Genomic DNA, 56,459 nt, shown 5'->3' on the forward strand with positions numbered 1-56,459 from the left:
AGTAGCCGTAATTGCATGTGCCAATAAACTTCTCCATCTCATCTACGCAATTCTGAAGAAGGGGGTTCCTTATCGAGAACAGACCGTATAACGATAACGGATAGGACTGATAACCAAATCCTTCCAACAGAAGTTGGAAGGATGGTTTGTTATACCCTTTTTACAGTATACCACAAATCAAGATGCTATCTAATTAATTTGGCTTGACAAGATATTAGCTGGTTCAGGGATGTGAGACTCACGCCCCCTGAGATCCCGCGTCTTCGTTTCTTCGCTGTGTCGGTCGTCAAAGGAGCTCGCTTGGCTCCATCACGCCATGACGTTATCGGTCTGGGATCTGCCGCATGTACGGCAGATCTTTTTTGTGCTAAGATGGGGGGAAAAATTTTCCGAGGGGGGAGAAACCATTGGAACCCATGACCCGAAGACCGTCAGCTGCCGCTCTGTATACGCTCGGCACCTGTTACCTGCTGGGATCGGCGCTGCTCACGGCTGCAAGCCAGGTCTTTTATGCCAAATATGTGCAAACGATCAGCCCTTTTGCCTTTACCTGCGCCAGTTTCCTGTCAACCGCCGTCCTGTGCAATGGCATGGCATTCCTTCCAAAAGCGAGGGGACCGGCGCCTGCACGCACAACTCGAAAAAACTGAGCGAGGCAGGGTGGAGTTCCGCCCGCATTCTTGCCCACCGCTTTTATGCCATTGTCCTCCTCTCTGCCGCCTGGGCTCATGCGGATGGCGCCCTTGCCGACATCCTGGCAAACTGGGAATGGATCCTGATCGTCAGCCTGACGGGCGTCGTGCTGCCGCTGTATTTGCTCCAAATGGGCATCAAGCACTGCGATACGTTTCTGGTGATCCTTTCCCTGTCCTTTGTTCCGGTTTTTACATATTTCTTTCAAATGTTTGACAGCCGGATCAGATGGTCCGGGTATACGTTGGCAGGGATTATGCTCATCCTGGGTTTTTCCCTCGTGAGCACATGGGCCAGCAATGCCAGAAGACGAATGACAAGCGGGCGCGGGCAGTCCGTTGAATTTGACCAGACCCAATAGTATAATTGTTACGGTTAATTGAAGACGGAGGGGATACCACCACATGTTGACGACGATCGCCCAACTTGGGCAGCACATAGGTGAAGAAGTAAAACTTGGCTGCTGGCTCTACAACAAGCGCAGCAGCGGTAAGATCCAGTTCCTCCAGCTGCGCGACGGCTCCGGTTTTGTACAGGGGGTCGTAGTCAAGGCGGAAGTGAGCGAAGAGACGTGGGAACGGGCGTCGCAGTTAACGCAGGAGAGTTCCTTGTACATAACCGGGGTGGTGCGGGAGGACGAACGTGCCCCCAGCGGCTATGAATTGACGGTTACCGGCATCGAGATCATTCAGATCGTCCAGGACTACCCGATCTCGCTGAAAGAACATGGTGTCGACTTTTTGATGGATCATCGCCACCTCTGGCTGCGCACTCCGCGCCAGCGGGCCGTGATGGCGATCCGTTCGGAAATCATCCGGGCTGTCGGCGAATTTTTCCAACAAAACGGCTTCTACAAAGTGGACCCGCCGATTCTGACCCCCACCTCGGCGGAAGGGACGACCAACTTGTTCCACACCAAATACTTTGACGAAGACGCGTATCTGTCGCAAAGCGGGCAGCTCTACATGGAAGCGGCCGCGATGGCATTGGGCCGCGTCTACTCGTTTGGGCCGACCTTCCGCGCGGAAAAATCGAAAACGCGCCGCCATCTGATCGAGTTTTGGATGATCGAGCCGGAGATGGCGTTTGTTGACCATGAAGAAAACCTGCGGATTCAGGAGCAGTTTGTCTCCCACATCGTGCAGTCCGTGCTGAAAAACTGCCAGCGCGAACTGAAAACATTGGAGCGGGATACCAGCAAGCTGGAAAAGGTGACGGCACCGTTCCCGCGCATCACCTATGACGACGCGATCAAGCTCCTGCAGGAAAAAGGAAGCGAGATCAAATGGGGCGACGATTTCGGCGCGCCGGATGAAACGATGATCGCGGAACACTTCGACAAACCGGTCTTCATCACTCATTATCCGACGGACATCAAGGCTTTCTATATGAAACCGGATCCCAAGCGTCCGGAGGTGGTGCTGTGCGCCGACTTGATCGCACCGGAGGGGTATGGCGAGATCATTGGCGGCAGCCAGCGGATTGATGATCCGGAACTGCTGAAACAGCGCTTCCAGGAGCATCACTTGTCCGAAGAAGCCTACAAATGGTATCTCGATCTGCGCCAGTACGGCACCGTGCCGCACTCCGGCTTCGGCCTTGGTCTGGAGCGTACGGTGGCCTGGATCTGCGGGCTCGAACACGTCCGAGAAACGATTCCGTTCCCCCGCCTCCTGTATCGTCTCTATCCATAAGGCTTTGCAAGCGCACACCCTGCTGCCTGCGGGCGGCAGTTTTTTTCGCCTTTAAGGTGACTTGAATAGGTTCGGGGCCCCACCCGGCGCAGCGAGGGAACCCACTCGGCACAGCGCTAGCTATCGCCGAGTGGGTGGAGCGATAGCTTAGGCCGGGTGGGTTTTTATGCTAGGCTTGCACAGATCCCGTTGGTATAATAAGGAAGGGGTGAAGGACGACATGGATCGACAAATTCTCCAACTCCTGCAGGCAGGGGCGACATCCATTTCCAATCTGCTGCTGAAATCGTACAAACGGTTATCCTTGTCCGACGAAGAAATGATGCTGATCATCCACCTGCTGTCCTTTCAACAGGAGGGAAACCGGTTTCCCACCCTGCACCAATTGGAAGAGCGCTTGTCCATGTCCAACCTCGAGCTGGTCCGCATGCTGCAGCATCTGATGAAGGCAGGCTTCCTTGCCATTGATGAATACATCGACCCGCAGACCGGACTCCGGCATGAAAGCTACAATCTGGAGCCGTTGTATGAACGCCTGGCTGCGGCCTTAGCGCTGGACGGGATGGCGGAAGCAAGCGCAGCGGGGGAAGAGCCGTCCGCCGGGCCTTCCAGCTTGTATGCCCGTTTTGAGCAAGCCTTTGGCCGTCCGCTCTCTCCCTTCGAGATGGAAACCCTGCAGATCTGGAAGGAAGAGGACCGCTACCCGGATGAATTGATCCTGACCGCCCTGCGTGAGGCTATGTCGGTTGGCAAGCTGTATATCAAATACATCGACCGCATTCTCCTGGAATGGCAAAAACAACAGATCACCAACGCGGAGGAGGCCCGCGCCTACAGCCTGCGCTTCCGCCGCCTCCAGAACAGCCGGGACAGCCGGCAGCCGCTGTGAACGTTTCGTTCGCAGCGGTTTTTTTACGTGGGACCCATCCTCCGCTCCGGTCATAGCATATTACGAGAAACATGGGCATCGCCAAATGCCTATGGCAGTTGGAGGAGGAAAGTGTCGATGGAAAAACGCAGAAAAAGTGAGAAGCCGCACTGGGTCACGCCCGGCGTCTTTTCCGGGGCCGTTCAGACGCAGGAGAGGCTTGGGCAGGAACCGGTCAGCCATGCGCTTGCACAGGCGGAGGAACAGAGCGAACTTATCGGAAAAATAACTTCACTGGAACAAGATATGCAGACGCTTCAGCGCCAATTGCAGGAGTGGGAGAAAAAATGGGCGCACTTTGTCAAGGCAAGTCAGCGCGATCGCGAGCATCTGTACCAGGTTGTGCTCTCCTTGAAAAAAGAATGGGAGATGGAACGCGATGAAAATCGCCATCGTTAGCCCAGGGCCTTTCTCGGTTCCACCTGTGAAAGGAAGTTCCGTAGAGCACGACATCCATCAAATCTCGCGTGCCATCGGGCCTGAGCATTCGGTGACGATCTACGCCCGCACGTGTCCGACGTATCCGCGCTCCTCCAAAAAGGAGAATCGAACCTATGTCCGTTTTCCCTACAACCACAAGCCGATCGCGTATATCCGCAGCATCATCAAGGATCTGCGCAGGCGCACGCCCGATGTGATTCTCGTAGAGAACCGCCCCCACTATGTTCCCTACCTGCGCAGGGCTTTCCCCCGCATCCCCATTATTTTGAACATGCATTCGCATGTGTACGCCTCCAAACGAATGATTGCGCCGGGGACCATGCGCCGCGTCATGCGGATGATGGACGGCATGATCACCAACAGCGAATATCTGCGCCGGCACTTCATCCAGGTACATCGGGCCGATCCATCCCGGGTGCATGCCGTCCATCTCGGGGTTAATCCGACAGCCTATCAGCCTTTCCGGGTGGAAGCGAAGGTCAGGCAACTGCGGCAGCGGCTGGGTCTTCAATCGCGACATCGCGTGCTTTTTTTTGCCGGGCGCTTGATGCGGGAGAAAGGGGTGCATCTTCTCCTGAAGACCTTCCGCAAGATCAGTGAAAAGGATCCCCAGGCCCGCCTGCTGATCGTCGGCGGGGCCGGATATGGTAGCAACCGGATGACCCCTTATGTGAAATGGCTGCACAAGCTGGCGGAACCGCTTGGGAGCAAGGTGATCTTTGTCAATTTTGTCCCGACGAAGGAGATGCCCGCATGGTACCAGCTGGCCGACCTGGTTGCCACACCGTCGCTCTGGCAGGAACCGTTCTGTCGGGTCAATCTGGAAGCGATGGCGGCCGGCAAGCCGGTCTTGTCCACGCCAAACGGCGGCATTCCCGAGGTGGTCCCCCACCAACGGGCAGGCTTCCTTGTTCCCGCAACAGAATGGACGGTCGTGGTGCCGCAGATCTGGCAAAGTTACTGGCGCTCATCCGCCATGCGCGCCGAACTGTCGAGCAATGCCCGCGCCAGAGCCGCCATGCTGTCCTGGAAAGCGACAGCGCAGGGCTACCTGGCTGTCTTTCAGCAGGCAATTGCCCGGCGCCGCAAGCGAACAGGCAATGGCTGGAGAGGATGAGTCGCATCGTCTGGCGTGGGTGTCTGCCTTTCTTGCCGGACGGTAGACGGTAGCCCTTACGCCCGTAAACGGATTGCCATACTGTAGTAGTACGAAAGCACAGCTGGGGAGTGATTAGAGAGATGAAAGGGTTAATATTGTGTGCCGGTCGCGGCACCAGGCTGCATCCCTTTTCGTATTCACAGCCCAAAACCCTCCTCCCGGTTGCAAATCATCCTGTCCTCCACTATTGTATCCGCAAATTGATTGAGGTTGGCATCCGTGACATCGGGATCGTGATTAACCCCACGCAAACACAGATCGTCGAGTATGTAGGAGATGGTAGTCGCTATCAGGCTACCATTACGTTTATTGAGCAGACCAAACCGCTGGGAATCGCGCACGCCGTGAAAATAGCGCGTCCCTTCATTCAGGAGGAGCCTTTTCTGCTGCTCCTGGGAGACAATTTGCTGATGGATTCGCTGCACCAGCTGCACCAGACCTTCCTCGCCGCGTCGGCGGAGGGGGCACTCTTGTTGGGCGAGGTGGATCGACCGCAGGATTACGGGATTGCCGAGATATGCGACGGCAGAATTGTTTCGCTGGAAGAAAAACCGGTTGCCCCCAAAAGCAGGCTGGCGGTCATCGGGGCATATGTCTTTACCCCCGCGATTTTTGAGGTGATTCACACGCTGAAACCATCCGGCAGGGGAGAATACGAGATCACCCACGCGATTCAGGGACTGGTCGACAAAGGGTATCCGGTCGCCCACACGGTGACGGACGGGTTGTATTCAGACGTGGGCACGATCGAGCGGTGGTTTGAAGCCAATCGCTGGATGCTGGCAGAAGAAGTGGGCGATCGTGTCAAAGCAGGAACAACCAGCGTATTGCGCAATTGCGAATGCATCGGCCCGGTGCTGATCGGGGAGCACTGCCGGCTGGAAAACTGCCGGATCGGTCCCTATGTGTCCATCCAGGATGGGGTCGAGGTGAAAAACTGCAGGTGGATCCGGGAGAGCATCCTGTTGGAAAACTCATCGTTGATCGATGTGGAATGGATAGTGGAAGACAGCGTCTTTGGCCGTTCCTCCCATCTGATCGGACTGCATACGTCCAAGACGGGCGTCTTTATCGTCAGCGACAAGTCGACCATCTTGTTTCCGACGGAACAGAAGAAGGCGGGAACATGAGGCCGCTGTTTACCGTCGTGATCCCGACTTACAATCGCGCCCGCTTTATCGGCAAGGCCATCCGGAGCGTGCTGGGGCAGACTTATAAAGGCTGGAAGCTGCTGATCATCGATGACGCCTCCACCGACAATACCAAACAAGAAGTAGCACGATATCTGATCCATCCCAACGTGCAGTACGTCCGCATGGAACAGAATGCGGGCATCTCCGCGGTGATGAACAAGGCGCTTTCCCTTGTGGACACCCCTTATCTGGTGCAGCTGGATTCCGATGACTGGCTGCCCTCCCGTGCGCTTGCCATTCTGGCCAGCCATGTGAAATCGGCGAAGCGCCGTTATGCCCTCTACTATGGCAACGTGACAATCTGGCGGGTCAGCGAGACGATGAACTATCGCAAGGCGTTTCACATCAGGCACCGGGAGTTTCGGAACAAGTATCAATTTCTCACATACAACAAATGGATGGTCGCGCCGCGGTGCTACAGCGTCAGCGCTCTGCGCAGGGTAGGCGGCTGGGATACGTCCGACGAATATGAAGGCAGGATCATGGAGGACCGCCGGATCATCCTCCGCCTGATCGAACGGTATCCGGTCAAATGGATCGATCGGCATCTGTACAACCGGACGAAACACCGGCAGCAGCTGACCGATCCGCAATCGAAACAGCGGCGGAACAAGCTGCGCCTCATGACGTTTGACTACTATTTGCGCCGCTGGGGGAACAGATATCGGGCCGTTTATGGTTACAAGAACGGCTACCTGGTTATCCGCAAGCTGATACGCGTGAGGAGGTCGACACGATGACAACAGCGCTGGTAACCGGCTGTGCCGGATTTATCGGGTCACATCTGACACAGCGGCTGCTTCAGGAAGGGTATACGATCATCGGCATCGACGGTTTTACGCCGAATTACGACGCCCGGCTGAAATGGCGCAACCTCTCGCTGATCGGGCAGCATCCCCGCTTCCTCTTTCATGCCGCTCCGCTGCAAACGGGCGATTGGGAACAGTGGCTGCAGGAGACCGACATCGTGTTCCACCAGGCTGCGCTCCCGGGCGTGCGAGCCAGTTGGGGCAACGCCTTTGCCGATTACGCGGCAAACAATCTGGTCGCCACCCAGCAACTGCTGGATGCCTGCCGCCGTTATCCGCGAATCCAGAAGATCGTCATCGCGTCATCCTCTTCCGTCTATGGCACCATGCAGGAAGGATTGACCGACGAACGGGCGCCGCTGTTGCCCCTTTCGCCCTACGGGGTGACCAAGGCAGCCATGGAACAGCTTTGCCGGGCATACGTGAACGCTTACGGCCTGCCGATCGTCCTGCTGCGCTATTTTACGGTATACGGGCCAAGACAGCGGCCGGACATGGCGTTTCACCGTTTCTTCCGGCAGCTGCTGCGCGACGAGGAGCTGCAGGTGTACGGGGACGGTCATCAAACGCGCGATTTCACCTACGTCAGCGATGCGGTGGAAGCCAACCTGCTGGCTGCCCGTCTCGGAGAAGCCGGCGATATCTACAACATCGGGGGGAATCGCGAAGTCAGCGTCCTCGAAGCGATTGAACAGATGGCCGCCTTGGCGGGCAGAAAGCCGCGAATCGCGTTTCTGCCCGAACAGGCCGGCGATGCGCGGCGGACCTGTGCGGATATCAGGCATGCGGGGGAGAAGCTGGGCTACGATCCGCAGGTTTCCCTGGAAGAGGGGCTGCGACTGCAGTTGGACGACATGATCGAGCAGGAACGGGGGTAAGCGCATGCATCGTGTGCTGGTCTACCGCCGGAAGTATTTGGCGAACAGCGAGACGTTTATCTATCAGCAGCTGATCGGCCACCGCCGGGTAAAACCGGTCGTCTTGACGCGCAGCAAACCATTCAATCTGCAGCAGTTCCCGTATCATCCCATCTATATCCGCAAAAGCTTCCGCGGACTGGACCGCTGGCTGAAGCGGCAGAACATCAGCTGCCTGCATGCCCGCTTCGGCACGGCGGGCGTGGAACTTCTGCCGGTGGCCCGCAAGACGCGGCTTCCGCTCATCGTCTCGTTTCATGGCTTTGATGCAACCAAGCAGGTCAACAGAAGCAAACGGTACCGCGCCCAGCTGCGCACGCTGTTCCGCCGCAGCCGGGCGGTTACGGTCGTCAGCCGGCATATGAAGAGAAGGCTGATCCGTCTCGGCTGTCCGGAACGAAAAATCGTCCTCATCCGCTCCGGTATCGACCTACGCCAGTTTCCCTTTCAACCGTCTCCTTCCGTCCGCGATGACGCGTTTCGTATTCTGAGCGTCGGCCGCCTGACGGAGAAAAAAGGCATGGATATCCTGATCAGGGCGTTTTGGCGCCTCCTGCGGACCTATCCGCGGGCAACCCTGACCATCGTGGGGGATGGGGAGCAAAAGGGGAAACTGCTCCGGCTGGTCAGCCGGTTGGGCATCCGGAAACAAGTTACGTTTACCGGGGCGCTGCCGCATCAGGAAGTGCGCAGGGCGATGGAAGGCTGCCATCTCTTTGTCCTGGCCTGCAAAACGGCAAAAGACGGCAATCAGGAGGGGATACCCAACGTCCTGATGGAGGCGATGGCGCTCGGCAGACCGGTGATTTCCACGTACCACGCCGGCATTCCCGAGTTGATCACCCATGGGAAAAACGGATTTCTTGTGCCGGAGAAGGCTCCCGACAAGCTGGCCCGGATGATGGCGTACGTGCTGTCGCAGCCGGAGCGCTGGCCGCAGGTGACCGCGAACGCCCGCCAGCGCGTGGCAGAGCGGCATGATATCCAAAAGCAGCGGCGAAAACTGGAAGATTTGTATCTATCAGTGATCGGGAAAGCGAGGTGAAGCGATGAAGATCACGGTGATCGGTACGGGGTATGTTGGGTTGACCACGGCGGTCTCTTTTGCGATGCGTGGCCACAGCGTCATGGGAGTGGACGTGGATGCGGCCAAAGTGGAACGGCTGCAGCGCGGCCAATCCCCCATCTATGAGCCCGGACTCGAACCCGCATTGCAAAAGGCGATGGAGGAAGGAGGCCTGACCTTCACGGCGAATCCGGCGGAGGCGGTCGCACGGGCGGATGCCCTCTTTCTCTGCGTGGGCACGCCGGAAGGCCAAGACGGCCGCGCGGACCTTGGCTATCTGTTCAAGGCGGTCGCCACGCTTCAGGAACTGCTGCCGAAGGAGGGGGGAGAGAGGCTTGTTGTAATCAAAAGCACCGTTCCGGTCGGCACCTCGGATCAGATCGCGGGCATGTTTGCCGCTTACAGCAACGTGCATGTTGTCACCAATCCCGAATTTTTGCGGGAAGGCAGAGCGCTCCAGGATTCGCTGGAACCGTCGCGCATCGTGATCGGCGCCCGGGATGAGCGGGCGTTCGCGCTGATGGAAGACGTCTATGCGGACATCGATGCTCCCCGGATCCACACCACCCGTGCGAATGCGGAGATGATCAAATACGCGTCCAATGCGTTTCTCGCCACACGCATTTCGTTTATGAACGAGCTGGCAAGGCTTTGTGCGGCTGTAGGAGCGGACATCGAGGTAGTCGCCCGCGGGATGGGGCTTGACAGCCGAATCGGGCCGGAATTCCTGCGCGCCGGTGTCGGTTTCGGAGGCTCGTGCTTTCCGAAGGATATCGAAGCGTTGATCAATTTGGCGCGGGCGACCCAAACCCCGCTGTCCCTGCTGGAGCAGGTCAGAGCGATCAACCGGAGCCAGCCTGCCTGGTTTCTGGACCGGATGCGGAACTGCCTGCAAACCTTCGCGGGCAAGGAGATCGCGCTGCTGGGCCTCTCCTTTAAACCGGAGACGGATGATATCCGGGAGGCCCCTTCCCTTGTGATCGTAAAGAGATTGCTGGCCGAAGGGGCGCATGTGCGCGCCTACGACCCCGTGGCAGTGCCGCATGTGGTGCGGCTCTTCCCGGAGCTGACCTTCGTCAATACGGCCTACGATGCGCTGGAGGGAGCAGACGCTGCCATTTTGGTAACGGAGTGGAAGGAATGCACCCAGCTTGACTGGCTGTGGGTGAAAGTCATCATGGCGGGGACGTTTCTGTTTGACGGCCGCAATGCATGGCCGGCGGAGCATGTGAAAGGACTCGGGTTTACCTATCTGGGGGTTGGCAGGAGCTGAAGCCGGAAACAACCAGAAATCCCCGCCCGTCAAGCGGCGTGCCACGGGCGGGGTGGTTCGGCTGTCGGGCGGCATGACAAATATTTGAAGTTGGTGCGGATTTCCGTTACGATTACAGTGTACGGATGAATGCGTGTGAAAGGAGCAACTCTCATGAATAAAAACAAGACACTGCCGAAGCGAAGCGAAATCCCCGCCGAATTCAAATGGAGGCTGGAAGATATCTATCCTTCCGATGAGGCATGGGAGGAAGATGTCAAAAAGGTGAAGGAGATGATCGAACAGATCAAATCCAAGCAGGGGACGCTTGCGCAATCGGGGAAACATTTGCTGGATGCGCTGGTCTTGCAGGATGAATTGACCAAAACGATGGATCAGGTGTACGTCTATGCACGGATGCGCCGCGACGAAGACAATACGAACAGCACGTACCAGGCGCTGACAGACCGAGCGACAAGCTTGAGCACGCAGGTGTACAGCGCCTTGTCATACATACAGCCGGAGATCCTCGCGATCGACAGCGAGGAATTGAAAAAGCTGCAGGCGAGCGAGCCGGGCCTGGAACATTACCGGAAGCTGTTGGAGGAAATTACCCGCTTCAAGCCGCATACGCTGTCTGCACCGGAAGAGGCGATCCTGGCCCAGGTGGGAGAATTGGCGTCCGCCCCCGGCAAGATTTTCGGCATGCTGAACAATGCCGACATCAAGTTCCCCATGATTACGAACGAGAACGGCGAAGAGGTGGAGCTGACCAAGGGGCGCTACATCCAGTTCCTGGAAAGTAAAGATCGCCGCGTGCGCAGGGAGGCGTTTGAAGCGCTGTATGCCACCTACGGCAAGCACCGCAACACGATTGCCGCCACGCTTGCATCGGTCGTGAAGCGGGATGTCTTCTACGCACGCACGCGCAAGTACGAGTCTGCCCTGAAGGCGGCGCTGTTTGCCGACAACGTCGACCTCTCCGTCTACGACAACCTGATCGCCACCGTTCGCGAGCATCTGCCGCTGATGCACCGCTATGTCGCGCTGCGCAAAAAAATGCTGGGGCTTGATGAACTGCACATGTACGACCTGTACGTGCCGATCGTGAAGGAGGTGGAGATGGAGATCCCGTATGAGCAGGCGGTCGCCACGATCAAAGAAGCGCTGCGCCCGCTCGGCGAGGACTATGGCCGCGTCCTGGAAACGGGATTTACCTCCGGCTGGATCGATGTGTACGAAAATGAAGGCAAGACGAGCGGCGCCTACTCCTGGGGCGCTTATACGACACATCCGTATGTCCTGATGAACTACCAGGACAATGTCAACAACATGTTCACGCTGGCCCATGAGATGGGGCATGCCCTGCACAGCTACTATTCCAACAAGAACCAGCCGTACACCTATGCGGATTACACGATTTTCGTGGCGGAAGTGGCGTCCACGCTGAACGAAGCGCTGTTGATGCACCACCTGCTGAAGACGACGACGGATAAGGCGCAGCGCATGTACCTCATCAACTATTATATGGAGCAGTTCCGCGGCACGCTGTTCAGACAGACCATGTTTGCCGAATTTGAAAAGCTGATCCATGCCAAGGTGGAGCAGGATGAGCCGCTGACCGCCGACCGTCTATCCGAATGGTACCGGGAGCTGAATGTGGCCTATCACGGGAAAGAGATGGTGGTGGACAGCCAGATTGATCTCGAATGGGCGCGAATCCCGCATTTCTACAACAATTTCTATGTCTACAAGTATGCAACCGGCTTCTCGGCAGCCACTTCCCTGGCGAAACAGATTCTGGAGGAGGGGCAGCCGGCCGTGGAACGCTACCTCAACTTCCTGAAGAGCGGCGGCTCCGATTATCCGCTCAATCTGCTCAAGAAGGCGGGAGTGGATATGACCTCGCCGGAGCCGATCCGCGAAGCTTTGAGCGTCTTCCGGGACCTGTTGGAGCAGATGGAAGAACTGGCTGGTATTCAAACACCATCAACCCCATAACCGGCATTATCGGAAAAACCGAACGCCTTCGTTCTCCGCAGAACGAAGGCGTTCTTTTTGGTTACGGCAGCACATTCCGGCAAAACTATCCGTTGACAACATCTTTGGAGGGACAGCATGGAAGAGAAAGAGAGCCGGGAATATGTCGTCTATCTTGCGTTGTATCTGCTGCTTGCCACAAGCCTCGTCACGGTTTTTGTCGCCACACGCGGCAGCGGCCAGCATCTCGCGGAAAAACAGCTCGCCTGGGTCGTGATCGGCATGGGGTGTCTCGCCATGCTCCGCAAGATCGACTACCGGCATTACGCCAACCATGCCATCGGGCTGTACGCAGGAGGGATCCTGCTGTTGCTGGCCGTCTTCGTCGTCGGCAGGAAGATCAACGGGGCTATCAGCTGGATCGATCTGGGAGTGCTCAACATCCAGCCCTCCGAGTTGACCCGCCTCACGACACTGCTGCTGCTTGCCCGCCTGTATGAGTGGAACCGGGGTGCCTTTTACAGAGGCGAGGAGGTAGCCAAAGCGGTCCTTCTTGTGCTGCTGCCCACATCGCTGGTACTGCTGCAGCCCGATTTGGGCATGGCGCTGATCTATCTCTCCCTGCTCGGCTGCTTTCTGATCATGAGCCGTCTCTCCGGATTTGTTCACATAACATATCTTATGACAACAATCGGACTCGTTTTCTCCTTGTACGCACTGCATGCCTTTTTCCCCGATCTGTTTTTCCGGGTGGTTCGGCCCCATCAGTTCGAGCGGCTGCTCTCTTTTTTGGACCCCGAAGTGGATCCCCTTGGCAGCGGCTACCAATATATCCAGGCGCGAAACGTGGTGGGCAGCGGACAATTGGGCGGCACGGGCGGGCTGTGGGTGCGGACGGCTTTCGGGGCGAATCTGCCGGAACAGCATACCGATTTTATCTTTGCGGTGATCGCCCAGCAGTGGGGGTTTCTTGGAGCCAGCTTCCTGCTGCTGCTTTATTTTGTGCTGTTTTATCGGCTGGTCGGGTGGGCGCTGCAGACGCCTGATCTCTTCGCCGCCTTTTTTATCAGCGGGATGGTGACACTCTGGTCGTTCCAGGTGTTTGTCAATATCGGGATGAATATCGGGCTGTCCCCCATCACCGGTTTGACCCTGCCGTTCATCAGCTACGGGGGCAGTTCCATGATCTCCAATCTGATCGCATTCGGCATGCTCGTCAGCATGCGCCGGCCTTCTCCGCTGTGGAGGCTGCATCCCGGCATCATGAAGAAATGATGGGTGATCTATAAAAAATTCTTTTAAAAAACCCTTGAATCTTTTTCCATTTTGCGTCGTAATGTAGGTATGCCTATTTACGGGAAGCATACATCGCCCGATCATCTCCGTCTCGGGATGGAGAGAAGTTCGTTCTCCTGGCGGTTAAGCGTCCGGGAAAAAACTGGCAGACTAAATACAGAAACCATATGGAACAGGTTGGAGGAATCATGGTGAAGAAACAGTTGTCTTTTTTATTGGCGGCAACCCTGCTTGCAGCAGCCGGCTGCGGACAGAATCCAGGCGCACCGGATGCTGCCCAACAGGAAGCTAAAGCCAAGATCGTCGAACTGTACACAGTCGAAAAACAGACCAAACCCATCATGCTGGCGGTAACGGGAATGGTGGAAGCAAAGCAGGAGGCATCCCTCGCGTTCGGCACCAGCGGCAAGATCACGCAGATCACGGTGAAAAAGGGGGATCAGGTGGCGGCAGGCCAGCTGCTGGCGTCGCTGGATGCCGGGTATTACCAGAAGGCGTTGGAAGCGGCGGCCGGCCAGGTTCGGGAAGCCGCCACGCGCAAGCAGGTGACGGTAAACGGAGCCAAGCCGGAAGAGATTCAACAGCAGCGGCTGCAGGTGGAGGCCGCCGACAAGCGGTATGAGAAGGCAAAGCAGGACCGCCTCAAGGGAGAAAAGCTGTATGAGGGCGGAGCGATTTCGAAAGCCGCGTTGGACGATCTGCGTTTGCAGGAGGAACAGGCCGAAATCGCCTCGAAGAACGAGCACATCCGGCTGGATGACATGCTGAAAGGGGCGGACGCCGATGACCTCGCCGCCGTGGATGCTTCGCTGCAGCTGGCGTCCAGCGAGGCGGAGCGGGCGCGAAAAACGCTGGGCGATACCAAGGTCGTGGCCCCATTCGCCGGAACGGTTGTGGATGTGACCCAGCAGGTGGGCGAATTGTCCGGACCGGGTCAGGCGCTGATTCACCTGGTGGATCTCTCGACCGTGAAAGTGACCGTGGACGTTGCCAGCGACCTTATTGACCAATTCCGCGAAGGAGAAGAGGTGACGGTCTCCAGGGACGGCCAGAACAAGACCGCCGGGAGAATCACCTATATTTCTCCCGTGATTGATCAACAGACCGGCAAATACCGCGTGGAAGTGACGGTTCCCAATCACGATCGCGCATGGCGCGGCGGGATGCTGGCCACGGTGGAAGTCCCGCGGCAGATCAAAGGATTGGTCGTGCCCATGGAAAGCGTCGGGATCTCCCAATCCGACCGCTACGTCCTCGTCGTGGAAAACGGGGTGGCGAAAAAACGCGTCGTGACCATCGGGCAGGTGCTCGACGACAAGATCGAAGTGCTGTCCGGGCTGAAAGCAGGCGACAAGGTGGTCCGCACCGGCATCACCTACATCATCGACGGTGAAAAAGTGGCCGCGAAGGGAGAATAACCGATGGAGAAATTGCTGCACTTTTTCCTCAAGCGCAAATTGATCATTTACATGTTTACGGCCCTCATCGTCCTGGCTGGCGTCGGTTCCCTGCTCTCCTTCAAGGTCTCCTTCGTGCCCAAGACCAATCTGCCGTGGACGGAGATCCGCATATCCGGTGGCTCCCTTCCGCCTGAAGAGATGGAAGAGAAGATTACCGACAAGATTGAAAAAGAGATCAAAGACATTCCGGAAATCATTGAATATGGTTCTACATCCAGCACCGGCAGCGTCAGCATCTGGACGAAGGCGAAAGAAGGACAGGGGACGGAAGTCAAGCAGAAGCTGGAAAGCATCGTCAACCGTCTGCGCAATGACTTCCCCAAGGAAATCACCCATGTGACAGTGGAGCAGGCCAGCTATGGCGATACCCAGCTCGCCCAGATCGCCGTCACCGGGGCAGATCCGCAAACCATGCTGAATCTGGCCAAAACCACCATCAAGGATCGCATTGAAGCGGTCGAGGGCGTCAAAAAAGTGGAGGTTCAGGAAGGGGTTTATGAAAACAAGGTTACCGTCACCATGCAGCCGGAAAAGCTGATGGCGTACAACGTGACGCCCCAGGAGGTCATCCGGCAGTTGCAGGCGGCCGACTGGAAGCAGGCGGTCGGCACGCTGGAAAATGACGGCTTCAACACCGTCATCGAGATTGACAACTCCTTCAAAACGATTCAGCAGATCGGGGAGGTCATGATTGAGACCCCGCGCGGCAGCGTTGCGCTGCGCCAGCTGGCGGACATTCAGGATGTGCGCGGGCAGAACAAGGATATGCTGACCCTGGCGAAAGGGAAACCGTTCGTCACCATGCTGATTTCCAAAACGGAAGATGCCGATGTGATCGACACCTGGAAGCGGGTGAAGGCGGAGCTCGACAAGATGGAGGCGGAAGCGGGCGGCAAGTATTCGTTCACGGTCCATTTCGAGACGGCTTCATTCATCCAGACGTCGATCCGGAACTTGAGTCGCGAAGTAGCATTGGGCGGATTCCTCGCCGTCGCCATCCTGATCTTTTTCCTGAAAAACTGGCGGGTTACCCTGGTGATTGCGACGACGCTCCCGCTTTCTGCGCTGATGACGTTTATCGCCATGAAGATCTTCGGCTACGAGATTGACGCGGTATCCCTGATCTCGCTCAGCCTGTCCGCCGGGTTGATCGTGGACGCGGCCATCGTCGTCCTGGAGAGCATCTATCACTTCCGCGAACGGGGGGTGCCGCTGCGCGAAGCGATCATCAAAGGCAGCAGAGAGGTGCTGACGCCGGTCGTCTCGTCCCAAATCACCATGGTCGTCGTCTTTCTCCCCTTGATGCTGGCGGATTTCGGGGAGGAATACAAGCCGATTTTCGTGACGATCGCCTTTACGGTTACCGCCGCGATCACGGCGTCCACGCTGGCCGCCATCTTTTTTGTCCCGATCATTGCCGACAGCTTCCTGAAGCGGGATAAAAAGGTGGGGCATGGCGGCGAACAAAAAGGTGTGGCGGCAGCGATTACCCGAGGATTCCAGCGACTGCTTGCCGTAGCGCTGCGCCACCGCATCAAGACCCTGTTCGTCGCGGTTCTGCTGTTTGCCGCCGCCATTCCCCTGACCCCCTTCATCAAGCAGGGGGAATTTCTGGATGCCAGCGAGGATTTCATCTATGCCAAGCTGACGCTGGCTAAAGGCATGACGCTGGAAACCTCCAGGGAAGTGGGGCTGCAGGCGGAAGCCAGCTTGTATCAGCTTCCGGAGGTAAAAGATATCGCCCTGGTGATGACCAAGCGCGATGTCGAGATGTACATCACGCTCAAAAGCAAGAAGGAACGCTCCCGCGACAAGGATGAGCTGACCAAAGAGATCAACAGCCGGCTGAAGGAAAACAAGCTGGTCGATCGGCTTCAAATGAGCTTCGGCGGTCAGGGCGGCAGCGCGCCCGTTCAGCTGCAGGTGGTCGGGGATGAGCTGCCGGTCGCTGAAGCATTGACCAAAGACGTGGAAAACATGCTATCCTCCATCCCCGGCGTGACCAATGTACGCAATGACTTTTCCGAAGGCTCGGAAAAGCTGACCCTGCTTCCCAAAAAGGATGTGATGGAACGCATGCAGGTGGATCCGCAGATGCTGCTGGCGCAGATCGGCGGACTGATCGGGGAGCAGACGGTGGCGGAAATGACGCTGGACGGTGTCGAGTTTGACGTCACGGCCAAATATCCGGATGATTGGATGAAGCATCCGGATCAGCTGAGCCGGGCGCTGATCACCACCAAAACCGGGGCCCAGGTGCCGCTGATGGACCTGGTGGACTGGAAATACAGCAAAACGCCGAACAGTCTGACCCACGAAAACGGTGAACGCGTGATAACCGTCTCGGCGGAATTGGCAGGAACCGATCTGGGGACCGTGGGCCGCGCCATCCAGGAAAAAATGGGTTCGCTTCCGATTCCGGCAGGATATGAAGTGAAGCTGGCCGGCGATTTGAAGCAGCAGAGCCAAAACCTGTCGAGCGGGCTTCTGGTCTTCCTCGGGGCGATGGCCGTAATCTACATCATCATGGTGGCCCAGTTCGGACGGCTGTCCCATCCGATCATCATCATCCTGTCCCTGCCGATGGCGTTCGTCGGGGTCGTGGTCGGTCTGGTCACCACCCAGCGCACGTTTACGCTGATGGCGATCGTGGGGGTGACCATGCTGATCGGGATCGTGGTCTCCAACGCGATTCTCCTCATCGACCGGATGAACAATCTGCGGGCGCGGGGCTACGAGCTGAACGAAGCGATCCTGGAAGGGGTGAAAGACCGCGTCCGCCCGGTGATCATGACCAAGCTGACCGCGATCCTGGGGATGCTGCCGATGGCGCTCGCGATTTCCGACGGTTCCGATTTCCACGCGCCGCTGGCAACGGTCGTCATCTTCGGGCTGGTGTTCCATACGATCATCACGCTGATTCTGGTGCCGGTCCTGTACTCGCTGTTTGAAAGTTTCTTTGCATGGCGGCAGGCGAAAAAAGCCGCCCGCCGCGCCGCCAAGCTTGCCAAAAGAGGACAGGAGAAGTCGATTCCGGCTGTGGAATGACGGGGAGAACCCAAGGGGGGCACACAAATGCCCTCCCTTTTCTTTGCTTTCTTTCCGTTTTTCGATAGAATGAATGGCAGAAAGACCGCAGCTACCATTTTTCGCCAAGGGAGGAGTTACCGTGGATCTGCAGTTAAAGGGACGCACCGCCATCGTATTGGCATCGACGAAAGGATTGGGGAAGGCGACCGCCTTGTCGCTGGCACGGGAGGGGGCCAACGTAGCCATTTCCGGCCGGGATGAAGCCGCGCTCGCCGCGGTCAGTCGGGAGATCGAGCAGGCTTCCGGACAGGCGCCGCTCGCCGTCGTCACGGACGTAACCAAAGCGGCGGACATCGAGCGCCTCGTCAAGGAAACGGTTGACCGCTTCGGAACCGTTGACATCTTGATCAACAACGCCGGCGGCCCGGCGGCCGGCACATTTGACCAGATGACCGACGAGCTGTGGCAGCAGGCGTTTGAACTGAATCTGCTGAGTTTCGTCCGCGCCATCCGCGCGGTGCTGCCGCACATGCGCAAACAGCGTTTCGGCCGCATCGTCAACTTCGCGTCGTCATCGTTTAAACAACCGATTGAAAATCTGATCTTGTCCAACACCTTCCGTACCGGCATCATCGGTCTGGCCAAGACGCTGTCCGCCGAATTGGGACCGGATGGCATCCTGATCAATACGGTTGGTCCCGGCCGGATCGCCACGGACCGCGTCGCGTTCCTCGATGCGGTCAAGGCGCAGAATACCGGCCTGTCGGTGGACGAGGTGCGCCAACAGGCGGAGAGCCTCATTCCGCTCGGCCGCTATGGGGAGCCGGAAGAGTTCGCCCGCGTGGTCACCTTCCTGGCTTCGCCCGCCAACAGCTACGTAACCGGCCAGTCGATCCTGGTGGACGGCGGGATGGTCAAAGCCATTTGACAATAACAGCATGTGAAGGAGTACTGTGATGAGCAAGGAAAGTTCGTTTGACATCGTGTCCAAAGTGGATCTGTCCGAAGTAACCAATGCGATTCATATCGCCAAGAAAGAGATCGAGAACCGCTTTGACTTTAAGGGGAGCAAAAGCGAGATCACCTTGGAGAAGGAAGAGATCGTGATCCTCTCCGATGATGAGTACAAGCTGGGTCAGGTGAAGGATGTGCTGCTCGGCAAATTGATCAAGCGCGGCGTCTCCATCAAGAATCTGGATTACGGCAAAATCGAGCCGGCCGCCGGCGGTACGGTGCGCCAGCGCGTGAAACTGATCCAGGGCATCGACAAGGAGAATGCCAAGAAGATCACCGCCATCATCAAAGAGACCGGTCTGAAGGTGAAAGCGAACATCCAGGACGATCAAATCCGCGTGACCGGAAAAAGCAAGGATGAGCTGCAGGCCGTCATCGCCGCCATCCGCAAGGCAGATCTGCCGATCGACGTGCAGTTTATCAATTATCGGTAAGCGCACCGCGAAATTTCGCCCTCATGATTCTATCTTCGCCTTTTCCCGCGTATGCATGTACAAAACGGGGACAAACGTTTTGTGGAAAGGGAGAGTAGAATCATGAGGGTATTTATCATCAGCTTCAGGCAGTTGATTGTCGGCATTATCGTCGTGCTCGTGCTCGTGATCGCCGGCATCGTGCTCCTGGTCAGCGATCCGCTTGATGTAACCGATTCGTACCGACCGGAGACGGACAGCATCGCGACCACCGCGCCGGTTCAAACGGATCTGGAGAACGGGGTGAAACCTGAGCTGGCGCTTGATGTAACCGTGGATGGCTCGACGGCGGACGTCAAGATGATCACGCAGCACTTCCAGTTTGTTCCGTACAATGATGATCTCGCCGACCATTTGAAGCACGGCACCGGGCATGCCCACGTTTATCTGGACGGCCAGCTGAAAGGGAAGGTATACGAGCCGGAGTTCCTGCTGAAAAAGCTGCCCAAGGGCGAGCATGAATTGCGGGTCGAACTCGCCTACAGCAACCATCTGCCCTACAAGGTGGAAGCAGTCAAGAAGATCCAGGTGAAGTAAGCAGGCTTTCGTCAAGCGCACCGATTTGGGCGCTTTTCTTCTTTTCGGCAGGAATACGCTTACATGATGGAGAAATAGAAATAGACAGACAAAAGAGAATCATCCGACAAAAGAAGAGGTGACGGAAAGCCATGGCGAAGCTGCGTTCGATTACGATCGGAGATTTGCTGGATGAAACGGCGGCGCTTTACCCCGAGAAGGAAGCGGTCGTCTATGTGGAGCGGAATCTGCGCTACACCTATGCCCAATTTCAGCACCTGTGCAATCAGGCAGCCAAGGGATTTCTTTCCCTGGGCATCCAGAAGGGGGAAAATGTCGCGGTTTGGGGAACGAACGTGCCGGAGTGGGTGACCGCCCAGTTCGCGCTGGCCAAAATGGGAGGCGTGCTGGTCACCGTGAACACCAGCTACCGTGTCCATGAGTTGGAGTATCTGCTGAGACAGTCGGAATCAACCACGCTGATCCTGATCGAATCCTACCGCGATGCCAGCTACCTGGAGATGATCCGGGAAATATGCCCCGAACTGAACGAGTGCAAACCGGGCCAACTGCAGGCCAAGCGGCTTCCGCACCTGAAAAATGTGATTCTGATCGGGGAAGAAAGACAGCCCGGCATGTTCCTGTGGAGCGATCTCCTGGAGCGGGCAGCGGCGGTAAGCGAGGAAGAACGCATCCTTCGCCAGGCATCCCTTGACCCGGATGACGTGATCAACATGCAGTATACTTCCGGCACCACGGGCTTCCCCAAGGGGGTCATGCTTTCCCATATCAATATCGTCAACAACGCCATCAAGGTGGCCGATTGCATCCGGCTGGGGCCGGAAGACAGGCTGTGCATCCCCGTGCCCTTTTTCCACTGCTTCGGCTGCGTGATGGGCACCCTGGCGTGCGTGGCAACAGGGGCCACGATGGTGCCCGTCATTACCTTCGACGCCGGCAAGGTGCTCTCCATCGTGGCGGCGGAGCGCTGCACGGGACTGTACGGCGTGCCCACCATGTTTATTGCCGAGCTGAATCATCCCGATTTTGACAAGTATGATCTGCGCTCCCTGCGCACGGGCATCATGGCCGGTTCCAACTGCCCCATTGAGGTGATGAAGGCCGTGGTGGAGAGGATGGGGATTCGCGAAATCACCATCGCTTACGGCCAAACCGAATCCTCCCCGGTGATTACGCAGACGCGGACGGATGACAGCCTGGAACGCCGCGTTTCCACCGTCGGACGGGCGCATGACGACGTGGAGGTGAAAGTGATCGATCCGGTCACAGGCGACATGGTCCCGCCGGGCGTGCAGGGGGAATTGTGCACCCGGGGGTATCTGGTGATGAAGGGGTACTACAACATGCCGGATGCGACCGCCAAGGCCATCGACAGCGAAGGCTGGCTTCACACCGGCGATCTGGCGACCATGGATGAGGAAGGGTACGTCCGGATCACCGGGCGCCTGAAAGATATGATTATCCGGGGCGGCGAAAACATTTACCCGCGGGAGATCGAAGAGTTCCTCTACAGCCATCCCAAAATTCTGGATGTGCAGGTGGTGGGGGTGCCCGATGTGAAGTACGGGGAGCAGGTGCTGGCGTGCATCAAGGTGAAGCCGGGAGAAACGCTGACGGAGGAGGAAGTGAAAGCGTACTGTGCCGGCAGGATCGCGCACTTCAAGATCCCGCACTACATCCAGTTCGTCAGCGATTACCCGATGACGGCATCGGGGAAAATCCAGAAATACAAACTGCGCGAACAAGCCATCCGGGTGTTTGGCCTGGAGGACGCCGACAATATCGAGACCGCCTAAGCAAAAAGCCGAGGAGAAGATCCTCGGCTTTTCCCTATGTCGGACAGACAGCCCTGAGATGATCCCATACACGGGGAACAGGCGACTGTCATCGGCACGCATTCGTGATAAGATGGTACTGGGGATGTCAGCGGCGCTGCGCTTCGTATGCGGCGATTTTCTCCTCCAACTGCAGGGTGATGCCGATATCGTCCAGGCCGTTCAAGAGGCAGTAGCGGCGATAATCGTCCACCTCGAAGGAGTAGCTGAGGCCGTGCGCGTCGCGAACGGTTTTGGCCTGCAGGTCGATCGTCAGCTCGTAACGATCGTAGGTTTCCGCCCGCGTAAACAGCTCATCAACCTGCTCTTCCGACAGCTTGATCGGCAGAATGCCGTTTTTAAAGCAGTTGTTGTAGAAGATATCCGCGAAGGAGGGAGCGATGATCGCGCGGAACCCGTAATCGTCCAGCGCCCAGGGCGCATGCTCGCGCGACGAGCCGCAGCCGAAGTTGTTGCGAGCAAGCAGAATGGTGGAACCGGCATATTTCGGCTGGTTCAGCACAAACGATTCAATCGGTTGGCCCTCCGGTGTAAAGCGCCATTCATAGAACAAAAACTGGCCGAAACCGGTGCGTTCGATCCGTTTCAGGAACTGTTTCGGGATGATCGCGTCCGTATCCACGTTGACGCGGTTCAGGGGAGCGGCAATGCCGGTATGGGTGACAAACGGTTTCATTGGTAAACTTCCTCCTTCGCTTCCTTGTACCATTCGCGGACATCGACGAAGCGGCCGGCGATGGCGGCGGCGGCGGCCATTTCCGGACTGACGAGATGGGTGCGTCCGCCGCGCCCCTGGCGTCCTTCAAAGTTGCGGTTGGACGTCGATGCGCAGCGTTCCCCGGGCTGCAGTACGTCCGGGTTCATGGCCAGGCACATGGAGCAGCCGGAGTCGCGCCACTCGAAACCGGCCTCCAGGAAGATCTTGTGGAGCCCTTCCTGCTCGGCCCGTTCCTTGACGGCCTGGGAACCGGGGACCACCATGGCGTGGACGTGGGGAGCAACCTTGCGTCCCTTGGCAACCTGCGCGGCCCTGCGCAAATCCTCGATCCGCCCGTTCGTACAGGAACCGATGAAGACGCGGTCGATCTTGATCTCGGTGATCGGCGTGCCTGGTTTCAGATCCATATAGGCGAGCGCATCGCGGGCCGCTTTTTGCTCGCTGGCGGTGGGGAAGGAGTCCGGATCCGGGACGACGCCGGTGACGGCAGTTCCCATGCCGGGGCTGGTCCCCCAGGTGACCTGCGGCGCGATCTCGGATGCGTCAATCTCCACGGTTCGGTCATAGACCGCACCCGGATCGGTGGCCAGTTGTTTCCATTTTTCCACGGCGGCGAGGAAATCTTCGCCCTGCGGCGCATACCGTCTGCCCTTCAGATAGGCGAAGGTGGTTTCGTCCGGTGCGATCAAGCCGGCCCGGGCACCCGCTTCGATCGACATGTTGCAGACGGTCATCCGCTCTTCCATGGTCAAGCTTCGAATCGCTTCGCCCGTATACTCGATCACATAGCCGGTGGCGAAATCGGTTCCGAATTTGGCGATAATGGCCAAAATTAAGTCTTTGGCGCTGACGCCGAAGGGCAGTTTGCCGTTGACGCGCACTTCCAATGTTTTCGGCTTGTGCTGCTGCAGGCACTGCGTAGCCAGGACATGCTCCACCTCGCTGGTGCCGATCCCGAAGGCAAGCGCCCCGAATGCGCCATGGGTAGAGGTATGGCTGTCGCCGCAGACGATGGTTTTGCCGGGCAGGGTGAGGCCCAGCTCCGGTCCGATCACATGCACGATGCCCTGGTCGGGACTGTTCAGATCGGCCAGCGGCACACCAAACTCCTCACAGTTCGCCTTCAGCGTTTCCATTTGCTGGCGGGAGATCGGATCGGTCACGTTGAAACGGTCCGCTGTCGGCACATTGTGGTCCATCGTCGCGAAAGTCAGATCCGGACGGCGCACGCGGCGGCCGGCCAGGCGCAATCCTTCGAAGGCTTGCGGAGAGGTCACTTCATGGACGAGATGCAGGTCGATATACAACAGGCTTGGTTTTCCGGGTTCTTCATGGATCACATGGTCGTCCCAGATTTTTTCAAACAAGGTGCGCGGCTTCATGGTGAGGATTCCTCCTTTGCGTGCGGTTCTCTTTCCTGTGTTGTACCATGACAACAACTATAGGTCAAAGATATAATAGTTATAAGGTTAATAGGTGTTACCTATGGGAGGATGCTATGGAATTACGCCAGATACGTTATGTGCTGGCCGTCGCGGAAGAACACAGCTTCTCGCGTGCGGCGGAACGGCTTCACCTGGCTCAGCCATCGCTCAGCCAGCAGATTGCCAAACTGGAAAAAATGTGCGGGGTTACGCTGTTTCACCGCCTGCCGCAGCATGTGGAACTGACGGATGCCGGGATGCGGTTTGTGCAGGTGGCCCAGCAGATCGTCGATCAAGTGGACGGACTGGAGCGCGAAATGCGCTCCTATGCGCAAGGGGAAAGCGGCCGTTTGCTCGTAGGCAGCCTGCCGATCACCGGCGAGTATGTGCTGCCGCCGGTCATTTCCGATTTTGCCCGTGCGTACCCCGGCGTGGAGCTGCAGCTGGTGGAAGAGCGATCGAGCCAGCTGGAGCAGCTGCTGGCGCGGGGAAAGATCGACGTCAGCCTGCTGACGATGCCGATCGCCGATCCCTCGCTGTACGCGGAACCGGCGTTTCGGGAAGAGATTTATCTGGCCCTGCCGCCAACCCATCCGCTGGCTGGCGAGGACGAGGTGGATCTTGCCCGCCTGGGAGATCAGCCGTTCATCTTATTGAAGGAAGGGCAGGGGTTTCGCCAGATTTCGCTGATGCTGTGTGAACAGGCGGGATTTCGGCCGCGCATCGTCTTCGAAAGCAGCAATATTCACACGGTTCAGTCGCTGGTGGCTGCCGGCATGGGGGTCTCGTTTGCGCCGGCGATGATCACGGCTGCGCCGCGTACGCATGCGACGCCCGCCTACGTGCGGCTCTCCACCCATCCGGAGCGCACGCTGGTCGTGGCGTACCGGCGGGACAGGCATTTGTCCAAGCCGGCCAAGGCGTTTGTGGAGCTCTTGAGGAAAAGACACCCGGAAGTGCAGGCAAGGTGACAGCCCGCGCGACAAGGCGGGGCGCTTGTGATACACTAATACAAAGCAGGCGAAAGGGAGGATACCGATGAGAGAAATCAAGACGGAAGCCGAGTTTCAGGAAGCGATTCAATCGGCGAAGCCGCTGGTTGTCAAATTCTATACCGACTGGTGCCCGGATTGTCACCGGATCGATCCGTTTATGCCGGAAGTGGAAGAAGCTTACAAGTCCAGGCTGGATATGGTGGCGGTCAACCGGGACACCCTGCCCGAGCTCGGGCAGCGGTTGGACGTATTCGGCATTCCCAGCTTCATCGCTTTTCAAAACGGCAAAGAGCTGGTCCGGTTTGTCAGCAAGCTGGGCAAAAGCCGGGAGGAGATCGAACAGTTCCTCGATCGTGTCGTGCAGGTGAGCGAAGCGCTGAAACAGGCGTAAACCATGCTGCGAAACGGAAATCTGACTTCGTGTTGGATTTCCTTTTTCGTGCCGGGAAACGGTTAAAGGGACGCTGCCGCGCCAAAGGAGTGACGCTGGCGGCTCCCAGGGTTTCAAATGTTTGGAAAGGACGCGATACATACGATGATGGAAGTAACGCGCAGGGGAGAGTGGCTGTCCGGAACCATCCGGGAGGCGGACGCCGGGGTGCGGCTGGGCGATCTGCTGCGGCAGCGGTGGGGGCTGCCGCGAAAGACCGTCCACCTGCTCTTCCAGCAAAAAGAGATCCTGCTGGATGGCGAACCCGCCGCGCAGCATGCAACGGTGCAGGCCGGGCAGGCAATCTGCATGCGTCTTTGTCCGCCCGAACCCCTCGGACTGGAGCCGAGCAGCGAGCCGCTTGACGTGCTGTATGAAGACGATCATCTGCTGGTGGTCGCCAAACCGGCCGGGCTCCTGCTGCATCCCACGGAAAAGCACCACACCCGCACCCTGGATCACCTGGTTGCGGGACATTTTGCCCGCACCGGCGTCAAAGCGAAGGTGCGGCACGTCCATCGGCTTGATCAAGAGACGTCCGGCGCGGTTTTGTACGCCAAGCATGCCCTGGCGTCGGCGCTGCTGGATGAACGCCTCCGGATGCGGCAGATCAAGCGCACCTATGTGGCATTCGTCCACGGTCGGATGGCTAAGGAAGCCGGCACCATCGATGCCCCGATCGGGAAGGACCGGCACCACCCGTCGCGCAGGCGGGTGACGCCAAACGGCGATCCGGCGGTAACCCATTACCGCGTCCTGGAGCGGTACCGGCAGGCAACGGAGGTGGAGTGTCATCTCGATACCGGCCGAACCCATCAGATTCGCGTGCATCTGAGCCATCTCGGCCATCCGCTGCTCGGCGATCTGCTGTACGGCGGAAAAACGGGCGACATTTCCCGCCAGGCGCTGCACGCCGCCAGGCTGCACCTGGTTCACCCGTTCGGCGACAAGGAGATTGTCGTGACCGCCCCTTTGCCGGAGGATATGATCCGGCTGAAGCAGCGTTTGCCTAAATGATACGCATGAGCCCCCCTTGCCGAATAGACTGCGGATGAGGACTGTCAAGGAGGGGGCTCACATGAAAAGACCCATCATTGGGATTCTGACCTGGCGGAGGGGGCACACGTTTGCCGAGCCCCGCTACTTCCGCCAACTGATCCGGGCAGGGCGGCGGTTGGGATGCACCGTCTTTCTCTTTTCGCCCCGGGACGTGCATGCGGCCAGGCGTGAGGTAAACGGGTTTGTGCCGAACGGAAGAGGGGGCTGGTCGGAAAGCAGTTTCCCATGGCCGGATGTGGTGATCGATCGCTATCGCTACTCCCCGACGGAGGCATTCAGGCAGTATGCCGCATTTCGTAGGAAGAAGCTGTTCCGCTATGCCAACAACCGCCTCGCCAACAAGTGGAAGGTGCACCGCCTGCTCATGCGGGATGAACGCATGCACCGCTGGCTCCCCGAATCCCGGCGGTATGATGCCGATCAGCTGCGCAGGATGGCTGCCCGCTATCCCGTCCTCTATGTCAAACCCGTCAACGGAACGGGAGGGCGGGGCATCCTCCGCATCGAACGAAACCAGGACGGCTATCTCCTGTTGGGGCGCGACCGCGAGCGGGCGAAACGCGCGGTTCGACTCCGGCGGTTGACGGCGCTCACCCGACACGTCGACCGCTGGGTAAACAAAGGCTTTTTCATGATCCAGCAGGGACTTCGGCTACAGCTGATCCCCCAGCGGGCGGTCGATATGCGCCTCCTGATCCAGAAGGACGAGACCGGGCAGTGGCAGATCACCGGCCACGGCATTCGGATCGGCGGAGAGCGCAGCGCCACTTCCAACCTGCATGGGGGAGGACGGGCCGCAGATTCCGGGCGTTTTTTGCAAGCCCGCTTCGGCGCGGAGAAAACGCAGGCCATTCTGGCGGAATGCGAGGCCCTTGCCTTTCAGACGGCGGAAACGGTGGAACATCACTTCGGCCGCATGCTGGAACTCGGGCTTGATATCGGCATCGATGAGGATGGGCGCGTCTGGTTGATCGAGATAAACCCGAAGCCGGGGCGGGAGATATTGAAAGAATTGGGCAAAACGCAGCAGTACCGCCGGGCGATTCAACGCCCCCTGCAATATGCGATGCATGTCGCCCGTGCGAAATCGGAGGTATGAGAAAGGCGCCGTTCAAGCGGCGCCCTAGCGTGCAGACAAAGTCCTTTTTTGCATGGCTAATGGTTCCTGCTCGCTCTCTTGACGACCCGCGAGGAAGTTGGCCGTGTCCGCTCCGAAACGCGACGCGGGCAGGGGGCTCAACATCTGGGTGTTCCAGGGATGTGAGACTATCGCCCCCTGTGGCCCCGCGTCTTTGTTTCTCCGCTGAGTCGGTCGTCAAAGGAGCTCGCTTGGCCCCATTACTCCATACCTTCAACAGAAGTTTGTCACCAGTCTGAGGCGCCGTTCAAGCGGCGCCCTTTTTCGTCTTATGAAAGCGGGGGAGGAACCCGATGTTTGGCGGCCTTTTCGAAGGGGTACGCGATGCGGATCAGAGGAGGTTCTGAAACGCAAAAAACCGGTTCCCTCTCCGGAAACCGGCTGTTCGGCCATATGCATGTGTGAATCAGCTGCGGGAGGCTGCCAGTTCCATCGCTTCCCGTTCCCGCTGTTCTGCCACGTAGCGGTTGCGCGGATGCTCTTCGCATTCCTTGGAGCAGGAACGCTTATGCTTCGGTTCACATTCCACGCAGACGATATGCTGCAGATTGCATTCCGGATTGGCGCAGTTGACGTAGCGGTCTTCCGGTTTGCCGCAGTGGTAGCACTTCCCGACGATGACGTTTTCCACCTGATTGATCGGGACGGAAATGCGCTCGTCAAACACGTAGCACTTGCCGTCAAACAGCTGCCCTTTCACTTCCGGGTCTTTTCCGTAGGTGACGATCCCGCCGTCCAGCTGGTACACTTCCTTGAAGCCCTCGCGCAGCAGGATGCCGGAGAGAACTTCGCAGCGGATGCCGCCCGTGCAGTAGGTGAGCACTTTTTTATCCTTGTACTGGCTGAAGTTCTTGCGGATCCACTCCGGGAACTCCCGGGAAGCGTCGACGTCCGGACGAATCGCGCCGCGGAAATGGCCGATGTCATACTCGTAGCCGTTGCGGCCGTCGAGAATCACCACGTCGTCGCGCTGCATCATCTCATACCATTCCTTCGGCTTGAGATGTTTGCCGGTTAGCTTGTTCGGATCCACTTTTTCCTGCAGGCGCCACGTGACAAGCTCCGGCTTGTGCCGGACGAACATCTTCTTGAACGCATGGCCATCCGCTTCATCGATTTTGATCGGCATATCGGCAAAACGGGGATCCTGCCGCAGATGGGCGATATAGGCATCCGTCTGCGCAACGGTGCCGGAGACGGTCCCGTTCAAGCCTTCCTCCGCGACGATGATGCGTCCTTTCAACCCCAGCTCCTTGCAGAACTGCAGGTGCGCGGCGGCGAATTCCGCCGGATTTTCTATCGGCACATATTTATAGTAGAGCAGTACGCGATACGCTTTTTGTTCTGCCATGAAGAACCACCTCTTATCGAGAAATGAGATTGCTGTATTATGGTCTCGGTTGGCAACCGTCATTTTGCCAAAAAGTATGCGGGGTTACTCGTTCCTCCTCCAGAACATCTATTCTACACGATTTAATGCCTATTTGTCTATGGTTCTATCTTCCACATAATTGAGACTGAATTCCTGTTTTCATTTTTCGATCTTTATGGTAATTAGCAGATCCGATCAAAAAATCAATATCTAGTAGTGATTTTGTCGAAAAATTTCTCAACACTCTATATATTGATCGATTCTAGCAAACTATGGTAAGTTTATCACAACGCTTTGTGCACCCAAACCGATCAACTTGGCTGCATCCGATTGAGTTCATTGATAGAAGGAGTGTCTCTATGAGTGCCATTACAACCATCAGTATCGTGAAGCGAAACGGGGAACGGGAGGAACTGCGCATCGACAAGCTGAAAAAAGTGATCGGGTACGCCTGCGCCAAATATCCGAAATGCGACCCGCTCGAGCTGGAGTTGGATTCCCAGCTGCAGTTTCGCGATGGGATGACCACCAAGGAAATTCAGCGGACGGTGATCCAGGTGGCGGTCGAGAAGACCAGCGTGGAAAATCCGGATTGGCAGTTTGTGGCCGCCCGCCTGTTGGCCTACGATCTGTACAAGGACGCGGCGATCAACCGTGGATATCGCGGCCATTACGGATACGGCGACTTCGTCTCCCTCGTGCATACCCTGACGGAAAAAGGGTTGTATGGCTCGTATCTCCTGGAAACCTACTCCGATGAAGAAATTGCCGAACTGGGCGCCTATATTAAGCCGGAGCGGGACGAGCTGTTCAACTATGCCGGTTTGCGCCTTCTTGCGGAGCGCTACCTGATTAAAGATCTGGACGGCGGCGTGATGGAACTGCCGCAGGAGCGCTTCATGGTGATCGCGATGCATCTTGCCTTGAAAGAGAAGGATCGCCTGAAGCATGCCAAGGACTTTTACGATGTGCTCTCCAAGCTGGAGATTACGGTTGCGACGCCGACGATGGCCAATGCCGGCACGCCGTTTCATCAGCTGTCCTCCTGCTTCATCGATACGGTGGACGATTCGCTGGTCGGCATCATGGGTACGGCAAACGCCACTTCCATGGTGTCCAAGTTCGGCGGCGGCGTCGGCATCTACCTGGGCAAAGTGCGCAGCCGGGGATCCTCCATTCGCGGCCATAAAGGCGCATCGGGCGGGGTGGTGCCGTGGACCAGGCTGTATAACCAGATCGCCATCAGCGTCGATCAGCTCGGGACACGGGCAGGGGCTTTCGCCATCTATCTGGATGTGTGGCATGCCGACATTCTCGACTTCCTCAATCTGAAAACGAACAACGGGGACGACCGGATGAAGGCGCACGACATCTTCCCGGGCGTCTGCATCCCCGATCTCTTTATGGAACGGGTGAAGGAACGGGGCATGTGGTATCTGTTCGATCCGCATGAAGTGCGCCAGGTGATGGGCTTCTCCCTGGAAGACAGCTACGGCGAGGAATTTAACAGGCGGTATGAGCTGTGCGTGAACGAACCCCGCCTCACGATCAAGACCGAGATTCCGGCCATCGAGATCATGAAGCGGATCATGGCCAGCGCCTTTGAAACGGGCACGCCGTTCATCTTCTTCCGCGATACCGTCAACCGGGCCAACCCGAACAAGCACGCAGGCATGATCTATTCGTCCAATCTCTGCACGGAGATCATGCAGAACATGAGTCCGACCATTTTCCTGAGCGAGGAGCTGGAGGACGGAGAGATCGTGACCCGCCAAAAGCCGGGGGACTTCGTGGTGTGCAACCTCTCGTCGCTCAATCTGGGACGCATCCAGTCGTACGAGGATATCGCCCGGATCGTGCCGATTCAGATGCGCATGCTTGACAATGTCATTGATCTCAACTACTATCCGGTGAAGCAGGCGCAGCAGACCAACAAGAAGTACCGGGCCGTGGGCCTTGGCACGAGCGGTTACCACCAATACCTGGCGCAGAAGGGCATCCGGTGGGAAAGCGAAGAGCATCTGAAAGTGGCGAACGAGCTGTACGAGGAGATCGCCTACCACACCATCAAGGCCTCCATGGAGCTGGCAAAGGAAAAAGGCCATTATCCGGTGTTTGAAGGCAGCGAATGGCAGACGGGCGAATACTTTGAGCGCCGGGGCTATACGGGCGAACGTTGGGAAGAGCTGCGCAAGCTGGTGGCGGAATACGGCATGCGCAATGCCTGGACATTCGCGGTTGCACCGACGGGAACAACCAGCCTGATCGCCGGTTCCACCGCTTCGATCGACCCGGTCTACGCCAAGTTTTTCATCGAGGAGAAGCGCAATGGCAACATTCCGCAGACGGCGCCCAATTTGAACGAGCAGACCTTCTTTTACTACAAGGAAGCGCACCACATCGATCAGCGCTGGTCGATCCGTGCCGCCGGCGCAAGACAGCGTCATATCGACCAGTCCCAATCGTTCAATCTGTATATCACGCCATCCATTACGGCGCCCGACTTCCTGAATCTCTATCTGGAAGCCTGGGAAAACGGGCTGAAAACGATCTACTATGTCCGCAACCAATCCGTGGACGTGGAGGATTGCGTAAGCTGCTCCGCGTAAGATTTTTGATACTGAGGTGTGTTTTGAAATGGAATTGCAAAAGAAACGCCTGTTTAACGAAAACGGCCAGCGCGGGACACAGCGCCTGATCGGCGGCAACACGACCAACCTGCGCGAATGGAACCGCATCAAATATCCGTGGGCGGCCAAGCTGTACCGCACCATGCTGAACAACTTCTGGATTCCGGAAGAGGTGCCGCTCGCCAGCGACGCCAAACAGTTTGACACCTTGTCTCCGGCGGAAAGGCGCGCGTTTGACAAAACGATCTCCTTCCTGAACTTTCTTGATTCCATGCAGTCGGAGAATCTGCCGAACATCTCCGACTACGTGACGGCCCCCGAGGTCTCGTCGCTGCTCAATATCCAGACCTTCCAGGAAGAGATTCACGCTCAGTCGTACAGCTACATTCTCGACTCGGTCTGCTCGCCGGCAACCCGGGACAGCATCTACGACGAGTGGCGCAATGACGAGCGTCAGCTTGCGCGCAACAAGTTCATCGCCGATCTGTATCAGCAGTTTGTCGACAGCCCGGATGACCGCAACTTCCTGCGGACCGTCATGGCCAACTACCTGCTTGAATCCCTGTATTTTTACTCCGGCTTTGCGTTCTTCTACACGCTGGCCCGCCAAGGCAAGATGACGGGAACGGCGACGCTGATCAAATACATCCAGCGCGATGAATTGACGCACGTCGTTCTCTTCCAGAACATGTTCCGCGAACTGCGGGCGGAGAACCCGGATCTGTTCACGTCCGACATGATCGAAGAGCTGCGCGAGATGATGCGCACGGCGGTCAATCATGAGACCCGCTGGGGACAATACGTGACCAACAACGAAATCCTCGGGCTGAACAACGAGATCATTGAACGCTATATCAAATATTTGTCCAATCAGCGCCTGAAAGCGCTCGATATCGAGATTCTCTATCCGGAGCAGGTGGAGCATCCGATGAAGTGGGTGGACAATTTCTCCAATCTGAACAGCACGAAAACCGATTTCTTCGAGCAGAAGGTGACCAACTACACCAAATCGAGCGGCCTGAACTTCGGCGATCTGTAAGCCGTGCCGCCGGTGAGCCGAGAGGAGATGCAACCATGAATCATACCAGCCAACGGACAACGGTTCCCGTCAGCGTGAAGCGGCTGCATCCGGACGCCGTCATCCCGCGCTACGCGAGAGCCCTGGATGCCGGATTCGACCTGGTCGCGATCGAGGATGTGCTGATCGCCCCCGGGGAAACGGCGAAAATCAGAACGGGCCTTGCGTTTGCGCTGCCTGAAGGCTATGAGCTGCAGGTGCGGCCGCGCTCCGGCATCAGCGCCAAAACAAAGCTGAGGGTCAGCAACGCGCCGGGCACCATCGATGCGGGGTACCGCGGCGAAGTCTGCATCCTGCTTGACAACATCCGCACCGAGAGCGGCGTGAAAGGCCAGGAGTGCCTGGACACAAGCGACCAACCGGTTTCCGTCGGGCAGACGGTTGACCGCCACGCCTATCTGATCCGGAAAGGGGAGCGCATCGCCCAAGGCGTGCTGGCTGCCGTTCCCCTTGCCCACTTCCGGGAGGTTGCCGAACTGGATGAAACCGAGCGCGGTGCAGGCGGATTTGGCAGCAGCGGCATTGCGTAAGCAGAGACTCAAATACACCCCGGATATCGGTTCGCCCCGGTAGCCGGGGTGTTGATCTGTTCCGGGGTGCCTTCCCATGGTACAATACAGAAAAAAACGGGAGGGGTTGGGAGAAAATGGGTGGCATCATTCGCTCGCTGAACGTGGCGACCCCACAGCCGGCCATCTTTCACGGTCGGGAAGTGATGACCGGCATCTATAAATCTCCTGTGGAGGGGCCGGTCTTTTTGGCCCGCGACAATTTTGAAGGCGACAGGCAGGCGGATTTGATCAATCACGGCGGCCCGGACAAGGCCGTCTGTGTCTATCCGGATGAGCATTACGCCTACTGGCAGCAGGAATTGCAGATGACGCTTCCACCCGGAACCTTCGGCGAGAACCTGACCGTCAGCGGCATAAGGGAGACGGAGGTTTGCATCGGGGATATTTATCAGTTGGGAGAGGCCGTGGTGCAGGTAAGCCAGCCCCGGCAGCCCTGCTACAAGCTGGCAGGCAAACTGGGCGTGGCAGACATGGTGGCTCGCGTGCAGTCCACGGGTTACACCGGCTACTATTTTCGCGTGCTGCAGGAGGGGCGTGTGAGCAAGGGAGATGCCCTGCGTCTGCTTGCGCGCGATACGCACGGCATTACCGTCATGTTTGCCAACCGGATCAAGTATCATGACCAGCAGAACCGGGATGCCATTCACCGGATTCTGGAGGTGGAGGCGTTGGCGGAGAGCTGGCGTCAAAGCTTCCGAAAGCGCCTGGCTGCGGCCGAATAAAAAAATGCACATTCCGCCGCAGGGGGAATGCGCCGCTTGCCAGATTCCTTTGATAAAGCGATACAAGGGAGGTTGGGGCCCGGGCTGACACCTGCAGGAGACCCCCGCCAGGCAAAGCGTTGACTGTCGACGAGCAGGTGGACGTTCGCCTGAGGCGGCGGGATGATTTTATTCCCCGCGCTGTCTGGAGCGGGTTTCCTCTTTGCCTGCGGTTGTCGAGCTTCGCGTTTGGGACGGGTTTTCCTTGCCACCCTGCTCGTTTTTGACGCCGTTTTGTTTGGACAATCTGCTCACCTCTGCTGTCAGATTGTGTAGGGAACAACCATAGTGTGCCCATTTGCCGAAAAGCTATTGCCCGATGGCCGCCAGCCCCCTATAATCATGTCAAACGTCGACTTGATGAGACAGAAGGAGGAGCGGAACCAAGATGTATCGCAAGGAGTTTTATGTCTTTGACAAAGATCGGCCGGTGAAAGCCACGATCCGCAATTACCGCAGGGAAGATTTCGCCGAATTGATCGATATCCAGCGGGAAAGCTTTCCGCCGCCCTTTCCTTCCGAGCTCTGGTGGAATGAGGAGCAGCTGACCAATCACGTCACCCTTTTTCCGGAAGGCGCGCTCTGCGTGGAGATCGATGGCAAACTGGTGGGCTCGATGACCGGTTTGCTGGTACGCTTCGATCCTGACCATGCCGACCATACGTGGGAAGAGATCACGGACGGCGGCTATATCCGCAATCATGATCCGAACGGCGATACCCTGTACGTCGTGGATATCTGCGTGCGCCCCCGTTATCGGACATACGGCTTGGGAAAATGGCTGATGCAGTCCATGTACGAAGTGGTGGTTCATAAAGGATTGACGCGCCTGCTTGGCGGCGGCAGAATGCCGGGATACGGGAAAGTTGCGCACGAGATGTCGGCCGAGCAGTATCTCGCCGAGGTGATCAAGGGGGAACGGAAGGATCCGGTGATTACCTTCCTGCTGCGCTGTGGCCGTACGCCGCTCAAAGTGGTGGCCAATTATCTGGAGGATGAAGAGTCCAAGCATTACGCTGCCTTGATGGAATGGAAAAATCCGTTTCTGAACGCGTAAGCCCATGTGCATGGCCGGCCGCATGGGCCAGAGACTCCTTCCCGGGAGGAATGGAATGAAACCGGTACCCCTTGCCAAACTGCTTATTCTGGCGGCGATCCTGGCCCAGCTGTTCTGGTTGAGCGGTTGGCTGCCTGATCACGCGTCCCAAGGATGCCAACTCGCGTCATTGGCGCTGCTGTTTCTCACCCTGTTCGTCCTGCGCAAGAAACGGCGCAGGACGCGCAAGAGACCCGTCAGCAAGGCATCCCAGGAGGAGGTGAGCAAATGAACGGAACCCTTCCGGAGGATGCAGCGCTTTCCGCTGTTGCAGACTGGCTCTCTGCGTCATCCAGCACGGTGGTGCTGACCGGGGCGGGGATGTCAACGGAAAGCGGACTGCCCGATTTCCGTTCCACCAGCGGGTGGTGGAAGCAGATCGATCCTCGCCGTGTCGCTTCGGTGGAAGCGCTTGAGCAGAACTATTCCCTCTTTGCCGAATTTTACCGGATGCGGCTTGAACGGCTGCACGATTGTCAGCCGCACCGGGGCCACCTGATTCTGGCCGAATGGGAGCGGCGGGGCATCGTGAGCGCGATCGTGACGCAAAACGTGGACGGGCTTCATCAACGGGCCGGAAGCAATCAGGTGGCTGAGCTGCACGGTTCGCTCTCCCGCATCCGCTGCCATGCTTGCGGAACCGGCGCCGCCGTGGAACGTTTCATGAACGGCGACCGGTGCGGCCGCTGCGGGGGGAAACTTCGTCCCGCGGTCGTCCTGTTCGGAGAAATGCTGCCTGAAGATGCATGGGAGCATGCCGTGCAGGCGATCAGTCGGGCAGAGCTTCTGCTGGTCATCGGAACGAGCCTGGAGGTTTATCCGGCCAGCCAGCTGCCGCTGATGACCCGAGGCCGCGTCGTGATGATCAATGCGGAGGAAACGGCGCTGGATCACCGTTTTGCCTTGACGATCCGCGGAAAAGCGGGGGAGACGCTGCAACAACTGGAACGTCTGCTGACTGGCAAAAACGAGGAAGACGGCTCGGAAAAATAGTCTGGACATCGTGTCCAGGCTGTTTTTTCTTGACCAGACATATTATGATTGTTGAGAAGGAACCTTTTGGAAATCTATTCCCTTTGGAAGCAAACGTCATGGAAAGGCTTCTTTCTGTACAGGCCGTTCATTTGAAGGAGGGTTTATGTTTTTCGCCAAGTTACGGAACATGTTGAAACGCGGTATGTTCAAGCCTGAATACGTGCCGACCGCATCTCTTCAGGCTCCGTTAAGCCAGGACGACCTCTATCGGTTAATTGCGGACAATACGAATGAAATCGTCCGGTTCGTGGACCAAAGCGGCATCATGCTGTATGTATCCCCTTCCCACGAGAGAATCCTGGGCCATCCTCCCGAATCCCTGGTCGGCCTTCCTTGTACAGAAAACCTGCATAAGGACGACTGGTCCAAAATCAGGAACTATCTGGCCTTGGCGAAATATAATCCGGAGCTTCCGCCGATTGAGTGCCGGCTGCAGCATCGCGACGGTTCCTGGGTGCTGTTTGAAGGCAGGGTGGTGTCGTTCTTCAACAACCGCATGCAGGAGGATAATTTCCTGTTCATCGCCCGGGAGATTACGGACCGCAAGCGGGCGGAGGAAGCGATGGCGGAAAGCGAGGCCAAATACCGGCTGATCGCGGAAAATTCATTGGATCTGATCCGCATCGTGGATCAGCATGATACGATCCTGTATGCATCCCCTTCCCATGAGACCGTGTTGGGGTATACGCCTGAGAGCCTGATCGGGACCAGGGGAGGGGCCAATCTGCACCCGGACGATTACGCGGCGGCCGAGCAGAATTTCATCAAGCTGCTGGAGACCAAGACACCCACGATCGACGAGCATCGGTACCGGCACAAAGACGGGCATTACGTTGATCTGGAAGTGCAGTGCATCCCGCTTCTCAGCGACTCCGGGGAGATCGACCGCGTCATTCTGGTGGGGCGCGACATCTCGGAAAGAAAGCGGACGGAAGAACTGCTCCGGGAAGCGGAAAAGCTGTCCGTGATCGGAGAGCTTGCTGCCGGCATCGCGCACGAAATCCGCAATCCGCTCACCTCCATCAAAGGCTTCATCCAGCTGTTGCGCGAGCAGTCGAGCGGCAACCAGCTGTACTACAGCATCACGCTGGATGAGCTGGAGCGGATCAATTTTATCGTCAGCGAACTGCTGATGCTGGCAAAGCCGCAGGTGAAAAATTACAAGCCCAAAAATGTATGTGAGATCATCGACAACGTGATCACGCTGCTCGATTCCCAGGCCATCATGAACAATGTCCAAATCACCACGCACTTTGAACCTGACCTTCCGCTGATCGTCTGCGAAGAAAACCATCTCAAGCAGGTGTTTATCAATGTGCTGAAAAACGGGATCGAGGCCATTCACCATGGCGGGCAGATTACCATTTCGGTCGTGAAGACAGACGGGGAAGAGTTGCTGATCACGTTTGTCGACAGCGGCTGCGGCATCCCGGAAGAGCTGGCGTGCAAACTGGGGGATCCCTTCTACACCACCAAGGACAAAGGCACCGGCCTAGGCCTGATGGTAAGCAAGAAAATCATTCAGGACCATAAGGGAAGGCTGGAGATCACCAGCAAGCTTCATGTAGGTACAACCGTGAAGATTTATCTGCCGATCGAACATCATCCGGAGTCGTAAGGGAGCATTCATCCAACAGGAGAACGGATTTCTCCTATCACCAATTTATGGTATAGTGAAAGATAATACATAAAAAATATTTTTAATGGAGGTTGGGCCATGGAGATGCGTTGGAGCCTTGACAAGCTATACACGTCGTTTGATTCGCCTGAATTCAAACGGGACTGGCAAAGGAACGAAGAGGAAACGGGAAGTCTCAAAGCCTGGGCCGCTTCCACGCTGAAGGATCACGGCGATGCGGTGTCCAAAATGGAAACGTATGTGACGAAGCTAACGGCATGCCTGCAGCTTCAGTACCGGATGATGAGCTACGCCCAATTGATCGTGAGCGTGGATGCCAAAAATCAACAGGCCTTGCAAATCATTGAACAGCTGGAGGAAAAAAGCGTCGAACTGGTGGAACCTTCCGTCCAGTTCCAGAAATGGATCGGGTCGCTCCCGGATCTGGATGCGGCCATCTCTTCCTCCGCGCTGCTGGAGGAGCATCGTTTCTTTCTCAAGGAGAATGCGGAAAAAAGCAAGCACCTGTTAAGCGACAAGGAAGAGGTGCTGCTGGCCAAAATGAAAAATACCGGCTCCAATGCATGGGCCAAACTGCAGGAACTGCTGACGTCCACGCTGCTGGTGGACATCACCCTGGACGGGGAAGAGAAGCAGCTGCCGCTGCCGGTGGTGCGCAATCTGGCATATGAAAAGGATCCGGTTGTCCGGAAGACCGCTTATGAAGCCGAGCTGCGCGCGTACAAGAAAATCGAGGAATCCTCCGCCGCCGCGCTCAATGGCATCAAGGGTGAGGTGATTACCGTCTCCAAATTGCGCGGGTACGAGTGGCCGCTGGATAAAACGCTGCAGGATTCCCGGATGGACAGGGAGAGCCTGGAGGCGATGCTTGCCGCCATGCGTGAAAGCCTGCCCGCCTTCCGCAAATACTACCGGAAAAAAGCCGAGCTGCTCGGCCACCAGAACGGACTGCCGTTCTACGATCTGTTCGCCCCGATGGGGGAAGTGAACATGCGCTTCACCTATCAAGAGGCCCGCGATTTTATCGTCAAGCATTTCGGCAGCTTCAGCGACAGGCTGGCCCGGTATGCGGCCAAAGCGTTTGACGAACGCTGGATTGACGCCGAGCCGCGCGAAGGCAAGCGGGGCGGGGCATTCTGCTACAACCTCCATCCCATCAAGGAAAGCCGGATTCTTGCCAATTTTACGGGCAGCTACAACGATGTGAGCACCTTGGCGCATGAACTGGGCCACGGGTATCACGGGGAATGTTTGAAGGATGAAGCATTCCTCAACAGCGATTACCCGATGCCCATCGCCGAGACCGCTTCCATTTTCTGCGAGACGATCATTGCCAAAGCGGCCATGAAAGATGCGTCGGACGAAGAAGTGTTCGCCATTTTGGAGAATGATATCTCCGGTTCCGGCCAGGTGATCGTCGATATTTACAGCCGGTATCTGTTTGAGACCGAGCTGTTCAAACGGCGTGAGAACGGTTCGGTTCCGGTCGAGGAACTGAAGGAGATCATGCTCTGGGCCCAGAAGGAAGCATACGGGGACGGGCTGGATCCCGACTACCTGCATCCCAACATGTGGACCTGCAAGCCGCACTATTATTACGCCGATTCCAACTTCTACAATTTCCCGTACGCTTTCGGTCTCCTGTTCGCCAAAGGCTTGTATGCCGTCTATCTGGAGCGCGGCGCCGCGTTCGTAGACCAATACGATCAGCTGCTGTCGGTTACCGGCAAGATGAACATCGCCGATGTAGCCAAAATCATGAATGTGGACGTTCATTCCATCGACTTCTGGAGAGGTTCGCTGCGCCTGATCGAAGAAGAGATCGAGACGTGGATTTCGCTGAAATAACCAGCCGATGGGAAACGCCCCGACGCGTCCGTTCGCGTGGGGCGTTCCTTTTTACCACAATTGATTCACCAATCGCTGATCAAACAGGTTCGTATCGATCGGACATGTTCGGGAATCCCGGCCGTACTGCCATCCGTAAACATTGCTGCTGCAGGGCGGTTTTGCGGGGCGGTAGGGTGGCGCGTTTTCCTCCCGGGATACGCCGGGTTCCGGCTTTGCGCTCCACAGGACGGTTTGGGATGCGACCCGGTTTTCCCGATTGACAGCGAGGCAGTAGGCCGCACTGAAGCCGCCTTCCACCGGATCACAGTATATCCCCGGCTTGTAGCCGCTTGGATAAAAGGTATCCACCCATCCGCGTATCCACGCCTCATCCACCGCAAAAAAGCGCTCCACATTGGCAAACAGGTAAACGCCTTTGGGAATGCGCAGGCGCAGCGCATGATAAATCGTGTTGCGGGCGGTCACTTGTCCGCGCGCATAACCTGTTGCATCGCGAAAGTTGCTGTAGATCGGCAGGATTTTGACGCCCTGCCGATGGAGAAGCCGGATTTCATCGCCGGTTATCCCTTCCGCCGCGTTCGGCACGGTGGTCAGATAGCGCCCCCAGACTTTCGGTTTGCCGTACTGCCGCAGCACGCAATCGTACAGCTCGCCGGTCACAGGGGCCGCAGAGTCCACACCCCACACATAAGCTGCCATCTTCTTGCTCCCCTTTTGTTGATGGGCATTCGCCGTTGGTTCACTATATGACCGACGGAAAGGATGCGTTCATGGCGCCGTATACGGGAAAAGCATCGAGGAAATGCTAAACAAAAAACTGAGGTGAGTGAAGGTGAATGGATTGCAGCTGGTCGACTTTCTGAAGGAGACGGAGAACAAAATGCTCCATTTGCATAAGGCGATTGACCGGGTCAGCAACGAGCCGGATTTCAAGGAATCGGTTTCGGTGCTGACGGAAGTGATCAAGGATTACCAGGGGCAGCTTGACAAGGTGAAGGAAGCGTTGAGCAACGTGAATTTCCAAAACAACAGCAGCCAGAATGCTAACCAGAAACAAAGCTAGCGCACAGGAGGAACCGTCCTCGCCAAGAGCGATGAAACGGTTCCCGGAGGCAAAAAAACAGCCGCCCTGCGACTTTGCAGGCGGCTGTTGCGCTACTTGTGCGCCAGGTAGCGTTTCACACCGTAGAACGGATACAGCTTGTTCATGTTTTCCACCTTTTCGAACCTGACGTTTTCGCCATTCGCATGGACGATCGTCCCGTTTCCGAGGTAGAGCGCCACATGGGTCACTCTTCCCGCTTTCGCGGTGTCATAGAACAGCAGGTCTCCGGGCAGCGCCTCTTCGTAGGCAACCTCCTGACCGGTGAGGAACTGTTCTTCGGACGTTCGCGGCAGCGTTACACCCAACTGCTGCATCACGTAGGAGGTAAAACCGCTGCAGTCAAAACCGTCCGGCGTGGTGCCGCCTGTCCGGTACTTCGTGCCGAGCAGGGGTTCGATCAGCTTGAACAGCCCTTCCGTTTCCGGAGCTGCCTGGGTCAGGGCGAAGCTCTTCGCGGCGGTGTCGGCGGCCGGGGAGACATAGGGGGTTGCCACATAGGCGGACTGGCCGTTTATTTTCACAAAAGTCCATTCCGGGCCGCTTTCGATCATTTCCAGCTTCGTGCCGTAGGAGACTTTGGTCAAGATGGGGCTCTCCGTCGAAGGATTCTGCCGCACATTGAGCAGCGGCACGTTCACCATGGCATACACGGGAGCGGCAGAAACCGTGACCGGCGTCTCCGGGGCATTGGGGATATCCGCAGGAACCGGCTGTGGGGTGCCGGGGACTTCCAGCGTTTGGCCGATCGCCAGCTTGTCCGACGGCAGCTGGTTCTGCTGCATCAGCGCCTCCGGAGTCGTATGGTACAGTCTGGCGATTCTGTATAAGGTATCTCCTTGGGCGACCGTATAGGTGTCGGCAAAGGCGCTGGTGGGAACGACAAAAAGAAACGTGAAGGAAAAAAGGAAAAAGGTTGCTTTTTTCATTACTTTTTTCATTGCAAGATCACCTGCGATTCTCCTGTTGTCGTGTCAGTTATACAAATTGTACCGGATTTGGACAGCGGAATCTATCAAAATTTGCTAGGACCGTTGCAGGATTTTTGTCCCCGACGCTTCGGGAAGAATGGAAGAAGCGAAGCGTGTATATCCCAGGCCCGGCTTTCGGGAGCGTTCATAATATGTTCAATCATCCGTCATCGTTCGGTCACAGATGGCCGGCCTCTTTCGATCGACCCGATTGTATAATAGAGAGGAAAATAGTGGGAAGGAAGGATGGCAGATGATGAAAAAATGGACGTTGCTTGCTGCATCCGCGCTTGCCGCATCGATGCTTTTAGCCGGCTGCTCCGGTGAGACCAAACCGGCCGACACGACGCAGTCTTCTGCGCCGGCTTCCGGTGAAAATGTCGTGAACGTCGAGGCGTCCAACTGGAAATTTAATCAGGACAGGTATGAAGTAAAGGCGGGACAGCCGGTTACCATCAACTTCACTTCCAAAGAAGGGGTGCACGGCCTGGTGGTAGACGGACTGGGGATCGAAATCCAGCAGAAGGGAAGCAAAACATTCACCCCGGATAAGCCGGGCGAATACAAGATGTACTGCTCCATTCCGTGCGGTCCGGATCACGGCAACATGACCGCCACGCTTGTTGTGAAATAAGAACCCAAACGCAGATCAAACGCAGATCCGCTCTGGATTTGCGTTTGATTTTTTTATAGGCCATCCCGATCACCAGCGGGGCTTTTTGCATGCGCTTGACGCCCATGGCGTTGACAAACAACAAACAAATACATAATATGTTTGTAAATAAATAAACATTAAAGGTGTGTGTTTGGATGAATGATTTGTCCGACCTGTTCTGGAACGCATCGGTCGAGGAACTGCAGAAAGGATATGTCTATCAGGAGGAATCCGACCAGTTTGTCTGTCTGGTGTGCGGCAAACATTTCGTCAAAGGGATGATTTACACCGATGAGGGGCTCCTGTATGAAGCGGAGAAATACGTGACGATCCACATCGGCAAAGAGCATGAGTCCATGTTTGCCTATCTGCTGCAGCTGGACAAGAGGATTACCGGTCTGACCGATCTGCAGAAGAAGCTGCTATGGTATTTCCATCAGGGATACAGCGACAAAGAGATCGTCAAGGAACTGGAGGGAGGCAGCACCTCAACCATCCGGCATCACCGGTTCACCCTGCGCGAGAAGGAGAAGCAGGCGAAGGTTTTTCTGGCGATCATGGGCTTGTTGGAGAAACAGCCTGTGCAGGCCCCTGCCTTCATCTCGATTCCCAAATCGGCGACGGTGCCGGATGAGCGGTTCGCCATCACGGAAGAGGAAAATGCGGAGATTCTGCAGGCCTATTTTCCGGATGGGCCGGACGGCCGGCTTTCCCACTTTCCCAAAAAGGAGAAGAAAAAAGCCGCGATTCTGCGCCATATCATCAAACGGTTTGAACCGCACCGGAAGTACACGGAAAAAGAGGTGAACCAGATCCTGAAAGGCGTCCATGAAGAAGAGTATGTCACCATCCGCCGGTACCTGATCGAGTATGGGCTGATGAGCCGATACGACGACTGCAGCTATTACTGGGTGAACGTGTAAAAGAAGGAGTGACGGAAAATGGATCGACGTTCCGAAATCAAGAAAATCTACAAGCAAACCCATCAACCGATGGGGGTCTATCAAATCAAAAACCTGCGCAATGGCAAACGGTTCGTGGGCAGCAGTCCCAATCTTCCCGCCCGGTTCAACAGCATGTTGTTCCAATTGCGTCACGGCGTCCATCGCAACCGCTCCTTGCAAGCGGAGTGGAACGAATACGGCGAAGAAGCGTTTGCTTTCGAAATCCTGGAGGAGATCAAGCCCCAGGAAGCCGTGCCTTATCAGCGCAGCTACGCCGAGGAACTGCAGGAGCTGGAGGAGAAGTGGCTGCGCCAGCTTCAACCCTATGGCGAACATGGGTACAATCGCGTCGTGATGAAATGAACGAAAAGAAGGAAAAATCCGTATAAAGGGAAAATTGGGTCAAATGGAGAAATAAAATGGGAAATGAAAGGGGGAGTCAGTATGTTTCAAGCGGATCATCAGTCGATAGGCGCATTCTCGTTAACCATGCCCGAAACGTATAATTTTGGTGCCGAAGTGGACCGGTATGCGCTCTCCCATCCGGAGAAACCGGCGCTCCAGGTGATCGGCGAAGACGGCAGTCAGACCACGGTCACCTATGCCGAACTGGTTCAGTACTCCAACCGGATCGCCAATGGATTGCAGTCGCTTGGCATCGGCCGGGGAGACAAAGTGTTGGTGCTGGTGCCGCGCGGGAAGGCGGCATACGGCATTTATCTGGCCTTGATCAAAATGGGGGCCGTCGTGCTGCCCTGCTCCGAGATGCTGCGCGGGAAAGATATCGAGTACCGCGCGAATCACAGCGGGGCGAAGGCGGTTATCGGGTTTCCCGGCGTGGTGGGGGAAGTGGATGCGATCCGTTCCCTCTGCCCGACACTCGTGCACTTCCTGCTGGCGGGCGGCGAAGCCGAGGGCTGGATTCCGCTTGAACAATTGACGGCATCGGCGAGCGACGAATTTCAACCGGTGAAAACGCTTTCGGATGAACTCGCCTTTCTTTCCTATACGTCGGGGACAACCGGCGGCCCCAAAGGCGTCATGCATGTCCACGGCTGGCCATACGCCCATCTGGCAGTAGCCGCCACCTATTGGCTCGATGTTCGCGAGGAGGATCTGGTCTGGGCAACCGCCGGGCCGGGCTGGGCCAAATGGGTGTGGAGCCCGTTCGTCTCCGTGCTGGGCAAAGGGGCAACCGCGTTTGTCTACACCGGCAGATTTTCCCCGGAGACCTATTTGCGGTTACTGGCGTCGCACCCGATCAGCGTGCTGTGCGCCACGCCAACGGAATACCGTCTCATGGCGAAGGTGTCCGATCTGGAACAGTACCGGATCACGACGCTGCGCTCCGCGTGTTCGGCGGGCGAACCCCTGAACCGTGAAGTGATCGATACGTTCCGCCGGGTGTTTAACGTGACGGTCCGCGACGGGTACGGTCAGACGGAAAATACACTGGTGGTCGGGACGTTTGTCGGGATGGAACCGCGCCCCGGATCGATGGGCCGTCCGTCTCCTGCCGCCCATATCGCGATTGTGGATGAAGATGGACAGGTTCTGCCGCCCGGTCAAATCGGCGATATTGCGATCGACCGCAGGATGGTGGCCTTGTTCAAAGGGTATTTGAATGATCCCGAGCGAACGGCGCGCGCGTTTCGCGGGGATTGGTACATTACGGGGGATCAGGGCCGCATGGACGAGGACGGTTACATTTGGTTTGAGGGACGGGCCGACGATATCATTATCTCGGGCGGCTATACGATCGGGCCCTTTGAAGTGGAGGATGCGCTGGTGAAGCATCCGGCCGTGGCGGAATGCGCGGCGGTGGCCAGTCCCGATCCGGAGCGCGGACACGTGGTGAAGGCGTTTGTCGTGTTAAAGAAAGGATACAGCGGCTCCGATGCGCTTGTCCGGGAACTGCAGGATCATGTGAAGAAATGGACGGCGCCTTACAAATATCCGCGGAAAATCGAATTTGTCCAGGATTTGCCGAAAACGACGTCGGGCAAGATACGGCGCATCGAACTGCGCCAGCAGGAACAGCAGCGTGCATAATGACATCGGGGGACTCAGCCGCGCTTGATGAGTCCCCCTTCGATTTTTCAGGACAACCACCGCCACGGCTGCGGCACGCCGGCAGAACGTGTCCAATCCGAAGACGAGGGGATGGAGATGAAGCGGCAAAGACGGATTGATCTGGTCTTTCGCACGATCATGGACCAAAGGAACAAACAGGGGGTAACCGCCCATGAGCTGGCTGGACAGCTGGGGTTAAGCCGGGCCAACGTTTCCCACGATTTGAACCGGCTGTGGAAGGAAGGAAAAATCGGCAAAACAGCCGGCCGACCCGTCCGTTTTCACGCGCCGGAAGAGAGGAAGAACGGGGAATCGCCTGCAACCGTTCTCGACAAGCTGGGGCGTGAATTCCAAAGCTTGACGACCCCTATTGAACAGGCGAAAGCAGCCATCCTCTATCCGCCCAAAGGCATGCATACCCTGATCCTGGGGGAGACGGGGGTCGGGAAAACCGCGTTTGCCGGGCTGATGCACACCTACGCGGTGGAAACCGGGAAAATGCGCCACGATGCGCCGTTTGTCACGTTCAACTGCGCGGATTATGCAAACAATCCGCAGCTATTGATCGGCCAGCTGTTCGGGGTGAAAAAAGGGGCTTATACCGGTGCGGATGCGGATCGCGTCGGCCTGATCGAGAAGGCGGAAGGAGGCATTCTTTTTCTCGATGAGGTTCACCGTCTGCCGGCCGAGGGGCAGGAAATGTTTTTCACCTTTATGGACAAGGGGACATACCGCAGGCTGGGGGAGACGGAGGAGAGGACGGCCCATGTGCTGATCATCTCCTCCACCACGGAAAATCCCGAGTCCGTCCTGCTGAAAACATTCCTGCGCCGCATCCCGATGATCATCAAGCTGCCGTCTCTGCGGGAACGGGGGCTGAAGGAACGGTTTCAGCTGATCGTGCAATTTTTCCGGGAAGAGTCGTACCGGCTGGGCAAAGAGATTCACGTGTCGGCCAACTCGATGCGTGCCCTGCTGGTCTATCCCTGTCCCAACAACATCGGCCAGCTGAAAACCGATATTCAGCTGGTGTGCGCCAAGGCATACGCCGATTACATCACCTGCAGCAAGGAACAGCTGGAGATTACCAGCAGGGAACTGCCCGCCCATGTCAAAGAAGGGCTGTTGAAAGCGAAAGAGCATCGGCTGACGCTGGAGGAGCTGGTGGGCAGCCATCAGCAATTTTTCGTCTTTCGGCCGGATCAGGAAAAATTCTTTTTTGAAAAAGAGAGCGTCCCCGACGGCAGCAGCTTGTACGAGGACATCGAAAAGCTGGTCAAGGAACTGCGGGCCCGCGGCGTGAGCGACGAAGAAGTGGAAATCGATATCGAAAACTATTTCTCCCGGTACATTCGCGGCGTGAACCGCCAGATGCGCAAAACGAATCTGAGCAAGATAATAGACCCGCAGATCATGAAGCTGGTGGAGGAGATCATCGCCTTCGCCCAGGGCAAGCTGCAAAGGAGACTCAGTCCGAAGGTGTTCCACAGCCTCGCCCTGCATATCCAGACCTTGCTGGAGCGGGTCAGGCACGGCAAGCAGATCGTCAATCCCCATCTGAACAAGATGCGCGGCAAGTATAAAACGGAATTCGGGCTGGCGCTGGAATGCGTCAGGATGATCGAAGAGGCGTTCCAGGTGGACCTGCCGATTGACGAAGCGGGGTTTCTCACCATGTTTTTCATCCTGGAAGATCTGGAAGCCGATGAAGAGACGGATACCGTCAGCGTGCTGGTCATCGCCCATGGCAATGGGACGGCCACGGCGATGGTGGAGGTGACCAATCGCCTGCTGGATGTCCATTATGCGCAGGCGATCGATCTGCCGCTGGAGATGGAGCCGCAGGAAGCGCTGGAGAAGGCAAAAGAAGTGGCCGGAAGAGCGAGCCGCAAAGCCGGGATGATCCTGCTTGTCGACATGGGGTCGCTGCTCACGTTTGGGGAACTGATCGAAAAAGAGCTGGGCGTTCCGGTGAAAGTGGTTCCGCTGGTCAGCACCCTGCATGTGATCGAAGCGACGCGGAAAGCGATGCTCGGCCATTCGCTGGATGAAATCTACCGGGATGTCCGCCTCGTCTCCACCTTCGACAGCACGGAAACAACAAGCAGGCAGGCGAACAGACAGACCGACAAGGCGGTTATTCTGACCGCCTGCATGACGGGGGAAGGGAGCGCGCTTGCGCTCAAAAACATGCTGCAGCACCATCTCCGCTACGACGAAGCGCTCTGCGAGATCGTTCCGCTGAACATCGTCGGCCGGGAGGAGCTGAAGGAGCGGATTCAAAAGTGGAAAAAGGAACGCAACGTTCTTTGCGTGGTCTCCAGCTTTCCCATCGACCGCGACATTCCCACCTTCTCTATCGAAGAGGTGCTGAATCTGCAGGCGCTTCCGGAGATTCAGAAGAAGATCGACATCGCGGAAACCTACCATCGCATGGGCGAAGTGCTAGACGGCCATCTGCAGCGGGTGAGCGGGGTGGAGCTGCTGGCAGACGTGCGGTCCATCCTTGCCCACCTGCAGCGGATCTTGAACCTGCCTATTCCCGATGAAGATCTGATCGGCATCTCGCTTCATCTCTGCTGTATGGTTGACCGGTTGTTGGGCGGGGAGATTCGAGTCGCGCATCCCAACAGTACGGAACGGCTGGCGGCCAATCCGCAATTGGCGCGGCAGATCAAGCTTGGCCTGCAGCCGCTGGAGCAGAAATACGGCATCGAGGTTACGCCGGATGAAATCTGTTTTTTGATGAATTTTTTTGAAGAAAACAAAACACTTCTGGCATAGTGTTTTGTTTTTCCTGTTTTTTCCGTCCCCCCCCAAAAACAGTGAGAATCAAAAGAAAACACTCGCTCGTCAGGCGCTGAAAATGTAAGCGCATTCAGAGGCGGGGTGTTTTGGCACGAAGCATGCTTGAAGAACAGGGAAGGAAGGAGGTGTGCGCATGAAAATCTTGTTGTGCTGCGCGGCCGGGATGTCTACCAGCCTGCTGGTGACCAAAATGGAGAAAGCCGCCCAGGAACGCGGCCTGGAAGCGAAGATCTGGGCGGTGTCGGTTGATGAGGTGAGCAGGCATCTGGATGAGGCTGACGTCCTGCTGGTGGGCCCTCAAGTGCGTTACAAGCTGCCGCAGTTTCGGCAGGAGGCGGCAGCCAAGGGAATTCCTTGCGAGCTGATCAGTCCCACCGATTACGGCATGGTGAACGGGGCAAAGGTTCTTGAACAGGCTTTGTCCATGATGAAATAACAGGGAAAAAGAATGGGGGGAAGAGGTGTGAACGCATTTATTTCGTTTCTTGAAAACCGGTTTATGCCCGTAGCCGGCAGAATTGCGGAGCAAAAGCATCTGCAGGCTGTGCGGGACGGCATCATTCTGGCGCTGCCGCTCTTGATTATCGGCTCCTTGTTTCTGATTCTCGGGTTTCTCCCGATTCCCGGCTACAATGAGTTCATGGCGGGGGTGTTCGGCGAGAAATGGCTGTCCAAGCTGCTCTATCCGGTTAACGCCACGTTTGACATCATGGCTATCATCGTCAGCTTCGGCGTCGCCTACCGCCTTGCCGAGAAGTACAAGGTGGATCCGCTGGCTTCCGGAGCCATTTCGCTCGCTGCGTTTCTGCTGGCCACCCCGTATGTGGTGAAGTTTACGCCAGAGGGGGCGACGGAGGCTGTTGATGTGGGCGGCGCGATTCCGGTCGCGCTGATGGGCAGTCAAGGCCTGTTCGTGGCGATGATTCTGGCGCTTCTTTCTACCGAAATTTACCGCAAGATTATCCAAAAGAATATTGTCATCAAACTGCCGGACGGCGTGCCTCCGTCCGTAGCGAGATCGTTTGTCGCCCTGATCCCGGCCTTCTTCGTCATCCTGACGGTGTGGCTGATCCGGATGATCATTGAGGTGACACCTTTTGAAAGCGTTCACAACATTGTCTCCAAGATACTGGCCTCTCCGCTCAATGCCCTGGGCGGTACGCTGATCGGCGCCATCGTGGCCGTGATCCTCGTCCATCTCCTCTGGTCGGCAGGCATTCACGGGGCCGCGATCGTCGGCGGCGTGATGGGGCCGATCTGGCTCTCCCTGATGGACCAGAACCGGATCGCGTTCCAGGCTGGCCAGGAACCGCCCAACGTGATCACGCAGCAGTTCTTTGATCTGTGGATCTATGCAGGCGGCTCCGGGGCAACGCTGGCGATGGTGATCCTGATGCTGACCATTGCCAAAAGCGAACAGATGAAAAGCATCGGACGCGTCTCCATCGCGCCCGGCCTGTTCAATATCAACGAACCGGTTACGTTCGGGATGCCGGTTGTCATGAACCCGATCCTGATTATCCCGTTCATTCTGGCGCCGGTTGTTCTCGTGATCGTCACCTATCTGGCGATGGCGAGCGGCTTGGTTGCCAAGCCAAGCGGGATCGCGGTTCCCTGGACAACGCCTCCGATAATCAGCGGCTATCTGGCGACAGGCGGGAAAATTTCCGGCAGCATCCTGCAGCTGATCAACTTCTTTATCTCCATGGCGATTTACTATCCGTTCTTCCGGATGTGGGATCAACAAAAATTCGCGGAGGAGAAAGGCGATTCCGCATCCCTTTCAGCTTGACGCACGAAAGGAGCAGAGCATGAAGCTGATTGTCAACGCCGACGACTTCGGCTACTCCCGGGGCGTCAATCTGGGGGTGATCGACGCATACCGGCATGGGATTCTCACATCGGCTACGGCGATGGTCAATATGCCCGGGTTTGCCCATGCCGTGGAATTGGCCGGCCAACATCCGGGGCTCGGTGTCGGCATTCACCTCGTCCTGACATGCGGGGTCCCGGTTCTGTCCGATGTGCCGTCCCTGGTGGATGAACAGGGGCGGTTTCACAAGCTGCGGGAGATTTTTCAATACGCGACGGCAGCCGATATCGAAAGGGAATTCGCCGCCCAGATCGAGCGGTTTCTGGCTGCCGGACTGCAACCGACCCATCTGGACAGCCATCATCACGTGCACGCACACGAGCTGGTCCGGCCGGTTGTGCTGCGTCTCGCGGAGCGCTACCGCCTGCCGGTCAGGCGCTTCACCGCATCTTCGGAAGAGGAGGACGCCTATCGGGCGGTGCGGACAACCGATGCGTTCTTTTGGGATTTCTACGGGGAAGGAGCCACGGTGGAAACGATGGAACGGCTGCTGCAGCAGGGTATGGCCTATGAGACGGTTGAGATCATGTGCCATCCGGCTTATGTGGATGAGCCGCTTCTTGCCGGCAGTTCGTATGCGCTGCCCCGGGCGAGGGAGCTGGCCATCTTGACGGATGAGCGCGTCAAACGGGCAGCGGCGCAAGCCCGGATTGAACGGATCACGTACAAAGAGATATCGTAATTTATTTGGATAGGTGGGAAGAACAAGATGGAATATGCAGAATCCGTGTTCCAGATCATCCTGTATGGCGGCAATGCCAGAAGCTCCGCCATAGAAGCGATCCGGTTCGCCAAGCAAGGGAATTTCACGGCTGCCCGCGAAGCGCTGGACCAGGCGGCCAAGGATTTTCAGCAGGCCCATCAGATTCAGACTTCCCTGATTCAGCGGGAAGCGTCCGGCGAAAAGACAGAGGCCACCCTGCTGATGATCCATGCCCAGGATCATCTGATGAACGCCATCACCGTCCGCGATCTGGCTGTTGAATTCGTCGAGCTGTATGAAACCATCTTCCGACAAGGAGGCGTGAGAGGATGAGCGGATTGAAGATCGCCACGATAGGGGGCGGCTCCAGCTATACGCCGGAGCTGGTCGAAGGGTTTATCAGGCGGTATGAGGAACTGCCGGTCAGAGAGCTCTGGCTGGTCGATATTCCGGCCGGCAGGGAGAAGCTGGAGATCGTCGGCGCCCTGGCCAAACGGATGGTGGAAAAAGCGGGGGTGCCGATCGAGATCCATCTGACGCTGGATCGGCGCGCCGCCTTGGCCGGTGCCGACTTCGTCACGACCCAGTTTCGTGTCGGGGGCCTTGAGGCGCGGGCCAAGGATGAACGAATCCCGTTGAAATACGGCGTCATCGGACAGGAGACCAATGGACCGGGCGGCTTGTTCAAAGGCTTGCGGACGATCCCGGTCATCCTGGAGATTTGCAGGGAGATGGAGGAGCTCTGCCCGGACGCGTGGCTGGTCAATTTCACCAATCCGGCCGGCATGGTGACGGAGGCGGTGCTGCGCTACAGCAGCATCCGCAAGGTGGTGGGGCTCTGCAATGTGCCGATCGGCATGCGCATGGGCGTAGCCAAGATGCTGGGCGTTGAGCCGGACCGCGTCGCCATCGATTTTGCGGGACTCAACCATATGGTGTATGGTCTCGATGTCTATCTGGACGGCAAACGCATCACGCAGGAATTGATCGACCGCCTGTGCAGCGAGGAAGAATCCGGGATCACCATGCGCAATATCGTCGACATGGGCTGGGAGAAAGATTTCCTGAAGGCGCTGGGCGTGCTGCCGTGTCCGTATCACCGGTATTATTATCAGACGCGCACCATGCTGGAGCATGAACTGGAAGCGGCCAGGACGGAAGGCACGCGGGCGGAAGTGGTGCAAAAGGTGGAGGCGGAGCTGTTTGACATGTACAAAGATCCCAATCTGGCGATCAAGCCGCCGCAGCTGGAGAAGCGCGGGGGGGCCTATTACAGCGACGCCGCCTGCAGCCTCATCGCCTCCATCTACAATGACAAACGGGATATCCAGCCGGTGAATACCCGCAATAACGGTGCGATTGCCAGCATTCCGGACGAATCGGCGGTTGAGATCAACTGCGTCATCACCAAAGACGGCCCCAAACCGATCGCCATCGGGGATCTGCCCGTCGCGGTACGCGGGCTGGTGCAGCAGATCAAGTCTTTTGAACGGGTAGCGGCGGAGGCGGCCGTAACGGGCGATTACCGAACGGCCGTGCTGGCGATGACCATCAATCCGCTGGTGACTTCCGATACCATCGCCAAACAGATCGTCGATGAGATGATGGAAGCCCACAGGGAGCATCTGCCGCAATTTTTCCGGACCGTGTCATGAAATCGTTCGGCATCACCAACCGTCCGATCCGGTGGCGTGATTCTTCCCCTCCGGCACAGGTGGGCATCTCTCCTGCACGCGGCGTATCGCTTCGCGCACATGAGGAGACGGGACAAAATGACAGCGACCGGAACCAACGATAAAGACGGCGGCGGCCATGTAATCCGGCAGGTTATCCTAAAGCAGTAACAATCTCACACGGAAGGAGGGGCGCAGATGCCTTCCAGACAAGTGGCGGTAGCTCACGATCATGGACTGCACGCGCGGCCGGCCGCCCTGTTCGTCAATCTGGCGAAGCAGTTCGCATCCTCCATTGAACTGCGCAAGGGCGAAAAGAGCGCGGACGGCAAAAGCATTCTCGGCGTGATGGCGCTGGCCGTGAAGCAGCATGAGGAAATCGAAGTGATCGCCAACGGACCTGACGAGCAGGAAGCCCTGGAAAGATTGACGGAGCTGTTGATGAGCAAGGCGGATTGACCATGGCGGGAAGACTTTCTATAATCGTTGGTAAGAAGCGACGGTGCGGCACCGCTGCGCTCGAAGGAAGAGGTTTTTGAAAAAAACAGAAGCGGTTGGGTGGTACCGTGACGCAATCGCCTCAGCAAGCAGGCAGCCGTCCGGATGGATGGCGAGCCTCTTGACAGAGGCGTTTTCATTTGGCGACCATCGTTGGAACCGATCTGGAAATGAGGAAGGAGTGGGCATGCGCCATGATCATCGACATTTTTCAGGATACCGTCTGTCCATGGTGCCGGATTGGCAAAAAGCATTTGCTCGACGCCATTCGTGCGTGGGAGGGAGATACGATTCAAGTTCGATACCGGACTTTTTTCCTTGATCCGAGCATCCCGAAGGAAGGGCTGCCGTTTCGGGAAGCGATGGCCGCTCTCAAAGGACCGCAGGCAGTGGATCAGCTGCTCCGGCATGTGACCGAAGCGGGAAAAGCGTCCGGAGTCACGTTTCATTTCGACAAGGTTCGCTATCGTCCCAATACGTACGCTTCCCATACGCTGCTGAAGCTGGCCCCGGAAGGGAAAGCGGCCGAACTGGTGGAAGCGGTCTTTCAGGCGTACTTTGAAGAGGGGCGCGACATCGGCAATCTGGACGTGCTGGTGGACATCGGGGCGCAATGCGGTCTGGATGCCGAAGCGGTAAGGGAAGCCATTGAATCGGACCGGATGAAGGATGAGATTGCGGCCGATCTGGCCTTGGCGCGGGAACTGCAGATTACGGGCGTCCCATTCTTCGTCATCGACAACAAGCTGGCGCTTTCCGGCGCCCATCCGGTGGAGAATTTCCTGCGCGCATTCCGGCGGGTGGCCGAGGAAGCGTCATCGTGATACGGGGTTATGCTACTCTTTTTCCAATCTCATGCGCAAGCAACACGACCGGGAGAATAAACAAGAGAAAAGGCAGGCTGACAAAAATCGTCTGCCAGGTGATGACCTGCCTGTTGAACAAGGCGTGAAACAATACGATGCTGTAAGGCAGGATAATCACGATTGACGTGATGACACCAGGCGTGATGGAACGAAAAAAGAGAGATTGTCCGATATGCGTGAAAGCATGAAGAAAGAAAACCAGGATGCAAACGGTAAAGAAATGGATGTTGCCAAGCGGTCCATGATGAAGAAATTGACTGGCCATATATGTCGAAGCGCTGACAAACAGAAAAATCACCAATACCGCAACGGAAAATTGGGCGGTTGACATGGAGAATTGCTTCACAACGCCAGCGGCGATTTTTCTTGGCAATTTTTCATACAGGACTGCTTGGTGCTTGTTGATCCACTTTTCCACCATGATGATTTCTTCCAAATCATGAAGCATGAACATGATCGGAAAAAGCCAGATCAGCGTTTGAACATCGAGCCAACGTTCCAAAGATTTTCCCTCCCGCTCCGTCTTTGTCCGGCAGGTTTACTTGACACCGGAATGTTCAGAATAATAAGCTAAAAACATCTTTTGTCAAGGGTGAACGGAGAGGGGAAGGAAGACAAGATGATCGAACTGAACGGAGTATCTTGGCGCCGGGGAGAACGCCTGATTCTCAGGGATATTCACTGGCGCATCGAGCCGGGGCAGCATTGGTGCCTGTTCGGCTTGAACGGCTCAGGCAAGACGACGCTGCTGAATATCATAAACGGGTATATCTGGCCGACACAGGGAGAGGTAACCGTTCTGGGGAAACGATTCGGCCAGGTGGATGTGCGGGAGCTGCGCAAATGGATCGGCCTGGTCAGCTTGTCGCTGCAGCAAAAATTCTACGGATACGAGCCGGTGGAAGAGATCGTCATGAGCGGCAAGTTCGCTTCCATTGGCTTGTACGATGTGCCGTCGGACGAAGACCGGCAGCGGGCAGACGACCTGCTTGTCCGCATGGGATGTGCCGCTCTGCGCGGCCGCAGCTACCAGACGCTGTCGCAGGGTGAGCAGCAGCGGGTTCTGATCGCCCGGGCGCTGATGGCTTCGCCGAAGCTGTTGATCCTGGACGAACCGTGCTCCGGCCTTGATGTGCTGGCCCGGGAACAGCTGCTGCAGATGATCGGCCAGCTGGCCGACGAGCCGGATGCCCCGACCCTGCTCTATGTGACTCACCATCTGGAAGAGATCCTGCCCTGTTTTTCCCATACGCTGCTGCTGAAAGAAGGCAGCGTGTACCGGGCGGGGGCCACGACGGAAATCCTGACTTCCGATTGTTTGAGCGGGTTCCTGGGGGTGCCGGTCGATGTGCGTGAATGGAACGGACGGTATTTTTCCATGATCCTGGAAACATGATATGATAGCTGAGAGGCAAGAACCGATATTTTTTATAGAGAAAAGAGGAGAAACGACCATGCAGCAGATCCGCAACATTTTCTGTGTTGGCCGCAACTATCGTCTGCACGCGGAGGAGTTGGGCAACGCCGTGCCGACATCGCCGTTCCTGTTTTCCAAGCCGACCCATGCGCTGGCGCTGGCGGATGGACAGGCCATCGCGCTGCCCGGCAATCAGGGCGAAGTGCATCATGAGATCGAATTGGTGGTTCACATCGCCAAACCGTACCAGCCCGGCATGAAGCCGGATGACATGATCGACCGGATGGCGCTCGGGATCGACTTCACCCTGCGCGATGTGCAGGCGGAACTGAAGAAGAAGGGGCACCCCTGGCTGTTGGCGAAAGGCTTTCCCAACTCCGCCGTCATCACGCCATTCCGCCCGTTTCCCGGCTTGGAGGCGGTGAAGCGCACGGATTTCAGCCTGCTGAAAAATGGCGAGCGGGTGCAAAACGGAAACATCAGCGATGTCATCTTTGATCTGGAGACCATCATTCGTTTTGCCGTGGACCATTTCGGCCTGACCGCCGGGGATCTGCTCTTTACCGGCACCCCGGCCGGCGTCGGACCCGTAGCCGACGGCGACCTCCTGCAGATGTACTGGGGAGACGAGATGTGGGGCCAATTTGTTGTGAAGATGGGATAGAATTCTGACGCAGGAAACCATGCAGCCATGCTCCTTGGGAAGCAGGCTGCATCAAACTGATGACAAACAACAGTTAGAGTCATTGCGTGATGGACCGACGCAGCGAAGAAACGAAGACGCGGGGTCACAGGGGGCGTGAGTCTCACTTCGCTGAACCAGCTAATATCTTGTCAAGCCAATTAATTAAATAGCATCATTATTTGTGGTATACTTTAAAAAGGGTATAACAAACCAGCCTTCCAACTTCTGTTGGAAGGATCTGGTTATCAGTCCTATCCGTTATCGTTATACGGTCTGTTCTTGATAAGGAACGCCTTTCTTCAGAATAGCGTAGATGAGATGGAGAAGTTTATTGGCACATGCAATTACTGCTACTCTGTAAGGTTTGGTCTCACGTTTCTGATCAAAATATTGGCGAAGGCGTGGATTTCCTGACCGTCTCAGGCTGCACTGCACCGCCATATACAAAGCTTTTCGAAGGCGCTTGGATCCTCGCTTCGTGATGCTCAATTGCGTTGCCGTAAACTTTCCGGACTGATGAACGCTTGGATCAATCCCCACGAATGCCACAAGTTTCTTTGGATGGTCAAACCTCTCGATTTCTCCGATTTCGGACAAAATTGTGGCTGCAATTTTG

53 protein-coding genes are annotated in these 56,459 nt (G+C 57.0%); 46 read left to right on the forward strand and 7 right to left on the reverse strand.

Annotated features, from left to right (window positions below; all coding sequences use genetic code 11):
• The first annotated feature begins 580 nt into the window (after positions 1-580).
• The 18 genes from G3578_RS19370 to G3578_RS19455 all read left to right on the forward strand — a co-directional run bounded on the left by G3578_RS19370 (position 581) and on the right by G3578_RS19455 (position 21,738).
• Positions 581-1,054, forward strand: a complete 474-nt coding sequence (locus G3578_RS19370) for an EamA family transporter (RefSeq protein ID WP_165215144.1) — start codon at positions 581-583, stop codon at positions 1,052-1,054.
• A 43-nt stretch (positions 1,055-1,097) separates the two neighbouring features.
• Positions 1,098-2,387, forward strand: a complete 1,290-nt coding sequence (asnS, locus tag G3578_RS19375; protein ID WP_165215147.1) for an asparagine--tRNA ligase — start codon at positions 1,098-1,100, stop codon at positions 2,385-2,387.
• Positions 2,388-2,607: 220 nt separating this feature from the next.
• Positions 2,608-3,276, forward strand: a complete 669-nt coding sequence (locus G3578_RS19380; RefSeq protein ID WP_165215149.1) for a DnaD domain-containing protein — start codon at positions 2,608-2,610, stop codon at positions 3,274-3,276.
• Positions 3,277-3,393: 117 nt separating this feature from the next.
• Positions 3,394-3,714 (forward strand): hypothetical protein, encoded by a 321-nt coding sequence (locus tag G3578_RS19385; RefSeq protein WP_165215152.1) that lies wholly within the window; start codon positions 3,394-3,396, stop codon positions 3,712-3,714.
• Positions 3,695-4,873 (forward strand): glycosyltransferase family 4 protein, encoded by a 1,179-nt coding sequence (locus G3578_RS19390; protein WP_165215154.1) that lies wholly within the window; start codon positions 3,695-3,697, stop codon positions 4,871-4,873. The genes G3578_RS19385 and G3578_RS19390 overlap by 20 nt, the downstream gene beginning before the upstream one ends.
• Positions 4,874-4,995: 122 nt before the next feature.
• Complete coding sequence (locus G3578_RS19395) at positions 4,996-6,045, forward strand: glucose-1-phosphate thymidylyltransferase (RefSeq protein ID WP_165215157.1); 1,050 nt, start codon at positions 4,996-4,998, stop codon at positions 6,043-6,045.
• Positions 6,042-6,848: a glycosyltransferase family 2 protein gene (locus G3578_RS19400; RefSeq protein ID WP_165215159.1), complete on the forward strand. Its 807-nt coding sequence runs from the start codon at positions 6,042-6,044 to the stop codon at positions 6,846-6,848. The genes G3578_RS19395 and G3578_RS19400 overlap by 4 nt, the downstream gene beginning before the upstream one ends.
• Positions 6,845-7,795, forward strand: a complete 951-nt coding sequence (locus tag G3578_RS19405) for an NAD-dependent epimerase/dehydratase family protein (RefSeq protein WP_165215162.1) — start codon at positions 6,845-6,847, stop codon at positions 7,793-7,795. Before G3578_RS19400 ends, G3578_RS19405 begins: the two co-directional genes overlap by 4 nt.
• 4 nt (positions 7,796-7,799) lie before the next feature.
• Complete coding sequence (locus G3578_RS19410; RefSeq protein ID WP_165215164.1) at positions 7,800-8,879, forward strand: glycosyltransferase; 1,080 nt, start codon at positions 7,800-7,802, stop codon at positions 8,877-8,879.
• A 4-nt stretch (positions 8,880-8,883) separates the two neighbouring features.
• Positions 8,884-10,173: a UDP-glucose dehydrogenase family protein gene (locus G3578_RS19415; RefSeq protein WP_165215167.1), complete on the forward strand. Its 1,290-nt coding sequence runs from the start codon at positions 8,884-8,886 to the stop codon at positions 10,171-10,173.
• A 153-nt stretch (positions 10,174-10,326) separates the two neighbouring features.
• Positions 10,327-12,153 (forward strand): oligoendopeptidase F, encoded by a 1,827-nt coding sequence (gene pepF, locus G3578_RS19420; RefSeq protein WP_165215169.1) that lies wholly within the window; start codon positions 10,327-10,329, stop codon positions 12,151-12,153.
• Positions 12,154-12,270: 117 nt separating this feature from the next.
• Entirely contained in the window at positions 12,271-13,407 is a 1,137-nt protein-coding gene (locus G3578_RS19425; protein WP_165215172.1) for an FtsW/RodA/SpoVE family cell cycle protein, read from the forward strand.
• 209 nt (positions 13,408-13,616) lie between these two features.
• Positions 13,617-14,846: an efflux RND transporter periplasmic adaptor subunit gene (locus G3578_RS19430; RefSeq protein WP_206529890.1), complete on the forward strand. Its 1,230-nt coding sequence runs from the start codon at positions 13,617-13,619 to the stop codon at positions 14,844-14,846.
• Positions 14,847-14,849: 3 nt separating this feature from the next.
• On the forward strand, positions 14,850-17,936 hold the full coding sequence (locus tag G3578_RS19435) for an efflux RND transporter permease subunit (RefSeq protein ID WP_165215177.1): 3,087 nt from the start codon (positions 14,850-14,852) through the stop codon (positions 17,934-17,936).
• Between the two features lie 121 nt (positions 17,937-18,057).
• Complete coding sequence (locus tag G3578_RS19440) at positions 18,058-18,846, forward strand: SDR family oxidoreductase (protein ID WP_165215180.1); 789 nt, start codon at positions 18,058-18,060, stop codon at positions 18,844-18,846.
• Between the two features lie 28 nt (positions 18,847-18,874).
• Positions 18,875-19,366, forward strand: a complete 492-nt coding sequence (locus G3578_RS19445) for a YajQ family cyclic di-GMP-binding protein (protein WP_165215182.1) — start codon at positions 18,875-18,877, stop codon at positions 19,364-19,366.
• A 102-nt stretch (positions 19,367-19,468) separates the two neighbouring features.
• Entirely contained in the window at positions 19,469-19,942 is a 474-nt protein-coding gene (locus tag G3578_RS19450) for a hypothetical protein (protein ID WP_165215185.1), read from the forward strand.
• 131 nt (positions 19,943-20,073) lie between these two features.
• Entirely contained in the window at positions 20,074-21,738 is a 1,665-nt protein-coding gene (locus G3578_RS19455; protein WP_165215187.1) for an AMP-binding protein, read from the forward strand.
• Positions 21,739-21,865: 127 nt separating this feature from the next.
• Here the strand turns inward: G3578_RS19455 and leuD are convergent, their stop codons facing one another.
• Positions 21,866-22,453 carry a 3-isopropylmalate dehydratase small subunit gene (gene leuD / locus G3578_RS19460; RefSeq protein WP_165215190.1) on the reverse strand — a complete coding sequence of 196 codons (588 nt, stop codon included), beginning with the start codon at positions 22,451-22,453 and terminating at the stop codon, positions 21,866-21,868.
• Positions 22,450-23,877, reverse strand: coding sequence for a 3-isopropylmalate dehydratase large subunit (leuC, locus tag G3578_RS19465; protein ID WP_165215192.1), 1,428 nt, complete (start codon positions 23,875-23,877; stop codon positions 22,450-22,452). Before leuC ends, leuD begins: the two co-directional genes overlap by 4 nt.
• Before the next feature lie 116 nt (positions 23,878-23,993).
• Between leuC and G3578_RS19470 the strand changes: the two genes are divergently transcribed.
• From G3578_RS19470 to G3578_RS19485, 4 genes are all read left to right on the forward strand, one after another.
• Entirely contained in the window at positions 23,994-24,890 is an 897-nt protein-coding gene (locus G3578_RS19470; protein ID WP_165215195.1) for a LysR family transcriptional regulator, read from the forward strand.
• A 67-nt stretch (positions 24,891-24,957) separates the two neighbouring features.
• Complete coding sequence (locus G3578_RS19475) at positions 24,958-25,305, forward strand: thioredoxin family protein (RefSeq protein ID WP_165215199.1); 348 nt, start codon at positions 24,958-24,960, stop codon at positions 25,303-25,305.
• A 144-nt stretch (positions 25,306-25,449) separates the two neighbouring features.
• Positions 25,450-26,361 carry an RluA family pseudouridine synthase gene (locus G3578_RS19480; RefSeq protein WP_165215201.1) on the forward strand — a complete coding sequence of 304 codons (912 nt, stop codon included), beginning with the start codon at positions 25,450-25,452 and terminating at the stop codon, positions 26,359-26,361.
• Positions 26,362-26,422: 61 nt separating this feature from the next.
• The gene (locus G3578_RS19485; protein ID WP_165215204.1) at positions 26,423-27,502 is read left to right on the forward strand and encodes a YheC/YheD family endospore coat-associated protein; all 1,080 of its coding nucleotides are present in this window, start codon (positions 26,423-26,425) and stop codon (positions 27,500-27,502) included.
• 445 nt (positions 27,503-27,947) lie between these two features.
• On the opposite strand, the gene trhO is transcribed toward G3578_RS19485, so the two are convergent.
• Complete coding sequence (trhO, locus tag G3578_RS19490) at positions 27,948-28,892, reverse strand: oxygen-dependent tRNA uridine(34) hydroxylase TrhO (RefSeq protein ID WP_165215207.1); 945 nt, start codon at positions 28,890-28,892, stop codon at positions 27,948-27,950.
• Positions 28,893-29,272: 380 nt separating this feature from the next.
• On the opposite strand from trhO, the gene G3578_RS19495 reads away from it, so the two are divergent.
• The 9 genes from G3578_RS19495 (at position 29,273) to G3578_RS19535 (ending at position 39,572) form a co-directional block, all read left to right on the forward strand.
• Positions 29,273-31,522, forward strand: a complete 2,250-nt coding sequence (locus G3578_RS19495; protein ID WP_165215209.1) for a ribonucleoside-diphosphate reductase subunit alpha — start codon at positions 29,273-29,275, stop codon at positions 31,520-31,522.
• Positions 31,523-31,550: 28 nt separating this feature from the next.
• Positions 31,551-32,582: a ribonucleotide-diphosphate reductase subunit beta gene (locus tag G3578_RS19500; protein ID WP_206529892.1), complete on the forward strand. Its 1,032-nt coding sequence runs from the start codon at positions 31,551-31,553 to the stop codon at positions 32,580-32,582.
• Positions 32,583-32,617: 35 nt separating this feature from the next.
• Entirely contained in the window at positions 32,618-33,151 is a 534-nt protein-coding gene (gene dut / locus G3578_RS19505) for a dUTP diphosphatase (RefSeq protein ID WP_165215212.1), read from the forward strand.
• A gap of 116 nt (positions 33,152-33,267) precedes the next feature.
• Entirely contained in the window at positions 33,268-33,915 is a 648-nt protein-coding gene (locus G3578_RS19510; RefSeq protein WP_165215214.1) for an MOSC domain-containing protein, read from the forward strand.
• A gap of 427 nt (positions 33,916-34,342) precedes the next feature.
• Complete coding sequence (locus G3578_RS19515; protein ID WP_165215217.1) at positions 34,343-35,011, forward strand: GNAT family N-acetyltransferase; 669 nt, start codon at positions 34,343-34,345, stop codon at positions 35,009-35,011.
• A gap of 55 nt (positions 35,012-35,066) precedes the next feature.
• Positions 35,067-35,282, forward strand: a complete 216-nt coding sequence (locus tag G3578_RS19520; protein ID WP_165215220.1) for a hypothetical protein — start codon at positions 35,067-35,069, stop codon at positions 35,280-35,282.
• Entirely contained in the window at positions 35,279-36,043 is a 765-nt protein-coding gene (locus tag G3578_RS19525) for an SIR2 family NAD-dependent protein deacylase (protein WP_165215222.1), read from the forward strand. The genes G3578_RS19520 and G3578_RS19525 overlap by 4 nt, the downstream gene beginning before the upstream one ends.
• A 145-nt stretch (positions 36,044-36,188) precedes the next feature.
• Positions 36,189-37,703 carry a PAS domain-containing sensor histidine kinase gene (locus tag G3578_RS19530; RefSeq protein WP_165215225.1) on the forward strand — a complete coding sequence of 505 codons (1,515 nt, stop codon included), beginning with the start codon at positions 36,189-36,191 and terminating at the stop codon, positions 37,701-37,703.
• 99 nt (positions 37,704-37,802) lie between these two features.
• Positions 37,803-39,572: a M3 family oligoendopeptidase gene (locus G3578_RS19535; RefSeq protein ID WP_165215228.1), complete on the forward strand. Its 1,770-nt coding sequence runs from the start codon at positions 37,803-37,805 to the stop codon at positions 39,570-39,572.
• A 51-nt stretch (positions 39,573-39,623) separates the two neighbouring features.
• Here G3578_RS19535 and G3578_RS19540 read toward each other — a convergent pair whose 3' ends face one another.
• Positions 39,624-40,274 (reverse strand): glycoside hydrolase domain-containing protein, encoded by a 651-nt coding sequence (locus tag G3578_RS19540; RefSeq protein ID WP_165215230.1) that lies wholly within the window; start codon positions 40,272-40,274, stop codon positions 39,624-39,626.
• 181 nt (positions 40,275-40,455) lie between these two features.
• Between G3578_RS19540 and G3578_RS19545 the strand changes: the two genes are divergently transcribed.
• The gene (locus G3578_RS19545; protein WP_165215272.1) at positions 40,456-40,638 is read left to right on the forward strand and encodes a hypothetical protein; all 183 of its coding nucleotides are present in this window, start codon (positions 40,456-40,458) and stop codon (positions 40,636-40,638) included.
• Positions 40,639-40,730: 92 nt separating this feature from the next.
• On the opposite strand, the gene G3578_RS19550 is transcribed toward G3578_RS19545, so the two are convergent.
• Complete coding sequence (locus tag G3578_RS19550) at positions 40,731-41,618, reverse strand: C40 family peptidase (RefSeq protein ID WP_165215233.1); 888 nt, start codon at positions 41,616-41,618, stop codon at positions 40,731-40,733.
• A 286-nt stretch (positions 41,619-41,904) separates the two neighbouring features.
• Between G3578_RS19550 and G3578_RS19555 the strand changes: the two genes are divergently transcribed.
• The 12 genes from G3578_RS19555 (at position 41,905) to G3578_RS19610 (ending at position 53,699) form a co-directional block, all read left to right on the forward strand.
• A complete protein-coding gene (locus tag G3578_RS19555; protein WP_241254725.1) occupies positions 41,905-42,282 on the forward strand; it encodes a cupredoxin domain-containing protein in 378 nt (125 codons plus the stop codon).
• Positions 42,283-42,458: 176 nt separating this feature from the next.
• The gene (locus G3578_RS19560) at positions 42,459-43,226 is read left to right on the forward strand and encodes a DUF2087 domain-containing protein (RefSeq protein WP_165215238.1); all 768 of its coding nucleotides are present in this window, start codon (positions 42,459-42,461) and stop codon (positions 43,224-43,226) included.
• 18 nt (positions 43,227-43,244) lie between these two features.
• Entirely contained in the window at positions 43,245-43,610 is a 366-nt protein-coding gene (locus tag G3578_RS19565; RefSeq protein ID WP_165215241.1) for a GIY-YIG nuclease family protein, read from the forward strand.
• Between the two features lie 81 nt (positions 43,611-43,691).
• Positions 43,692-45,299: an acetate--CoA ligase gene (locus G3578_RS19570; RefSeq protein WP_165215244.1), complete on the forward strand. Its 1,608-nt coding sequence runs from the start codon at positions 43,692-43,694 to the stop codon at positions 45,297-45,299.
• Between the two features lie 117 nt (positions 45,300-45,416).
• Entirely contained in the window at positions 45,417-48,104 is a 2,688-nt protein-coding gene (locus tag G3578_RS19575; protein WP_165215246.1) for a sigma-54-dependent transcriptional regulator, read from the forward strand.
• Positions 48,105-48,261: 157 nt separating this feature from the next.
• Positions 48,262-48,564 (forward strand): PTS sugar transporter subunit IIB, encoded by a 303-nt coding sequence (locus G3578_RS19580; protein WP_165215249.1) that lies wholly within the window; start codon positions 48,262-48,264, stop codon positions 48,562-48,564.
• A 27-nt stretch (positions 48,565-48,591) separates the two neighbouring features.
• Positions 48,592-49,920 (forward strand): PTS cellobiose transporter subunit IIC, encoded by a 1,329-nt coding sequence (celB, locus tag G3578_RS19585; protein ID WP_165215252.1) that lies wholly within the window; start codon positions 48,592-48,594, stop codon positions 49,918-49,920.
• A gap of 19 nt (positions 49,921-49,939) precedes the next feature.
• The gene (chbG, locus tag G3578_RS19590; protein WP_165215254.1) at positions 49,940-50,683 is read left to right on the forward strand and encodes a chitin disaccharide deacetylase; all 744 of its coding nucleotides are present in this window, start codon (positions 49,940-49,942) and stop codon (positions 50,681-50,683) included.
• A gap of 27 nt (positions 50,684-50,710) precedes the next feature.
• Complete coding sequence (locus G3578_RS19595) at positions 50,711-51,037, forward strand: PTS sugar transporter subunit IIA (RefSeq protein ID WP_165215257.1); 327 nt, start codon at positions 50,711-50,713, stop codon at positions 51,035-51,037.
• Positions 51,034-52,359, forward strand: coding sequence for a 6-phospho-beta-glucosidase (locus G3578_RS19600; RefSeq protein WP_165215260.1), 1,326 nt, complete (start codon positions 51,034-51,036; stop codon positions 52,357-52,359). The genes G3578_RS19595 and G3578_RS19600 overlap by 4 nt, the downstream gene beginning before the upstream one ends.
• Positions 52,360-52,575: 216 nt before the next feature.
• Positions 52,576-52,836, forward strand: a complete 261-nt coding sequence (locus G3578_RS19605) for an HPr family phosphocarrier protein (RefSeq protein WP_165215262.1) — start codon at positions 52,576-52,578, stop codon at positions 52,834-52,836.
• A 179-nt stretch (positions 52,837-53,015) separates the two neighbouring features.
• Positions 53,016-53,699 (forward strand): DsbA family oxidoreductase, encoded by a 684-nt coding sequence (locus G3578_RS19610; RefSeq protein WP_241254727.1) that lies wholly within the window; start codon positions 53,016-53,018, stop codon positions 53,697-53,699.
• Between the two features lie 7 nt (positions 53,700-53,706).
• Here the strand turns inward: G3578_RS19610 and G3578_RS19615 are convergent, their stop codons facing one another.
• Complete coding sequence (locus tag G3578_RS19615) at positions 53,707-54,243, reverse strand: HXXEE domain-containing protein (protein WP_241254728.1); 537 nt, start codon at positions 54,241-54,243, stop codon at positions 53,707-53,709.
• 117 nt (positions 54,244-54,360) lie between these two features.
• Here G3578_RS19615 and G3578_RS19620 point away from each other — a divergent pair, with 117 nt between their 5' ends.
• Positions 54,361-55,137 carry an ABC transporter ATP-binding protein gene (locus tag G3578_RS19620; RefSeq protein ID WP_165215265.1) on the forward strand — a complete coding sequence of 259 codons (777 nt, stop codon included), beginning with the start codon at positions 54,361-54,363 and terminating at the stop codon, positions 55,135-55,137.
• A gap of 58 nt (positions 55,138-55,195) precedes the next feature.
• Positions 55,196-55,822: a fumarylacetoacetate hydrolase family protein gene (locus G3578_RS19625; protein WP_165215268.1), complete on the forward strand. Its 627-nt coding sequence runs from the start codon at positions 55,196-55,198 to the stop codon at positions 55,820-55,822.
• 285 nt (positions 55,823-56,107) lie between these two features.
• Here the strand turns inward: G3578_RS19625 and G3578_RS19630 are convergent.
• A partial coding sequence (locus G3578_RS19630; RefSeq protein WP_165215269.1) for a transposase occupies positions 56,108-56,459 on the reverse strand: 352 nt, incomplete at its 5' end.

The sequence above is a fragment of the Brevibacillus sp. SYP-B805 genome (assembly GCF_011059135.1).
Classification (GTDB): Bacteria; Bacillota; Bacilli; order Brevibacillales; family Brevibacillaceae; genus Brevibacillus_F.

What these genes read in the sequence shown, in the direction of transcription:
- asnS (WP_165215147.1), top strand. Translation starts at nt 1,098, where the DNA reads ATGTTGACGACGATCGCCCAACTTGGGCAGCACATAGGTGAAGAAGTA.
- G3578_RS19620 (WP_165215265.1), top strand. Translation starts at nt 54,361, where the DNA reads ATGATCGAACTGAACGGAGTATCTTGGCGCCGGGGAGAACGCCTGATT.
- G3578_RS19470 (WP_165215195.1), top strand. Translation starts at nt 23,994, where the DNA reads ATGGAATTACGCCAGATACGTTATGTGCTGGCCGTCGCGGAAGAACAC.
- G3578_RS19455 (WP_165215187.1), top strand. Translation starts at nt 20,074, where the DNA reads ATGGCGAAGCTGCGTTCGATTACGATCGGAGATTTGCTGGATGAAACG.
- G3578_RS19405 (WP_165215162.1), top strand. Translation starts at nt 6,845, where the DNA reads ATGACAACAGCGCTGGTAACCGGCTGTGCCGGATTTATCGGGTCACAT.
- leuD (WP_165215190.1), bottom strand. Translation starts at nt 22,453, where the DNA reads ATGAAACCGTTTGTCACCCATACCGGCATTGCCGCTCCCCTGAACCGC.
- trhO (WP_165215207.1), bottom strand. Translation starts at nt 28,892, where the DNA reads ATGGCAGAACAAAAAGCGTATCGCGTACTGCTCTACTATAAATATGTG.
- G3578_RS19580 (WP_165215249.1), top strand. Translation starts at nt 48,262, where the DNA reads ATGAAAATCTTGTTGTGCTGCGCGGCCGGGATGTCTACCAGCCTGCTG.
- G3578_RS19430 (WP_206529890.1), top strand. Translation starts at nt 13,617, where the DNA reads ATGGTGAAGAAACAGTTGTCTTTTTTATTGGCGGCAACCCTGCTTGCA.
- G3578_RS19535 (WP_165215228.1), top strand. Translation starts at nt 37,803, where the DNA reads ATGGAGATGCGTTGGAGCCTTGACAAGCTATACACGTCGTTTGATTCG.
- G3578_RS19510 (WP_165215214.1), top strand. Translation starts at nt 33,268, where the DNA reads ATGGGTGGCATCATTCGCTCGCTGAACGTGGCGACCCCACAGCCGGCC.
- leuC (WP_165215192.1), bottom strand. Translation starts at nt 23,877, where the DNA reads ATGAAGCCGCGCACCTTGTTTGAAAAAATCTGGGACGACCATGTGATC.
- G3578_RS19575 (WP_165215246.1), top strand. Translation starts at nt 45,417, where the DNA reads ATGAAGCGGCAAAGACGGATTGATCTGGTCTTTCGCACGATCATGGAC.
- G3578_RS19495 (WP_165215209.1), top strand. Translation starts at nt 29,273, where the DNA reads ATGAGTGCCATTACAACCATCAGTATCGTGAAGCGAAACGGGGAACGG.
- G3578_RS19480 (WP_165215201.1), top strand. Translation starts at nt 25,450, where the DNA reads ATGATGGAAGTAACGCGCAGGGGAGAGTGGCTGTCCGGAACCATCCGG.
- G3578_RS19525 (WP_165215222.1), top strand. Translation starts at nt 35,279, where the DNA reads ATGAACGGAACCCTTCCGGAGGATGCAGCGCTTTCCGCTGTTGCAGAC.
- G3578_RS19390 (WP_165215154.1), top strand. Translation starts at nt 3,695, where the DNA reads ATGAAAATCGCCATCGTTAGCCCAGGGCCTTTCTCGGTTCCACCTGTG.
- G3578_RS19380 (WP_165215149.1), top strand. Translation starts at nt 2,608, where the DNA reads ATGGATCGACAAATTCTCCAACTCCTGCAGGCAGGGGCGACATCCATT.
- G3578_RS19600 (WP_165215260.1), top strand. Translation starts at nt 51,034, where the DNA reads ATGAGCGGATTGAAGATCGCCACGATAGGGGGCGGCTCCAGCTATACG.
- G3578_RS19530 (WP_165215225.1), top strand. Translation starts at nt 36,189, where the DNA reads ATGTTTTTCGCCAAGTTACGGAACATGTTGAAACGCGGTATGTTCAAG.
- G3578_RS19560 (WP_165215238.1), top strand. Translation starts at nt 42,459, where the DNA reads ATGAATGATTTGTCCGACCTGTTCTGGAACGCATCGGTCGAGGAACTG.
- G3578_RS19475 (WP_165215199.1), top strand. Translation starts at nt 24,958, where the DNA reads ATGAGAGAAATCAAGACGGAAGCCGAGTTTCAGGAAGCGATTCAATCG.
- G3578_RS19410 (WP_165215164.1), top strand. Translation starts at nt 7,800, where the DNA reads ATGCATCGTGTGCTGGTCTACCGCCGGAAGTATTTGGCGAACAGCGAG.
- G3578_RS19625 (WP_165215268.1), top strand. Translation starts at nt 55,196, where the DNA reads ATGCAGCAGATCCGCAACATTTTCTGTGTTGGCCGCAACTATCGTCTG.
- G3578_RS19515 (WP_165215217.1), top strand. Translation starts at nt 34,343, where the DNA reads ATGTATCGCAAGGAGTTTTATGTCTTTGACAAAGATCGGCCGGTGAAA.
- G3578_RS19400 (WP_165215159.1), top strand. Translation starts at nt 6,042, where the DNA reads ATGAGGCCGCTGTTTACCGTCGTGATCCCGACTTACAATCGCGCCCGC.
- G3578_RS19605 (WP_165215262.1), top strand. Translation starts at nt 52,576, where the DNA reads ATGCCTTCCAGACAAGTGGCGGTAGCTCACGATCATGGACTGCACGCG.
- G3578_RS19570 (WP_165215244.1), top strand. Translation starts at nt 43,692, where the DNA reads ATGTTTCAAGCGGATCATCAGTCGATAGGCGCATTCTCGTTAACCATG.
- G3578_RS19425 (WP_165215172.1), top strand. Translation starts at nt 12,271, where the DNA reads ATGGAAGAGAAAGAGAGCCGGGAATATGTCGTCTATCTTGCGTTGTAT.
- G3578_RS19595 (WP_165215257.1), top strand. Translation starts at nt 50,711, where the DNA reads ATGGAATATGCAGAATCCGTGTTCCAGATCATCCTGTATGGCGGCAAT.
- G3578_RS19445 (WP_165215182.1), top strand. Translation starts at nt 18,875, where the DNA reads ATGAGCAAGGAAAGTTCGTTTGACATCGTGTCCAAAGTGGATCTGTCC.
- G3578_RS19500 (WP_206529892.1), top strand. Translation starts at nt 31,551, where the DNA reads ATGGAATTGCAAAAGAAACGCCTGTTTAACGAAAACGGCCAGCGCGGG.
- G3578_RS19435 (WP_165215177.1), top strand. Translation starts at nt 14,850, where the DNA reads ATGGAGAAATTGCTGCACTTTTTCCTCAAGCGCAAATTGATCATTTAC.
- G3578_RS19395 (WP_165215157.1), top strand. Translation starts at nt 4,996, where the DNA reads ATGAAAGGGTTAATATTGTGTGCCGGTCGCGGCACCAGGCTGCATCCC.
- G3578_RS19545 (WP_165215272.1), top strand. Translation starts at nt 40,456, where the DNA reads ATGCTCCATTTGCATAAGGCGATTGACCGGGTCAGCAACGAGCCGGAT.
- G3578_RS19520 (WP_165215220.1), top strand. Translation starts at nt 35,067, where the DNA reads ATGAAACCGGTACCCCTTGCCAAACTGCTTATTCTGGCGGCGATCCTG.
- G3578_RS19385 (WP_165215152.1), top strand. Translation starts at nt 3,394, where the DNA reads ATGGAAAAACGCAGAAAAAGTGAGAAGCCGCACTGGGTCACGCCCGGC.
- G3578_RS19415 (WP_165215167.1), top strand. Translation starts at nt 8,884, where the DNA reads ATGAAGATCACGGTGATCGGTACGGGGTATGTTGGGTTGACCACGGCG.
- G3578_RS19540 (WP_165215230.1), bottom strand. Translation starts at nt 40,274, where the DNA reads ATGGCAGCTTATGTGTGGGGTGTGGACTCTGCGGCCCCTGTGACCGGC.
- G3578_RS19555 (WP_241254725.1), top strand. Translation starts at nt 41,905, where the DNA reads ATGAAAAAATGGACGTTGCTTGCTGCATCCGCGCTTGCCGCATCGATG.
- pepF (WP_165215169.1), top strand. Translation starts at nt 10,327, where the DNA reads ATGAATAAAAACAAGACACTGCCGAAGCGAAGCGAAATCCCCGCCGAA.
- G3578_RS19550 (WP_165215233.1), bottom strand. Translation starts at nt 41,618, where the DNA reads ATGAAAAAAGTAATGAAAAAAGCAACCTTTTTCCTTTTTTCCTTCACG.
- G3578_RS19450 (WP_165215185.1), top strand. Translation starts at nt 19,469, where the DNA reads ATGAGGGTATTTATCATCAGCTTCAGGCAGTTGATTGTCGGCATTATC.
- chbG (WP_165215254.1), top strand. Translation starts at nt 49,940, where the DNA reads ATGAAGCTGATTGTCAACGCCGACGACTTCGGCTACTCCCGGGGCGTC.
- G3578_RS19565 (WP_165215241.1), top strand. Translation starts at nt 43,245, where the DNA reads ATGGATCGACGTTCCGAAATCAAGAAAATCTACAAGCAAACCCATCAA.
- G3578_RS19485 (WP_165215204.1), top strand. Translation starts at nt 26,423, where the DNA reads ATGAAAAGACCCATCATTGGGATTCTGACCTGGCGGAGGGGGCACACG.
- dut (WP_165215212.1), top strand. Translation starts at nt 32,618, where the DNA reads ATGAATCATACCAGCCAACGGACAACGGTTCCCGTCAGCGTGAAGCGG.